The 57,671-nt window shown below is 56.0% G+C and carries 47 protein-coding genes (2 of these 47 running past the window's edge); 10 read left to right on the top strand and 37 right to left on the bottom strand.

Going from position 1 to position 57,671, the window contains the following annotated elements; all coding sequences use genetic code 11:
- The 5 genes from ACZRJQ_RS13365 to ACZRJQ_RS13385 all read left to right on the top strand — a co-directional run.
- Window positions 1–2: a 2-nt sliver of a HAMP domain-containing sensor histidine kinase gene (locus ACZRJQ_RS13365; protein ID WP_463978817.1), read on the top strand. The gene continues 1,357 nt to the left of window position 1, outside the view; a 2-nt sliver of its 1,359-nt coding sequence is all that appears in the window; its start codon lies beyond the left edge, outside the window; the stop codon is cut by the window's left edge — 2 of its three bases fall inside, at window positions 1–2.
- A gap of 72 nt (window positions 3–74) precedes the next feature.
- The gene (locus tag ACZRJQ_RS13370; protein WP_463978818.1) at window positions 75–2,315 is read left to right on the top strand and encodes a TonB-dependent siderophore receptor; all 2,241 of its coding nucleotides are present in this window, start codon (window positions 75–77) and stop codon (window positions 2,313–2,315) included.
- Window positions 2,316–2,333: 18 nt separating this feature from the next.
- Window positions 2,334–3,233, top strand: coding sequence for an alpha/beta hydrolase (locus tag ACZRJQ_RS13375; RefSeq protein ID WP_463978819.1), 900 nt, complete (start codon window positions 2,334–2,336; stop codon window positions 3,231–3,233).
- 126 nt (window positions 3,234–3,359) lie between these two features.
- A complete protein-coding gene (locus tag ACZRJQ_RS13380; protein WP_463978820.1) occupies window positions 3,360–4,613 on the top strand; it encodes a ferredoxin reductase family protein in 1,254 nt (417 codons plus the stop codon).
- A gap of 114 nt (window positions 4,614–4,727) precedes the next feature.
- Window positions 4,728–5,165 (top strand): YqaA family protein, encoded by a 438-nt coding sequence (locus tag ACZRJQ_RS13385; protein ID WP_463978821.1) that lies wholly within the window; start codon window positions 4,728–4,730, stop codon window positions 5,163–5,165.
- Here ACZRJQ_RS13385 and ACZRJQ_RS13390 read toward each other — a convergent pair whose 3' ends face one another.
- The 27 genes from ACZRJQ_RS13390 to galB all read right to left on the bottom strand — a co-directional run bounded on the left by ACZRJQ_RS13390 (window position 5,166) and on the right by galB (window position 39,083).
- Window positions 5,166–6,350 (bottom strand): sugar transporter, encoded by a 1,185-nt coding sequence (locus ACZRJQ_RS13390; RefSeq protein WP_463978822.1) that lies wholly within the window; start codon window positions 6,348–6,350, stop codon window positions 5,166–5,168. It abuts the gene before it with no gap.
- A gap of 132 nt (window positions 6,351–6,482) precedes the next feature.
- On the bottom strand, window positions 6,483–7,295 hold the full coding sequence (locus tag ACZRJQ_RS13395) for a DUF4123 domain-containing protein (protein WP_463978823.1): 813 nt from the start codon (window positions 7,293–7,295) through the stop codon (window positions 6,483–6,485).
- A gap of 35 nt (window positions 7,296–7,330) precedes the next feature.
- Window positions 7,331–9,400, bottom strand: coding sequence for a type VI secretion system Vgr family protein (locus ACZRJQ_RS13400; protein ID WP_463978824.1), 2,070 nt, complete (start codon window positions 9,398–9,400; stop codon window positions 7,331–7,333).
- A 101-nt stretch (window positions 9,401–9,501) separates the two neighbouring features.
- A complete protein-coding gene (locus tag ACZRJQ_RS13405; protein ID WP_463978825.1) occupies window positions 9,502–12,150 on the bottom strand; it encodes a T6SS phospholipase effector Tle1-like catalytic domain-containing protein in 2,649 nt (882 codons plus the stop codon).
- The gene (locus ACZRJQ_RS13410; protein ID WP_463978826.1) at window positions 12,135–12,668 is read right to left on the bottom strand and encodes a DUF3304 domain-containing protein; all 534 of its coding nucleotides are present in this window, start codon (window positions 12,666–12,668) and stop codon (window positions 12,135–12,137) included. Before ACZRJQ_RS13410 ends, ACZRJQ_RS13405 begins: the two co-directional genes overlap by 16 nt.
- On the bottom strand, window positions 12,653–13,186 hold the full coding sequence (locus tag ACZRJQ_RS13415) for a DUF3304 domain-containing protein (RefSeq protein ID WP_463978827.1): 534 nt from the start codon (window positions 13,184–13,186) through the stop codon (window positions 12,653–12,655). The genes ACZRJQ_RS13410 and ACZRJQ_RS13415 overlap by 16 nt, the downstream gene beginning before the upstream one ends.
- A complete protein-coding gene (locus tag ACZRJQ_RS13420; protein WP_463978828.1) occupies window positions 13,171–13,689 on the bottom strand; it encodes a DUF3304 domain-containing protein in 519 nt (172 codons plus the stop codon). The genes ACZRJQ_RS13415 and ACZRJQ_RS13420 overlap by 16 nt, the downstream gene beginning before the upstream one ends.
- Window positions 13,686–14,693 (bottom strand): serine/threonine-protein kinase, encoded by a 1,008-nt coding sequence (locus tag ACZRJQ_RS13425; RefSeq protein ID WP_463978829.1) that lies wholly within the window; start codon window positions 14,691–14,693, stop codon window positions 13,686–13,688. The genes ACZRJQ_RS13420 and ACZRJQ_RS13425 overlap by 4 nt, the downstream gene beginning before the upstream one ends.
- The gene (locus ACZRJQ_RS13430) at window positions 14,690–15,418 is read right to left on the bottom strand and encodes a PP2C family protein-serine/threonine phosphatase (protein WP_463978830.1); all 729 of its coding nucleotides are present in this window, start codon (window positions 15,416–15,418) and stop codon (window positions 14,690–14,692) included. Before ACZRJQ_RS13430 ends, ACZRJQ_RS13425 begins: the two co-directional genes overlap by 4 nt.
- Window positions 15,418–18,945: a type VI secretion system membrane subunit TssM gene (gene tssM / locus ACZRJQ_RS13435; RefSeq protein WP_463978831.1), complete on the bottom strand. Its 3,528-nt coding sequence runs from the start codon at window positions 18,943–18,945 to the stop codon at window positions 15,418–15,420. The genes ACZRJQ_RS13430 and tssM overlap by 1 nt, the downstream gene beginning before the upstream one ends.
- 13 nt (window positions 18,946–18,958) lie before the next feature.
- The gene (gene icmH, locus ACZRJQ_RS13440; RefSeq protein WP_463978832.1) at window positions 18,959–19,855 is read right to left on the bottom strand and encodes a type IVB secretion system protein IcmH/DotU; all 897 of its coding nucleotides are present in this window, start codon (window positions 19,853–19,855) and stop codon (window positions 18,959–18,961) included.
- A 5-nt stretch (window positions 19,856–19,860) separates the two neighbouring features.
- Complete coding sequence (gene tssK, locus ACZRJQ_RS13445; RefSeq protein ID WP_463978833.1) at window positions 19,861–21,192, bottom strand: type VI secretion system baseplate subunit TssK; 1,332 nt, start codon at window positions 21,190–21,192, stop codon at window positions 19,861–19,863.
- Between the two features lie 2 nt (window positions 21,193–21,194).
- Window positions 21,195–21,695 carry a type VI secretion system lipoprotein TssJ gene (tssJ, locus tag ACZRJQ_RS13450; RefSeq protein ID WP_463978834.1) on the bottom strand — a complete coding sequence of 167 codons (501 nt, stop codon included), beginning with the start codon at window positions 21,693–21,695 and terminating at the stop codon, window positions 21,195–21,197.
- Window positions 21,696–21,700: 5 nt separating this feature from the next.
- Window positions 21,701–22,897 (bottom strand): type VI secretion system-associated FHA domain protein TagH, encoded by a 1,197-nt coding sequence (tagH, locus tag ACZRJQ_RS13455; protein WP_463978835.1) that lies wholly within the window; start codon window positions 22,895–22,897, stop codon window positions 21,701–21,703.
- Between the two features lie 17 nt (window positions 22,898–22,914).
- Window positions 22,915–23,055 carry a type VI secretion protein gene (locus tag ACZRJQ_RS13460; protein WP_463978836.1) on the bottom strand — a complete coding sequence of 47 codons (141 nt, stop codon included), beginning with the start codon at window positions 23,053–23,055 and terminating at the stop codon, window positions 22,915–22,917.
- Between the two features lie 93 nt (window positions 23,056–23,148).
- Complete coding sequence (locus ACZRJQ_RS13465; RefSeq protein WP_463978837.1) at window positions 23,149–24,666, bottom strand: sigma-54 interaction domain-containing protein; 1,518 nt, start codon at window positions 24,664–24,666, stop codon at window positions 23,149–23,151.
- A 10-nt stretch (window positions 24,667–24,676) separates the two neighbouring features.
- On the bottom strand, window positions 24,677–27,331 hold the full coding sequence (gene tssH / locus ACZRJQ_RS13470) for a type VI secretion system ATPase TssH (protein ID WP_463978838.1): 2,655 nt from the start codon (window positions 27,329–27,331) through the stop codon (window positions 24,677–24,679).
- A gap of 12 nt (window positions 27,332–27,343) precedes the next feature.
- Window positions 27,344–28,351: a type VI secretion system baseplate subunit TssG gene (tssG, locus tag ACZRJQ_RS13475; protein WP_463978839.1), complete on the bottom strand. Its 1,008-nt coding sequence runs from the start codon at window positions 28,349–28,351 to the stop codon at window positions 27,344–27,346.
- Window positions 28,315–30,102: a type VI secretion system baseplate subunit TssF gene (gene tssF / locus ACZRJQ_RS13480; protein ID WP_463978840.1), complete on the bottom strand. Its 1,788-nt coding sequence runs from the start codon at window positions 30,100–30,102 to the stop codon at window positions 28,315–28,317. The genes tssG and tssF overlap by 37 nt, the downstream gene beginning before the upstream one ends.
- A 77-nt stretch (window positions 30,103–30,179) precedes the next feature.
- Entirely contained in the window at window positions 30,180–30,587 is a 408-nt protein-coding gene (tssE, locus tag ACZRJQ_RS13485; protein WP_463978841.1) for a type VI secretion system baseplate subunit TssE, read from the bottom strand.
- A gap of 13 nt (window positions 30,588–30,600) precedes the next feature.
- On the bottom strand, window positions 30,601–32,076 hold the full coding sequence (gene tssC / locus ACZRJQ_RS13490; RefSeq protein ID WP_463978842.1) for a type VI secretion system contractile sheath large subunit: 1,476 nt from the start codon (window positions 32,074–32,076) through the stop codon (window positions 30,601–30,603).
- A 28-nt stretch (window positions 32,077–32,104) separates the two neighbouring features.
- Window positions 32,105–32,608 carry a type VI secretion system contractile sheath small subunit gene (gene tssB / locus ACZRJQ_RS13495; protein ID WP_223415127.1) on the bottom strand — a complete coding sequence of 168 codons (504 nt, stop codon included), beginning with the start codon at window positions 32,606–32,608 and terminating at the stop codon, window positions 32,105–32,107.
- Between the two features lie 31 nt (window positions 32,609–32,639).
- Window positions 32,640–34,196 (bottom strand): type VI secretion system protein TssA, encoded by a 1,557-nt coding sequence (gene tssA / locus ACZRJQ_RS13500; protein WP_463978843.1) that lies wholly within the window; start codon window positions 34,194–34,196, stop codon window positions 32,640–32,642.
- 948 nt (window positions 34,197–35,144) lie between these two features.
- Entirely contained in the window at window positions 35,145–36,245 is a 1,101-nt protein-coding gene (locus ACZRJQ_RS13505) for a polyamine ABC transporter substrate-binding protein (RefSeq protein WP_463978844.1), read from the bottom strand.
- 317 nt (window positions 36,246–36,562) lie between these two features.
- A complete protein-coding gene (locus ACZRJQ_RS13510; RefSeq protein ID WP_463978845.1) occupies window positions 36,563–37,633 on the bottom strand; it encodes a 4-oxalomesaconate tautomerase in 1,071 nt (356 codons plus the stop codon).
- Window positions 37,634–37,635: 2 nt separating this feature from the next.
- Window positions 37,636–38,349, bottom strand: a complete 714-nt coding sequence (locus ACZRJQ_RS13515; protein ID WP_463978846.1) for a 4-carboxy-4-hydroxy-2-oxoadipate aldolase/oxaloacetate decarboxylase — start codon at window positions 38,347–38,349, stop codon at window positions 37,636–37,638.
- On the bottom strand, window positions 38,346–39,083 hold the full coding sequence (gene galB, locus ACZRJQ_RS13520; protein ID WP_463978847.1) for a 4-oxalmesaconate hydratase: 738 nt from the start codon (window positions 39,081–39,083) through the stop codon (window positions 38,346–38,348). Before galB ends, ACZRJQ_RS13515 begins: the two co-directional genes overlap by 4 nt.
- A gap of 133 nt (window positions 39,084–39,216) precedes the next feature.
- On the opposite strand from galB, the gene ACZRJQ_RS13525 reads away from it, so the two are divergent.
- On the top strand, window positions 39,217–40,419 hold the full coding sequence (locus ACZRJQ_RS13525; RefSeq protein ID WP_463978848.1) for a LysR family transcriptional regulator: 1,203 nt from the start codon (window positions 39,217–39,219) through the stop codon (window positions 40,417–40,419).
- A gap of 1 nt (window position 40,420) precedes the next feature.
- On the opposite strand, the gene ACZRJQ_RS13530 is transcribed toward ACZRJQ_RS13525, so the two are convergent.
- The 5 genes from ACZRJQ_RS13530 to ACZRJQ_RS13550 form a co-directional block, all read right to left on the bottom strand.
- Entirely contained in the window at window positions 40,421–41,677 is a 1,257-nt protein-coding gene (locus ACZRJQ_RS13530) for a gallate dioxygenase (RefSeq protein WP_463978849.1), read from the bottom strand.
- Window positions 41,678–41,737: 60 nt separating this feature from the next.
- Entirely contained in the window at window positions 41,738–43,081 is a 1,344-nt protein-coding gene (locus tag ACZRJQ_RS13535; RefSeq protein WP_463978850.1) for an MFS transporter, read from the bottom strand.
- 136 nt (window positions 43,082–43,217) lie between these two features.
- Window positions 43,218–44,555: an alginate export family protein gene (locus ACZRJQ_RS13540; protein WP_463978851.1), complete on the bottom strand. Its 1,338-nt coding sequence runs from the start codon at window positions 44,553–44,555 to the stop codon at window positions 43,218–43,220.
- A gap of 255 nt (window positions 44,556–44,810) precedes the next feature.
- Window positions 44,811–45,764: a PDR/VanB family oxidoreductase gene (locus ACZRJQ_RS13545; protein ID WP_463978852.1), complete on the bottom strand. Its 954-nt coding sequence runs from the start codon at window positions 45,762–45,764 to the stop codon at window positions 44,811–44,813.
- A 64-nt stretch (window positions 45,765–45,828) separates the two neighbouring features.
- Window positions 45,829–46,929: a Rieske 2Fe-2S domain-containing protein gene (locus ACZRJQ_RS13550; protein ID WP_463978853.1), complete on the bottom strand. Its 1,101-nt coding sequence runs from the start codon at window positions 46,927–46,929 to the stop codon at window positions 45,829–45,831.
- A gap of 338 nt (window positions 46,930–47,267) precedes the next feature.
- Here ACZRJQ_RS13550 and ACZRJQ_RS13555 point away from each other — a divergent pair, with 338 nt between their 5' ends.
- Window positions 47,268–49,145 (top strand): FAD-binding monooxygenase, encoded by a 1,878-nt coding sequence (locus tag ACZRJQ_RS13555; RefSeq protein ID WP_463978854.1) that lies wholly within the window; start codon window positions 47,268–47,270, stop codon window positions 49,143–49,145.
- Window positions 49,146–49,158: 13 nt separating this feature from the next.
- Complete coding sequence (locus ACZRJQ_RS13560) at window positions 49,159–49,596, top strand: MarR family winged helix-turn-helix transcriptional regulator (RefSeq protein WP_463978855.1); 438 nt, start codon at window positions 49,159–49,161, stop codon at window positions 49,594–49,596.
- 40 nt (window positions 49,597–49,636) lie between these two features.
- On the opposite strand, the gene ACZRJQ_RS13565 is transcribed toward ACZRJQ_RS13560, so the two are convergent.
- Entirely contained in the window at window positions 49,637–50,350 is a 714-nt protein-coding gene (locus ACZRJQ_RS13565; RefSeq protein WP_463978856.1) for a ribonuclease T2 family protein, read from the bottom strand.
- Between the two features lie 326 nt (window positions 50,351–50,676).
- Here ACZRJQ_RS13565 and ACZRJQ_RS13570 point away from each other — a divergent pair, with 326 nt between their 5' ends.
- Window positions 50,677–51,039, top strand: a complete 363-nt coding sequence (locus ACZRJQ_RS13570; protein WP_463978857.1) for an ASCH domain-containing protein — start codon at window positions 50,677–50,679, stop codon at window positions 51,037–51,039.
- A gap of 147 nt (window positions 51,040–51,186) precedes the next feature.
- Here the strand turns inward: ACZRJQ_RS13570 and ACZRJQ_RS13575 are convergent, their stop codons facing one another.
- The 3 genes from ACZRJQ_RS13575 to ACZRJQ_RS13585 form a co-directional block, all read right to left on the bottom strand.
- Window positions 51,187–53,562 (bottom strand): membrane-bound PQQ-dependent dehydrogenase, glucose/quinate/shikimate family, encoded by a 2,376-nt coding sequence (locus ACZRJQ_RS13575; protein ID WP_463978858.1) that lies wholly within the window; start codon window positions 53,560–53,562, stop codon window positions 51,187–51,189.
- A 63-nt stretch (window positions 53,563–53,625) separates the two neighbouring features.
- Complete coding sequence (locus ACZRJQ_RS13580) at window positions 53,626–54,966, bottom strand: carbohydrate porin (protein WP_463978859.1); 1,341 nt, start codon at window positions 54,964–54,966, stop codon at window positions 53,626–53,628.
- A 227-nt stretch (window positions 54,967–55,193) separates the two neighbouring features.
- On the bottom strand, window positions 55,194–56,105 hold the full coding sequence (locus ACZRJQ_RS13585; protein ID WP_463978860.1) for a LysR family transcriptional regulator: 912 nt from the start codon (window positions 56,103–56,105) through the stop codon (window positions 55,194–55,196).
- 337 nt (window positions 56,106–56,442) lie between these two features.
- Between ACZRJQ_RS13585 and ACZRJQ_RS13590 the strand changes: the two genes are divergently transcribed.
- The gene (locus ACZRJQ_RS13590; RefSeq protein ID WP_463978861.1) at window positions 56,443–57,291 is read left to right on the top strand and encodes an SDR family oxidoreductase; all 849 of its coding nucleotides are present in this window, start codon (window positions 56,443–56,445) and stop codon (window positions 57,289–57,291) included.
- Here ACZRJQ_RS13590 and umuC read toward each other — a convergent pair.
- A protein-coding gene (gene umuC, locus ACZRJQ_RS13595) for a translesion error-prone DNA polymerase V subunit UmuC (RefSeq protein ID WP_463978862.1) crosses the window boundary here: on the bottom strand, window positions 57,281–57,671 show its 3' end. Its footprint extends 893 nt past the window's final position; the window shows 391 of its 1,284 coding nt (coding positions 894–1,284); the start codon falls outside the window, past its right edge — the gene reads right to left on this strand; its stop codon occupies window positions 57,281–57,283. The genes ACZRJQ_RS13590 and umuC overlap by 11 nt on opposite strands.

A 57,671-nucleotide genomic window follows, 5' to 3' on the forward strand; every position in this document is an offset into this window, starting at 1 on the left:
AATGCGCTTTACTCTCAATTAGCAGTCATTATCATTCGTGATCTTCCTGTACCTGGCTGTTCTGGAGATCACCCATGTCGTTACGTGCGTTGCGCCCTTTCGCCCCCTTTGTGCTGTCTGGCTGCTGGTTGCTGACCAGTGCCGTGCAGGCCGCTAATCAAGACACTGCGCCCCCCGCGCTGGAGCTTGAAAACACTAACGTGGTGGCCACTGCTCAGGAAGAAACCAAGCAGGCACCGGGCGTGTCGGTGATTACCGCCGAGGACATCAAGAAGCGGCCACCGGCCAACGATCTGTCGCAAATTATCCGCACCATGCCGGGCGTCAACCTGACCGGCAACTCCACCAGCGGCCAGCGCGGCAACAATCGTCAGATCGACATTCGCGGCATGGGCCCAGAGAACACGCTGATTCTGGTGGACGGCAAGCCGGTCAACAGCCGCAATTCGGTGCGTTATGGTTGGCGCGGCGAGCGTGACAGCCGTGGGGATACCAACTGGGTGCCGGCCGATCAGGTTGAGCGTATCGAAGTGCTGCGTGGCCCGGCAGCCGCTCGTTATGGCAATGGTGCCGCCGGTGGCGTGGTCAACATCATCACCAAGCAAGCAGGCGCGCAAACCCACGGCAACGCGACTGTGTACACCTCGTTCCCTGAACACAAAGACGAAGGCGCCACCAAACGGGTCAGTTTTGGGCTTAACGGCCCCCTGACCGAAAACCTCAGCTATCGGGTTTACGGCAATATCGCCAAAACCGACCCCGACGACTGGGACATCAATGCCGGGCATGAATCCGAGCGCGCAGGCAATCAACTGGGCACCCTGCCGGCTGGCCGTGAAGGCGTGCGCAATAAAGACGTCAATGGTTTGCTCAGTTGGCGTATGACCCCGGATCAAACCTTGGAGTTCGAGGCCGGGTACAGCCGACAGGGCAATATCTATACCGGCGATACGCAAAACACCAACAGCAACGCCAATGTAAAAAAACTGCTGGGGCACGAAACCAATCGCACCTATCGCGAAACTTACGCCCTGACGCACCGTGCCGACTGGGATTTTGGTAACAGCATGGCCTTTGTGCAGTACGAAAAAACCCGTAATACCCGAATCAACGAAGGCTTGGCCGGGGGCACTGAGGGCATTTTCAGCAATTCAGACTTTTACACCGCCGTGCTACGCGATCTCACGGCCCACGGCGAAGTCAATTTGCCTCTGCATGCAGGCGTCGACCAAACCCTGACGCTGGGCACCGAGTGGACCCAACAAAAACTGGATGACCCCAGTGCCAACACCCAAAGCACCAGCGAAGGCGGCTCGGTAGCCGGACTGACAGGCAGCGGGCGCAGCACCACCTCTTCGGCACAGATTTTCTCGGTGTTCGCCGAAGACAACATTGAGTTGTTCCCCGGCACCATGCTCACGCCGGGCTTGCGTCTGGATCATCACAATGTAGTCGGCGATAACTGGAGCCCTTCGCTGAACCTGTCACATGCCCTCACCGACACGCTGACCTTAAAAGCTGGCATCGCGCGTGCGTACAAAGCGCCGAACCTGTACCAGCTCAACCCCAACTATTTGCTTTATAGCCGTGGTCAGGGTTGCTACGGCCAAAGCACCAGTTGCTACCTGCAAGGCAACGCCAATCTCAAGGCAGAAACCAGCGTCAACAAAGAACTGGGGATTGAGTACAAAGCCGATGGCATCGTTGCGGGCCTGACTTACTTCCGCAACGACTACAAAAACAAGATTGAGTCGGGGCTGTCCCCAATCGGTAGCGCTGTGGGAGGCACTGGCGCTTACGCCAATGCGGCCATCTATCAATGGGAAAACGTGCCCAAGGCACTGGTTGAAGGGCTCGAAGGAACACTGACTTTGCCCTTGGCCGAACAGCTGACTTGGACCAACAACTTCACCTACATGCTGCAATCGAAAAACAAGCAAACCGGTGACTACCTGTCAGTAACACCGCGCTACACCCTGAATTCAATGCTGGACTGGCAAGCCACCCAAGACCTGTCGCTGCAAATGCGCGTGGCCTGGTACGGCAAACAAACGCCTAAAAAGTTCGACTATCATGGCGACCGCGTGACGGGCACGGCCAATAACCAGCTGTCGCCGTACGCCATCACTGGAGTCAGCGGCACCTACGCCTTGACTCGCAATCTGAGCCTGACGGCAGGCATTGATAACCTGTTCGACAAACGCTTGTTCCGTGAAGGCAACGCCCAAGGTGTGGCCAACATCGCTGGAGCAGGCGCTGCGACCTACAACGAACCGGGTCGCACGCTCTACACCAGCTTGACTGCGTCGTTCTAAGCCTGACGAGATTGCCCGATGAGACACCTCACTCTTCCTCTGGCTTTGCTGCTTGCTCTGGTGTGGCCAGGGCAGGCAACTCAGGCCCGACCTGCGCCTGAGCAGGTCATGGACACGAGCCTGTTGCAACGCAAAGACCTGAGTTACAGCTTTAGCCGGTTGTTGATCGACTCGGTAGACGGCCAGCGCCACTACCAACTGTGGATCGGCCGTCCACGGGGGCCTGCACCCAAAGGCGGCTATCCGGTGTTTTGGATGCTGGATGGCAACGCCGCCATCGGCGCGCTGGACGCTGACATGCTTCACCGTTTGGCTAACGGCAAGGCCCCCTTGTTGGTCGCCATCGGCTACCAAACGCCATTGCGAATTGAGCGAACCGCTCGCACCTATGACTACACACCTGCGCGCCCCGGTGTTGAGGTGCAAAAAGACCCGCTGACCGAACAACCCAGCGGTGGTGCCGATGTATTTCTCGACTTGCTGCGTGAGCGCTTGCGCCCAGCCATTGCCGCCAAAGCACCGATCAACCTTAAGCAGCAAGCCTTGTGGGGGCATTCCTATGGAGGTTTGTTCGTGCTGCACGCGCTACTAACCCGTCCCGGCGAGTTTGCACACTACGCAGCGGCAAGCCCCTCGTTGTGGTGGTCAAAAGGTGTTTCATCGCAGCAGATTGCGCAGTTCAAACACCGCATGGTCGGGCATGGCGCAGATCTGCTATTGATGCGTGGCACCCAAGAGCCCGGCAACCCAAGAGGTTCGAGCATCGGCCCGCCAGACCGACTGATGCAGCAACTGATCCTAGCCCTCAAAGGCACGCCGCAACTGACCGTCAGCTATCACACCTTCGAAGGCATGAGCCACGGCGAAACACTGCCCGCCTCACTGCGATATGCACTGCACAGGCTTTACGCTCCGTAAATAGAGTTGCCATGACCAAGGTCATCCCTCTTTGCTCTGCACGCCGTTAACATCCGCCCTCCTGAAACCCCACGGAGGGCTGGATTTCAGTCTCATCCACAACGGACTGTTGATTGGAGTACACCCGTGAAGAACTGGCACTGCCTCGTCGGCATCTTGCTGATGACAGCATTGACACTGCTGATTGAAATACCGGCAGATACCTGGCTGACATCTGCCACCCTCAGCCTGATCCTTGGCACCACAGCGCTGGCATACATGGCGGTTTCATGCCTGCTGGCAAGCCGTTGGCGTGTGGTCGAGCATATGTTCGGCGGCCTGGACCGCGTCTATGACGCGCATAAATGGCTCGGCATCTGGGCGCTGGTGTTCGCCTCATACCACTTTGTGTTCAAAGCCAATCTGGACGTCTGGAACAGCGTGCCCATTCTGGAGCTTCCTAAATACTGGACGCGACTGGTGCGCCAGTTGAGTTATGTGGCGCTGGGCATGATCGTGTTGCTTGCACTGAACCGCAACATTCCTTACAGCGTGTGGCGCTGGTGGCACAAACTGTCCGGGCCGCTATTTTTGATCGTCATCCTGCACTGGCTAAGCTTCAAATCCCCGATCACGCTGGCCAGCCCTTCAGGCATTTGGCTTTGCGTGCTCTGTGGGTTGGGCGTGGCGGCTGCGTTGTACAAATTGCTGCTGTACCCCTTTGTCGCACGCGCAGGGCAATACCGCGTCATCGACGTGAGCAGCGACAAAGGCGCCGTGCACTTAACATTCGCCCCCGTGGGCAAAGGGTTCGCCTTCAAAGCGGGCCAATTTGCGTTTCTGGCGTTCAAAGAAAAAGGCCTGCGCGAGCCACACCCCTTCACCATCGCCTGCGCCAACCGCGAAAACGGCCACCTTGAATTTGTTATCCGAGCCTTGGGCGACTACACAAAAGCCCTGCGTGAACAGGTCAAAGTCGGCATGATCGCCGACCTTTATGCTCCCTATGGCCGTTTTAAGCGCCCTGCCCACGCACAAAAAGAAATCTGGATCGGTGCCGGTGTCGGCATTTCGCCCTTCATTGCCTGGCTACAAGACCCGAAAGCTAAAGGCTTCGACAAAGCGACCTTAATCTACTGCTTCAACCCCTCACGCGCCTTCCCGCCCGCCCCACAGTTACAACACATGGCACAAGAGCGTGGCATGCAGTTTGTGGCTAACAGCTCTGGCACCGGGCAACTGGCCGACACCCTGCGCCAAGCCGTCGCACTAACCCCGCCAGAGCAGCTGCATATCAGCTTCTGCGGGCCAAAAGGCTTGCTCGAACGCGTGCGTGAGTTGATGCACGAGTGCGGTATCCCGCCCACAAACCTGCATGTGGAGTTGTTTGAGTTTCGGTGAAAAACCGCTTCAGAGCTGACAAGAAGAACATGAACGGCCGTGGACTTAATCCACCCACCCCCCACCGTTTATGGGAAAGTCGCCCTTTTGAAAAATCCATAAGGCGACGTTTGAGTGTTTGAGTTCACCAGCTACCTGGGGTTGTTCGCTGCCGCATTCGGGGCGGCCTCTTTGTTGCCCATGCAGTCAGAGGCTGTACTGATCGGCATGTTGCTGTCCGATCAGTACAGCGCAACAACCCTTTTGACGATCGCCACATTGGGTAACGTGCTCGGGTCAGTGCTCAACTGGGTGCTGGGCCGATCCGTTGAGCGGTTGCGTCACAAACGCTGGTTTCCAGTGAGTGACGCCAAGCTCAGCAAGGCCCAAAGGTTTTATCTACGTTATGGGCGCTGGTCTTTGCTGCTCAGTTGGGTGCCGATTATCGGCGACCCGTTGACCATGATTGCCGGTGTGATGCGTGAGCCGTTATGGCGCTTTTTACTGATCGTCACGCTGGCAAAAGGCGCCCGGTATCTGGCGCTGACTGCTCTCACCCTAGGCTGGGCATGATCAAGCGGGCGTACCCGAACGACTGATTCGGTACATGCAAACGCTGTAGAACACTAACGCCAGTGCGGCCAATGAGCCGCCAGCGACACCGATGTAGGCAAAGCCAAGTTGGCCACCCACCCAACTGCCCAACAACGCCCCGCCACCAATGCCAATGTTGTAAATGCCTGAAAACATCGCCATCGCCACGTCAGTGGCATCGGATGCCAGCGTCAGCACTTTGGACTGCAACGCCAACCCAAAGGCCATGATCGCCATGCCCCAAACCACGCTCAAGACGCTCAATGTTTCCAGGCTGTGACTGGCGGGTAACAGCAAGGCCAAGCACACAGTCAGCAACGCTACGGCGGTCAGTAAAAACCGCAACGGGTTGTAGCGGTGCAGCAAGCTGAAGCACAACGAACCCAAAATGCCAGCGCCACCAAACAGCAGCAAAATCAAGGTCACACGCTCACCACTCATGCCCGCCACACCCTGCACAAACGGCTCAATGTAGCTGTAGGCCGTAAAGTGCGCAGTGATCACCACGGCCGTCAACACGTACAAAGCAACGAGCGCCGGGCGCTTGAACAGCAGCGGCAAGCTTTTCAACGAGCCTGAGTTTTGGCTCGGTAACAGCGGTAGCGTGCGCGCCAGCCAAAACACCAGCAGTGCAGCCAGCACCGCAATCATCCCAAAGGTGCTGCGCCAGCCCATAGCCTCGCCCAGCAACCGGCCTAAGGGAATCCCCAGCACCATCGCCATCGAAGTGCCTGTAGCCAGCAAACCCAGGGCTTGTACCTGCTTGCCTGGCGGAGCCAAACGCACAGCCAACGACGCAGTAATGGACCAGAACAGCGCATGTGACAGCGCTACCCCTATGCGACTAAACAGCAACAGGCCAAAGCTTGTCGCCACACTGGACACAATGTGGCTGAGGATAAACATCCCAAACAACACAATCAGCAACTTGCGGCGCTCGACGTTACGCGTCAGCAGCATGATCGGCAGTGACGCCAGCGAGACCACCCACGCATAGATCGTGAGCATCAAGCCGACCTTGGCCGTGGACAGGTCAAAACTGTTACCGATGGCGCTCAAAAGCCCAACGGGTACAAATTCGGTGGTGTTAAACACAAAAGCGGCCAGCGCCAGTGCAATGACGGGCTGCCAATTAGCCTTGGGGGTAACGGTGCAATTGCTCATCTAAGGGGCGTACTACTCTAGTGGTGATCACAGGGCGCTGCATTCTAACGGCTTATTGCGCAGTGTTTTATGAAGATAGTCGGTATCCACCTTGCAATCGGGCACCGATACACACCAATCCCCGCACCCCACTCATGAAGCGCCCTTATCAAACGTAAGCGTAACCGGGGTGAACTCACTGAGTGCTTGGGTGATAAACGCCTCATGTGCTTCTTTTGCCAGCCCTTGACGGGCCATGTCTCGGTGGATGTCGAGCAGGCAACGAATCAAGGCTTCCTGTGTGGCCAGCCCATGTTCCTGCGGGGTTTTGGCGTAGCCCTTACACCACAGAACAGCGGCGCTCAGGGCTTGCAGGTGCATGACTTGTTCATCGCTCAGGCTCAGTGCGCAAGCTGGGGTTTGGAGGTCGGCACAATGTGTGTCAAACCCGGACATCGCACTGTGCCGCTGATCATGGTCAATCCAATACCACTGAATAACGGGCGCGTGAAAGTGCCGCAGTTGGTGCGGGTCCAACAACTCGCAAAAATGTCGAAACAGTCGCGTGTCGTAGTAACGCAACACGCCGCTGCTGGTGCCTTTGTTCCAAGTGGCCTGGGTCGCGCCACGCAAGTGCGCAGCCAAGTCATCAAAATCCCAACGGCTGAGCAATGCCAATACTCGAAACTGGTGATGAACAGCTTGCAGCAACCCATGCAGCCACGCGCACTGTGGCTCACTCGCCAACAGGATGCGAACCAGCAACGGCCCCTGTGTGGCCATTTCATGCTCGGGGGTGGTTGCCAGTAACCAAACATGATCTGGCGCTGGGGTCAGCCCACTCAACGCTGTTAACCCCGAGTGTTCCAGCCCGCAGCCGTTGATCAGCACATCCACGTGATCCAGTTGGGCGTTACGGGCTTCTTGTTGCAGGCTGTTTAACCAGTCCTTTGCGGTGGGTAGCATGACCATTCCTTGTACGACGCTTGTTTAAAGAGGAATTAACGGGGCACCAAGGCCTCGGCTTTGGCTTGAGCTCGCTGCAAACAGTCTTTGCATACAGGTTTGACCGGGAGCGTCTGTTGTTCGCCCTCTTCAGCCGCTGATACTTGGGCTTGATCTACCAACGATGGCACCGCCAATACGCCAAGCAACCCGGGCAACAAAGGGGCGGCAGCGGTACCAGAGGCAGGTGCCCCGCCGATCAGGATGTCGGTGGAGCTGAAAATCCCACCGCCGCCAATCACGATGTGATGACCCCCTGCTTTCAGGGTAATGCTGGCGCCCGCATCCAGAATCAGATTGGCCCCCGCTTTGATGTGTACCTCCTGCCCGGCTTCGGCAACCAAGACTTGGCCGACACGGGTGTGACTGCTGCTGGCAACGTGCAAGTAGTCATTGGCTTTGAGCTGAACTTTGCGATCGGACGTCACAGTGCGCTGGTCTTCGGCCTCCAGCACCGCAATGTTGTTGCCTTTGATGGTTGCGTGCCGCTCGTGGCCGACTTCCAAACGGCTGTCGTGCTCGATTTTTTGTTCCATATCGCGCTGGGCACGCAGGTAGATCAGCTCCTGCCCAACGCGGTCTTCAAGGTGTAATTCATTAAACCCGGTGCTGCTTGGCGAACTACGGCTGCGAAACACGCTGCGGGTTTTGTGGGCTGGCAATTCATAGGGCACCGGGTTCTTGCTGTTGACCAGGCAACCGCTGACCACCGGTTGATCGGGGTCACCTTCCAAAAAGGTCACCAGCACTTCCATGCCCACCCGCGGAATGGTGACACTGCCGTGACCGCTGCCGGCCCAACTGGAGCACACTCGCAGCCAGTAGCTGGCCTTGTCATCGGTTTTGCCTTCGCGGTCCCAATGAAACTTGACCTTGATCCGGCCATAGGCGTCGCAGTGAATCTCTTCGCCTTTGGGCCCTGTGACCAACGCCGTCTGGCTGCCCAGCACCCGTGGTTTTGAATAGACCGTTTGTGAGCGGTAAAACACATCCCACGGGGTGGCGGAAAAACTGTTGCGATAGCCCTGCTCCCACCCCTCAGGGTTGTGGTCACTGTCGCTGGTAATGCTTTCTTCCAGCACCTGCGGCTGAAACCCCTGATGCTCGACTTTTGTCAGCAACCATAGGGCATTCCACTCTGTGCGAGGGTGATCTGATAACGGCAGAAAGTGACCACTCACCAACGTTGGCTGATCGCTTTTGCCTTCGGCCAGACGGTACTCGGCGCGGTGACGTTCCAGTGCTCGTTGACTGAGTTTTTTGCCACGTTCCAACTGAACGAAACGGCCCGGATAGTCGTAGTCTTCGAGGTCTGGCTGACGCTTGTCAGCATCAGGCTTGTAAGCGGACTCGACCAGAAAGCTGGATTTTTCAAAGTCATAATCGCGGCGAGTGACGCGACTGGTGCGTGATTCAAAACGCACATTGAAGTGCTTGACCACCGGCTCGTCCGCCACCATGCCGCTGCCCTGCACGTAAGCGGTGGGCTTGGTCAACTGCGGGAACACGGTTTGGTCATCACCAAACACCAGCACATGGCCTTGTGGCGTGTGCTGAAAATGGTAATGAATCCCTTCTTCATGGCTTAAGCGCTGAATGAAGTGCAAGTCCGACTCGTCGTACTGCACGCAGTACTCGCGAGGCGGGTACGTTGCGTTGAGTAAAAATTGGTAGGCGTTGCTCTGAATGCCGTGATCTTCCAGAACAGTTGCAATGATTTGCGCGACCGTACGCTGCTGAAAAATCCGTTGGTTGGTGCGATGTACCAAGTACGCCAGTTGCGGGACCAGGGTCAGGCTGTAGCGCGTCAAGCGCTTGCCAGAGTCACCTTGGGCAATGCGGTAAATCTGCCCGTGAATGCCGTTTCCATTGGTATCAAAGGCCAAAAAGGCCTGTTGATGCAGCAGGCCTTCAAGGTCAAGGTCTGGGCGCTCGCTGACAAGTTCAACTTTGATCGCATAGGTTTCGCTAATAGCTTCGGTGCCTTTAAATCTGAGCACCTGTAAATCATGGTTAAAGCCGTCGATGGTCAGGCTGAAATGGGTTTCGTTAGCGAGGCTGAACATCCGTTGTTCCTCAATGTTTAATGTGGATTGCGACAAACAGGGCTTTTTGGCAAGCGTGCTGCGACGTGATCAGGGCGCTGAGCCCACGGATAACTGGCGACCTAAACGATTGAATCAATATCCAGCTCATAAGGCGCACCGATCACGTACTCGCCGATCAACGCCGCAATCGCTTGATCATCGCTGTCGATAACCGGGCCTCTGGGGGAGGCTCTATAAGCAATTTCATCACTTGCGCTCTGTGGCTGGGCTTGCCAGGGGGCGGCCACACCCTTGAGCACCGCGATCAGATTGTCCGTTGTGGCGTTTTTCTCGGTCAGTGCAGGCGGAGCAGGTAAGGCTTGCACGGCTTTAACCACACTGCCCGGGTCTTTGGTGTAGGCCCTAATGGACTCCAGCCCTTCAAGCATCGGCAATACGCGCCCGGTGACGTTGTCAAACGCACTGATGATGGGCAAGCCCACTTTGCCGCGAAACACCGGTGTACCCAAACTAGGAATAATCAGCCCCACCAAAAACCGTGGGTCGTGACGTTTTACACTCAGCCCCACACTGGCCACGGCCAGCCCCACACCGACCACCTGCCCGGCAGCCACCACCAAGGACAGTTCGTTGTTGGACTCATTGTCAAAAAAGATGCCGCGATAGCGAAAGTAGTCGCTGAACAATTCGCGCTCGTTTAAGGCCGAGTTCATAAACCAGGCCCGCGAGTCATGCACATGCTCGTCAAACAGGCCGACGATCAACCAGGCTCTGTCGTCCACCGGTTTGCCTTGGTGACCAAACAGCTGCGCCTCGCAAGCCTCCCCGGCAGCCCGCAAATCGGCGTAGTGCTGGGCTTCATCCTGGCTGTTGGTCATGTACACCAACCCGCCCACCAAGGTATTGGCCAACGTGCCTAAACCGAGCATTTCCGAGGCGCTCAGCCTCCACTCCGGCACGTAATCGCGCCGAAAGTCTTCCATCGCATTGATCAATTGCTGGCAGTCCAGGTTCGGTTCGAAATCCTTACTGGTGTTGAATTCAGGGATGCCGGGCGACGTTCCGGTGCGGGTTTCATAGCCTTTTTTGATCTTCTTCCAGGCGTCCCGCTGTTTTTCATCGGCCTCAGACAGCACCGGCGGCGACTCACCCTTAAGGCGAGCCACATCTTCAGCCAGCTGCAGGTTGTGCAGCTTTTTGAAGGCAGTGCGCTCTTCATTGTTCATGTCGGGCGTTTCAGGCTTGCCCGCCTCGTTTTTCCTCACCTTCATGACATTACGATACGAGCCGGTGAACCGGGCTCGGCCCTTGGCGTAACGGTTGATCCGCCAACCGGTGATCAACCCCGCTTCACGGGCCATGACCTCCTCCAACGGGCCGTTGTCCATGTTGTCCAGCCAGGTGTTGAAGCGGTTTATGAGGGTGGGGCCAACTTCGTATTCCTTAAGCGTTGCACCATCCATAACTAACCATGGCCAACGGTTTGACAAATCTATTTCTAACGCCGCTTGTGGAGCCTGTAATGGCGCACCTACTTTATAGGCCTCGTCAAACATGTGGTGCAGCGCAATTTGCGACAGCACCTCCTTTCCACCTTCTGTCGACCGTCCCTGATCGCCGGGTGGATAACCGCCGCCCACATCGGAGTGCATGCCGGGGTACATAAACTCATCGGTGCCGTTGCGATAGGTCGAAACGCACTGCGGGTCGTCGGGGTTGGCTTTGCGCCGTATCGAGTCCACCGGGAAGCAACTGCGCTGCTCATGGGCTGCCACCATATGTACGCAGCGCTCCAAAAACTGCTCTGAATCAGGCAAGCGCATGCTGCCATCGGCCCAGCCCATATGCCCGGCCGCAAAAGGCACTAAATAAGGGATGCCCACCGAGGCCACGGTGTCGAACAACCCCATAAACACAATCTTGATCGGCAGCCCGGCAAACAGGTAGCAGGTGCTGCCCTCCACCTCGATCTTGGTCAGGGCTTCGAGCCAAGTGGCAAACGCCCGCGCCTCAGCAGCGCCTCGCGAAAAACCGTACACAAACAGACGCAACGCCTTGATTGGGGCGATGCTTTTAGCGCTATGGCAGGCCTCGATTTGGCTTTTCAGCTCAGCCAGCGGTTGTTGCAGTGCCTCTTCACGGCGGGCGTAGCTGCTTTTGAACAAGGAGGCGCCGAGGACGTCCTCAGTAACGCAGGTGCCCATTTTTTGAACCAGCGTATAAGCCTCGTCCGTATCAAGGTAGGTGTCACCGCAAGCCCTTTTTAGGGCATCGATTAAACGCGTCAGCCCCCAGTTAACTCTGTTTTCACCGCCAATAGACATCATCAACCCCAGCGAACTGGGCTCAAACTCGCCTATTTCCTTGAACTCAGTGCCAACACCCGGCATGTAATAACGATAGAAACCTTCAACTTCTTCTGCCTCCTTACCCGAACCCCCTAAGCTGGCATGAAAAAGGCGGGCCACATTCGTAGTTGTCGAAGGCTTGGCGATAGTGTCGCTAGGCTCATGGTTGTTAGTGCCATCAAAACACAGGGTAATGGACAGAATTTTCATGCACGGCGGGCCGACGTAAGGTCGTCCCGCAGCACGAGCTTCGTCCATAGCCTGCTGCTCAAACTCGTTGTAGGCCCTTTGTTGTACGCGGTAGTTGCTTAGCACATCACTCGGGGTCGCAGGTAACAGTCCTCCCATCTTGAAATCTGGGGTTGGGCTCATAAACTGCGGCTTTGGCTTCCCAGCCTTTGGGCTCATGGCTTCGGACATGTCTTGGGCTCCTCCATTTTTTGAGGGAAGTGATAGGGGTAGTTGGGTGCTCTGGGCAGCATAAGCCCAGCCGTGACAGCAACTTGGTTGCAGGGCAAAAAGTGCACATTCACTACACCCAGCCGTTCATACCGAGCAACTGGGGCAACAACGCGATGGCGGGTGTAATGGGTTTCGTGTTCTTCCATACGCTTACTCCAGCCATCAGAAAACAACGGTTCAGACCAACCTCCGTAAGCATGCGGATCAGGATCTTTTTCCCACTCCACGACCACGGTCAAATCAGGACGCCACTTAACTGGTAGCGCAACACAGCACATTTGCCCTCCGTTATAGCCATAGGGGCTGAGATTCGGGCCGCCATTGCCGTTGACCGAAAACCGATTAATTGCTGCTGAGGTATGGCTATAACCCTCAATCGGCGCCCCTAGCATTTTGGGCTTCGGCTCAGTACAACCTTGCAGCGCTAGGCCGCTAACACAGACTAAAAACAGCAAACGCATCATGGCTTGGGACATGTCTTGGGCTCCTCCATTTTTTGAGGGAAGTGATAGGGGTAGTTGGGTGCTCTGGGCAGCATAAGCCCAGCCGTGACAGCAACTTGGTTGCAGGGCAAAAAGTGAACATCAACTACACCCAGCCGTTCATATCGAGCAACTGGGACAACAACGCGATGGCGGGTGTAGTGGGTTTCGTGTTCTCTAGCAGCTTTGGACCATGCATCGGAGTATCTCGGTTTTGGCCAGTTTTCAGAGTCATGCGGGTTTGGATCCTTTTCCCACTCCACGACCACGGTCAAATCAGGGCGCCACTTAACCGGTAGCGCAACACAGCACATTTGCCCTCCGTTATAGCCATAGGGGCTGAGATTCGGGCCGCCATTGCCGTTGACCGAAAAGCGATTAATCGCCGCCGAGGTATGGCTATACCCCTCAATCGGCGCCCCCAGCATCTTGGGCCTCGGCTCAGCACAGCCTTGCAGCGCTAGGCCGCTAACACAGACTAAGAACAGCAAACGCCTCATGGCTTCGGACATGTCTTGGGCTCCTCCATTTTCCTAGGGAAGTTGAATGGGTATCCCGGCTGGCCGGGTAGCTCGGCAACAGCCGACACTGCAACTTGATTGCAGGGTAAAAAGTGAACATCGACTACACCCAGCCGTTCATATCGAGCAACTGGGGCAACAACGCGATGGCGGGTGTATTTAGCCGCATGCACTTTGTAGGCGGCTCTATAACCGTCAGTGCCTAGCGGCGGCCAATTTACGTAAGCATGTGGATCAGGATCCTTTTCCCACTCCACGACCACGGTCAAATCAGGGCGCCACTTAACCGGTAGCGCAATACAGCACATTTGCCCTCCGTTATAGCCATAGGGGCTGAGATTCGGGCCGCCATTGCCGTTGACCGAAAAGCGATTAATCGCCGCCGAGGTATGGCTATACCCCTCAATCGGCGCCCCCAGCATCTTGGGCTTCGGCTCAGCACAACCTTGCAGCGCAATAGCGCCAGCACACACCAAAAACAGCAGTCGAGTCATAAGCTCCCCTTGCGCAACCAGCCTTTGCGCCACAACGAGGTGGCGGCCATGACGTCCCGTAACTGCGCGGCAGTGGTGGTTCGTGTGTTGGCGTCAAAACTCAACGCTGCACGCAAGGCAGGCCAGCAATGTCGCGGCAGCTGTTTAGGGGCTTTGAGTTGATGGTCGAGCCCAAGCAGGCGCGCTTCGGTGGATGCCAAACGCTTGAACGGGTGTTTGCCGCCCGCCAATTCATAGAGCACACACGCCAGCGCATAGATGTCCGCACGCGCGGATAGCGGCTGGCCCTCAAGCAGTTCCGGCGCGGCATAGCCGGGCGTCCAGGCATCGAAGCGACTGCGGCTCAGGTGTGGCAGGCCAGGCAAGATGCCCTCCTCGGCCTGCCCCAGGCCAAAATCAAACACGCGCACGCCCTCTTCACTGAGCATTACGTTGCTGGGTTTGAGATCCCCATGCAGCACGCCGCTGGCATGGCTGTGCGCTATTGCCTCAAGCAGCGGCAATGCGATGTCGCGCAGTTCTTGCCACGGCAAGCCCAAGGGGCGCTCGCACAGCAACTTGTCCAGCGTTAACCCACGCATCAGCTCCATGGTGATAAAAGCCCGCTGGCAAACGGTGTCCACTTCAAAGCTGTGCAAGCGCACCACGTTGTGGTGGCGCAGCCGCCGGGTCAGGGCGAACTCGCTGTAAAGCAAAGCGCTTGCGTCGGGTGAATCGGCAAACTCTTCACTGAGCATTTTTACTGCGATGTAAGGGTGAGGGTCGCCAAATTGTTCGTGCAGCAGATCGCGCGCACGGTAAACCGTCCCCATGCCACCCGCGCCGAGCAAACGCTCGATACAGTAGCGGCCGGCCAACACCTCGGGCATTTCGCCTACGTTGGCGCGTGTTGGTGGCGCGACTGGCGTGGCTTCTTGGGGCTTGGCGAAGGCAAAGTACGTGAGGTTGCCAGGCTGCTCATCGCTGAGCAGCTCGTCATCAAGCGGTGATAACTGATCAGTCATTGGCGGATCACCACGGCCGTCAAATTGTCACGCGCCGAACCCCGTAACGCGCTGTCGAACAGGCGCTCCAAGGCAATGTGCGGCGCAGTCAGGCTCAGGGCATTGCCCAATGCGTCGCTGCTCAAGCCTTGGTACAAACCGTCGCTGCACAGCAAAAAAGCATCGCCGGGGTACACCTCAAGTTCAATCACGTCCAACGTCAACTGCTCGCTGGCCCCCACCGCACGGGTCAACGCGTGGGCAGACGGGTGCGCCCGTGCTTGCTCAACGCTCATGTTCTGCTCGTCCATCAACTCCTGTTGCAGTGAATGGTCTTTGGACAACTGGTACAGGCGTTGGCCGCGCCACAAATAGCACCGGCTGTCACCCGCCCAGATACAGGCTGCACGATTGCCTTGCACCAATAACGCCACCACGGTACTGCCCATGATGGCGTCTTGGCGGCCAGCAATAACGGTCAACTCTTGGCCAAACCTGCGGTTGAGCCAGTGCAAGCACTGGCGGACCCCCGTCAGTCGTTGGTCAAAGTCGTCGGTAACCGGCAACTCCGCCAAACTGGCAACAATCAACTGGCTCGCAATGTCCCCGGCGTGGTGCCCGCCCATGCCGTCCGCGACCACCCATAACCCTTGTTGCGCACAGTCCAGAAAAGCATCTTCATTGCGCGCCCGCACCTTGCCAGGGTCGGTACGCGCGGCGCTGCGCCAAGGCTTGGCAGCCCCCATCAAAGTTGTACCGGCATACGGAAAGTCCTTAGCACTCCCATGTCAAACGGGTTCGGTGTGCGCTGGCTCATCAGCAGGTAGTTGGCCCGCAAGCCGCCCAAGTCGGCTTTTAACACCAGTACATCGCGCCCAGTCAGAGACTCGGTCTGCATCAGGTCAAACAAACGGAACAACGACCACGGGCCGGTATTTTTTTCGATCCCCACCGGGCGCCCCGCCATTTTGTCCAACACCAGACTGGTACGTCCGTCATCAGCTTCGCCAGGCCATGTGAACGAGACCGGCACAATCGGGCCGTGGCGGTATTCGATGCTTTTACCGGCGAAGGTGAACTCAGAGCGACTGACCGCAGCATCCAAGGTGTACGGCTCCAGCTTGAACTGCACTCGCGGCTCGGCCGGGTTTTCGGCGAAGAAGCTCTGGCGGATCACTTGCGCAGACGCCATTTGGTCGAGATAAACCTTGGAGACCGGCAAACTGTGCCCGTCAATGCTGCGCATACGGTAGTTACCCGCATCGCCATTGACGAAGGCTCGCATGTAGGTGTCAAAGAACCGGTCTGCTATGCCCTGAGCCTTGAAAAACTCACGGAAGTCGCTGATCGCCACGTCGCTGGTGCTGTGCGCGTTGAACGGGTAGCGCTTGCTGATCGCCTTACCGTAAAAACTGTACAGCTCACTTTTGTAACGCTGATTCAGGTACTGGTAAGCGTCATCAAGCACCAGACGCCAGGTATCGTCTGCTAGCACGTTAAACCACACGCTCACTGGGCGCGGCAAACGGCCAGAGGCATTGCGCAAGTTGCTCAGCGCATCACGCTGGCCGCTCATGCGGGTTTTGGCCATTTCATACGCGGCCTGCTCTGGCGCACTGGCACGGGCCAAACTCGACAATTGCAATTGCAGGTCGTTGAGTGATTGCAGGGCCGGGGTCAGGTCTGCGGCCGGGCCGTTGTTGTCATCCAACAAACGGTGCAGCGCCTCAAAGCGACGTTGCAAGGATTTACGAGCCGTGTCAGGCAGATTTTTAGCCACCGCATCGGACGCCTTGCCTGCCACTGCCGCCGCGACTTTACCCAGCTTGCCGCCTTTGTCGCCAACCTTTGTCGCTGCATCGGCGGCTTGGTCGACGTTATCTACCAGGGCCGAGAAGCGTGTATTTTCGCGCACTTCCACCAGCAATTGCAGAATCGGTGAATTGGCAGAGGTCAGCCCGGCCAGCTGTTCTGCGCCTTCCGCGGCATCGTTGAACGGCGGCAACGACACTCGGCCGACGGCTTCACTCCAATAATTGGCGTAATCGCGGAAGTAGAGTTGCTCCAGTTCAACCATTAAGCGCCGCAAATCCATGCCACTGATGCCCGCGCCTTCGCCCAGCACCCAGTTGTCTTGTAAAAGATCGGTAACCAGCGCGGTGCCCTGAACCGAAAAGTACTGCTGATAACCCTGCTGAGTGTAAAACCCCGGAATCACATAATCGGTGCCCACAAACAGCGCAGCTTGCGGCCCCAAATGTTGGCTAAACCGGTATTCAGGCAAGCTGCGCGCCTGCTCGCGAAGCACGCGGTACACCACGTTCGCCAGCGACTCGCTGCGCAAAACTTGCCGTGCTTGGGCCACCAATTGCTCATTCAACGGGTAGACAAACGGCAGTTTGAGCAAGCGATCAAAGTGCGTGTTTAAGCCGTTTTGCACCTCTGTGTTGCCGGCGTAACGCATTGACCAGTCAGTGGCTACCCACTCTTTAAGCCAGGCGTTGTCGCGACGGTCTTTGAGGTTCAGCATCAAGTACGCACGCAGGCTATTGAGCAGGCGTTCGCGGTCGCGCATGTTGGTGCGTATCTGGCCTTCCAGCAGTGCCGCCACCCGCGGCAACAACTGGGCTTGTAACTCTTGCTCATAGGCCGCTTGGGTCACCGGGTTGACGTCTTCACCTTGATACAAACCACCACGATCAAGGTAGGACACATCGCTTTTGCTCGGGAACACCTCCGTCGCCGCGTGTAAGGTGTCGAGCGGTTTTAGCACGGCCATTGAGTCATCGCGCGAAGTCAGCGCTGACAGTTGCTGTGTCAAGGTTTGCGCCAACGCACGCAGGTTTTCCAGACGCCCGGAGTTGGCCGAAAAGCTGCCTGCCCACAACAAGCCAAACAGGGCCAAGGCTATCAGCGCCCCCACGTACAGAACGCGTTGCCCCCAATGAATGCGTCGGTGCTCACGTTTGTCCAGACCGGCCAACTCGGCCTCCGGGAAAATTACCCGGCTCAACACATGGTGAATAAATCGCGAGCGGCCACTGCGCAGGGTAGGCAATACGCCCGAACTCATGCCCAAATTCGAGCCAATCGCAGCAGTGCTCTCGTCCATTTCCTGCGTCAAGTGCGGTGCACTGGTCAGATAAAAGCCCCGCAACTGACTCAGACGCTGGTAGCGATTGCCAGTGAACGCCATATCGACAAACAGACACAAACGCTCACCGATCAGCCCTAATTGATGAGGAAAATCGAGAATCCGGCCACGGCGTTCACTGTCACGCTCCTGGTGCATGCGCATGATCACTTGGCTGTTCAGGCGACGCAGCAACTCTTCAAACTCGGCACGCAGCACGCTGGCATCAGCGCCGCTCTGCTCTTTACGAAAGCTTGCGCCCAGTACTTGCTCGCTTTCTTCACGGCTCAGTTGATCAAAAAACTCATCAAACCCCAGCACGCTGTCTGCCTTGGTCAGCACCAGGTACACCGGCACATCAACGTGTAGTTTTTGATGGACTTCCTGCAAGCGCGAGCGCACCTGACGGGCGAGTATTTCCAGCTTTTTCTCGTCGCCTTCGATCAAGGCATCAACGGGCAACGTCACCAATACCCCGTTCAACGGCCTGTTGCGGCGACGCTTGCGCAGCAGGTCAAGCAAGGTATGCCACGCGCTACTGTCAACGTCAGCCTCGGTTTGAGTCAGATAGCGCCCTGTGGTGTCGATCAACACACCGTGGTCAGCGAAGTACCAATCGCAATGACGTGTGCCGTGGGTGTCGCGGGTTAGCTTTCGGTCAATTTTATTGATCGGAAATTCAAGGCCCGAAAAATCCAGCAAGCTGGTCTTGCCGCTGCCCTGCGGGCCAATCAGCAAATACCACGGTAAATCGGCGCGCCAGCGCTCGCTGTGCCCGCGATACAGGCTCGACCGCTTGAGCGTATGAAGCGCATCTTTAAAACGTGTTTTGAGCTCTTTGTGTTCATCGTTAATCAGCTCGTCACGACGAATACGGTCCTGACCATCATCTGTTTGCTCAACTTCTTTTTTACGTACCCCAGCACGCCAACTGACAAAGACCATGCTCAGGCCCCAGATCAGGAACAGCACGCTAATGGTCAACAAACGCGACGTTGCGCTGGCCCAAAATTTGTAGTCATCAATGGCCAGCAGCGGCCCTGCAAACCACACCAGCAGCGCAATAGACAGCACCAACAGCAAGGTCCAAACCCAGGTCTGACGCAAGAAAGCGCCGAGTTTTTTGAAAAAGTTTTTCATCACACGTCCCTGTTTACGGCGCAGGCTGCGGCGTAACCGCTGCCGAATCAAACGGCTGGTAAGGTTTGAGAACAGTCTCGCGCTGCTCGCCCAACACCCAGGCAAAACCCGAATACATCACCACCAGACACACCACGGTGAACAGCACAAGCATCCAGGCAGGCACGATGCGCACCAATCGGCGGCGACGATCACTCAGGCCCTCCCAATGCGGTGACAACTCACGCGGCACATCGCCCCTGAGTTGACGAATCTGGCGATACAAAGCGTCGCGTATCCCTTCAAGCTCCAACATGCCGCGTGGTTGCACCCGGTATTTGCCCTCAAAGCCCAGCGACAGGCACAGGTACATCAGTTCCAGCATCGGCAAGTGCTTAACCGGGTTTTTGGACAGCCTGTCGAGCAAGCTAAAAAACTTTTCGCCGCCAAAGGTCTCGCTGTGAAAGCTGCTGAGCAGACTCATTCGCGACCATTCGCTTTCATTGCCCCAGTCAGTGGTCACCACCGCTTCATCGGCCACCGTGCACAGCACATACCGGGCAGCCTTGACTTGACTGGCGTCAGCACCGTGATGCAATGCGCGGGTTTCAAAGTGATCGAGTTCTTTACTCAGCCGCTCATTGAGCACGGCCATGTTTTCAACGGCGGTACTGTGTTTGATGCGTACCACTTCAGACAACAGCCCGGCCCCCGCAGCCACCAGCGGGTTGATGCTGATATTGAAGGACTCAGCCGGGCGCAAGCGCGCGGCGTAAATCATGCGGTCTTCCAGTTGTTCAAAACGCGGCGGCGCGTCAAAGTCTGTCAACGAAAGGGGTTCGGCCCCCTCACGGGGCTCTTGCGCTTGCTTGCCCTTGCGGTTGAGCAGAATGGTTTTATCGTCCTGAGTGTGTTCCATGTCCTTAATCATGCTGGTTAGTTCCTGATGGCCCAGAATTTCAATTCAAGCTCAGAGAACTCGCCAGACACGTGGAACGCGAAACCACCCGAGCGTTCGAGTTGTGCAACGTCTTCGGGGCTGAGTTCGAGGCTGAAATAGGTTTTGTTGGAGTGAAACGCAATTTGCCGGGGAGCCACAGGCAAGGGTTTGACCTTGATGCCGGGCAAATGCAGGTTAACCAGTTGGCGAATGCTCTCCACCGGGCCGACCTTAAGGTGCGCAGGCAGTCGATGGCGTAACTCTTCTGAGTCGCAGTTGGCACTGGCCGCCAGTACAAACGAGGCCGAGGTCAACAGCTTGTGATCGTTCAAAGGCGACACGATGATCCCGTATTGACGGGCTTGCAGCAGCAGTTCGATCGCGTGTTGCTCAAGCACCATCGACAGCACCTGACGAATCGCTTCCATCAATTTACGAAAGCTCGCGCCCTGATCACTGTGCTGGTAACGACTGTCCAGACGAGGGCGTTTATGGTCGCTGGAGAATGTTGCCAGATCACCGAGCATGGTCAGCAGCGTGCGATACAACTCTTCGGGGTGAACCTGTTCCAGCCCCAAATAGTGGCGCAGCAGCAGTTCTGTACGGTTGATCAGCTGCAACATCATGAAGTCGCCGACTTCAGCGCCGCCCACTTTGCCATTGGAGCGGATGCGTTCAGCGATGGTGTCGCCCCGATGCGCCAACATGCTGATGACCTCTTTGAGGCACGACAGCAAATAGCCGGAAGAATGCGCCTGAATGAAAGTCGGCACATAGTCAGGATCAAGGCTGATCACGCCGTCGGGGGTGGTGTCGAGCACGTTGCAGATTTTAAGTTTTACGTAGGCCTGATCACTCTGTTGCTCGCCCAGCAACAGGCGAAAATCTGGCCGCGCGCAACTGACCTGACTGCAAGAGTCGTCGCCTGCGTTGGAGTCCGTCACCTCGCTTTCATAAGCGGTGTAACGCGCCAGGACATCCGATTGCTCAGGGCGGCGAGCTTCGATGTGATTGCCGGTTACCAATGGCAGTGCCAGATAGATCGGCGTATTGCCGGTGTTCGGCGGCACATCCAGCGCCAAAGGCTCAGTATTGCCGCCCAGTTCAAACAAGCTGCCATCCGGCAAAATGCCGGAGGCTCGGCTGATAACCAACTTGCCCATGTTGAGGAACTGCAAGTCGATGTCCAGGCTCAAGAACCCCCAGATATAACTGCCCAGCAACTGGGTGCGGGATTTCATCTGGTGATCGTAGTAGCGATCGTTGTGCTGGAAGTGCTGCGGGCGCAGCAACATACCTTCCTGCCAAATGACTTTATGCGCTTTCATGGTCAGTCACCCGCCTTGGCGAGCGTGGCCTGGGTGGTGCGAATCCCCGCCTGATCGAGGGTCAAATCCACCTCGGTCACAGCTTGCGGGGTGAGCTGCACGGTATAACGCCATTGGGTGTCCGGTAAATCGCGGTAAGCGGCGAGCACGCCTACGAAACGGCTGCCCTCCTCCACGCTGAGTTTAAGTTCGACGGTCTCACCTGGGCGCAATTCAAGCTCTTCACTGGCCACTAGATCCGGGGTCAGAGAGTCCTTGGCGCGCTCATACAGGCTGAAGAAGTCCGCATTCTCGAAAGCCACCGGGTGTTTAAGCTCAAACAGGCTGATCACAATCGGCGACGGACGCCCATTAAGGTCGGGGTTGAGCTGATCATTGGCGGTCAGTTTCAGGTTGACTTTGGTCATGGTCGAGTACGGTGACAGGGAGGAACATCCGGCCAGCCACATCAGTGCTGCGCACGCCATCAGCGTTTTTAAAAAAGCGGTTGAACAGCGAGACATGCTCATCATCCTTGGTGGTCATTGTGAAGGGAGGAAATCAAGCGCACTTGCTCTTCGTAGGCTTGAGCAAAGTCACGGGCCAACAAACGCTCGCTCCAGTCATCATCCTGCTGCAAGGCTTGGTGATAACGGCCGTAGGCTTTCCAGCGGCTGCCGGAAGTGGCGAGCAGCGGTTTGTTGTCGCGCTCAAAACGCAAGGTCAATTGCTGCGGCGAGAAATGCTCGAGCGTGCAGCGCAGTGCGGCACGGCTGGCGGTCAGTAGCGCCACCTGATGCGCTTGCACATCACGAAAGCCACGGGCAATCGACTGCTCGGCAGAAAACTGTCCGGGGCGGCTGGGGCGTAACAAAATATCCAGTGCCTGCCCCGCATCAAGGGCAAATTTAAGCGGGTTTTTCTGGCTGCCTTGTACCGTGGTCTGAGCCAGACGCAATTCGTTTTTCAACTCACTGCGAGTCCGCAGGCTCTGCTGCAACCCCCCAATGCTTTGCTTGAGCAGGCGCGCAGCGTTAAGGGCCAGGGCTTCACGTGCGTCGTGATCGAGCGCCTCTAAATCGACACCCAGTGCCGCACCAAAACTGGCCCAAAACGCTTCGCTTTGACGCTCAATCGCCGGGGGAGCCGGGGCAGGCTCAGGGGGTTTGGGGGCTTCGATCAACTCTGGCACCATCAGGCTTTCCATGTCGATACGCGCGTAATCCGCACGCTGACGTGTCGGCTCGGGGCTCAGGTCAGGGTTGATCAGGTCTTCAACATCGCAGTGTTCACGCTCCTGCTCGTCGAGAGTCTGGAGCGGATCAAGATCAAAAAACGCATTGTCAGGGATGATGCTCCCCGCTGCCTGCACCAACCCCACTTCTTGCGCATAGCTGGCTGGGTCACGTACCAGCCGTGCACGAATCTCGAAGTCACCCATTACAAAGGTGCTGCCACTCTCAAGGCGTATGGCTTCGCCTTTGCGTAAATGAGCGCCGCTTTGGCCGTCCTGCATACCGTTGCTACTGGTGTCCGTCAGGTAAAACTTGCCGTCGCGGTAATTGATCAACGCGTGATGACTGGACAAGTGACGCTTCTCGTCTGGAATGACCCAATCACAATCCAACCCCCGTCCAATCGTGCCACCAGCCTGTGTGAAGGTCTTTTGGCACAAGTGCGTAGGCACGAACTGCTTGGTGTTCAGCATTTCGAAAACCAGTTCCATGTTGATGCTCCTTGCGGTCACTTGCCGCGATTGACCGCCTGCGGATCACCCAATGGGCGATAGGTGTTGTCGTTGAATTTGTAATTACCGCCGCAGCCGCTGAGGCCAAATAAAACGATGAGGGCCAGCAGCGCAGCTTGCCAGTGACGAACAGGCATCAGAGGGTCTCCAGACATAGACTAAACACACAACAACCGCCGAATCGGACGGCGCTGTTAAAGACGAATGAGGTGGGGCCAACAGGCGTGTGGCTATTCAACGAAGTCACCCACGTTGATGTTTAGCCGCCCCAGGCGATACAGCAATGTGCGGCGTGGCAGGCCCAATTGGCGGGCCGCCAGGGTTTGGTTACCGTCGTTTTTGCGCAAACAGTCGAGCAGCAAACCCCGCTCGATTTGCTCCAGTCGTTCACGCAAGCTAACGTCGTTGCTGTCTAGCAGGGCGTCCAGGCGCAACGCAAAATGCTCAGCCAATAGCTCGCCGCCTTCACATAGCAACACGGCACGTTCGACCAGCCCTTTTAACTCCCGAACGTTGCCCGGGAAGGCATAGCCCGACAGGTGATCCAGCGCAGCTTGAGACCACTCGATCGCATCGCGTTGCAAGAACGTGCAGGCCTTCTCAGCGAAGTGGCGGGCCAGTTCGGGGATGTCGCCTTCACGCTGGCGCAAGGGCGGTAGCTCGATCGGAAATTGCGCCAGCCGGTAATACAAGTCTTCGCGAAACTTGCCTTCGCTGACCAACACATCCAGGTCGCAGTGGGTGGCCGCAATAATGCGCACATCAATGGTGTGGGTTTCGTTGCAACCTAGCGGCCGGATTTCCCCCTCCTGCAAGACTCGTAATAACTTGGCTTGCAGCGACAGAGGCATGTCGCCAATTTCATCCAGCAGCAACGTACCGCCATTGGCCGCATCGAATAGCCCGTCGCGATCATGGTCTGCGCCAGTAAAGGCACCCTTGCGGTAACCAAACAGTTCGCTTTCCAACAGGTTTTCGGGCACTGCGGCGCAGTTTTGCACGATGAATGCTTGCGAGCGCCGCGGGCCACAATCGTGAATCGCCCGCGCTACCACTTCTTTGCCTGTGCCGGTCTCGCCGCGCAGCAGCACGGTGTACGGGCTGTGCAGCACCTTACTGATCAGCGTGTAGGTTTGGCGCATGGCTGCACTTTTGCCGATCAGCCCATAACCGCTGGTACTCGGGGCACTGAGCGACGCCGAGGTTGCAACATCAACCGAGCGATTGACGCTTTGCAGCAGGCGACGTTGCCCCAGCACGAACGCGCCCAGTTGGCCGAAAGAGCTGGCAAAACCTTGTAAGTCCAGATGCTCGCCACTGGCGCACAGCATCACACCCTCGACGGCGTGTTTCTGATTGACCAGCGGTACACACAGTAATGACTGCCAAGGGCGTGCGCACGTGGGTAAAAAACTGGTCTCGTGCAAGCTGGAACTCAGCTCACCAAGACACACGGCACGGTTCTGGCACAGGGCAAACTGCAGCAGTTGCTCACCGGTGTAGTCCACGCTCAAGCTCTGGGTTTGTTCGGTGTGCAGCACACCGCCCAAACACTCGGCACTCATTCCAAGACGCGTATGGGTGGCATCCAGCAGGTACAGCTGAGTCAACTCACAGCCACTCAGTTGGGCCAGACTGCGCACGCAGTCGCCCAGCAGCACCTTGACGCTTTCAGCCTGCGACAGGCTGGCGAACTGCTCCAGTAACGCTTGCGCGTACGCCAGAGGTTTAGGTACGTGAGTAAACATCACCCCCACCTCAAGCAAACTCGCACGCGACAGCGGCATTGGCGTCGAGGGTCGCGTGCACACGCTTGAGCTGTGTGCCTGCTGCCATCGCTTCCAACAACCGGTCAGCCACCAGCGGCAGCACGTGCAAGTCCAGCAGGTGGTCGATCAGGCGCGCGCCACTGTCGCTTTGAGTGCAACGTTCAGCTAAGTGATCTACCAGATGTTGGCAATAGGTGAAGTCCAACTGACGACGGTTAAGTCGCTCTCCCAAACGGCCCAATTTGATTTCAATCAACTCTCGCAACACCGGGCCGCCCACAGGGTAATACGGCACCACGCGCATACGGGCCAGTAAGGCCGGCTTGAAGTGATTGCTCAGTACGGGGCGAATGGTTTCTTCAAGGACTTGGGCGGACGGCCGCGCGCCGTTTTCACACAATTGGCTGATGCGATCACTGCCCAGGTTTGAGGTCATCAAAATGAGCGTGTTGCGAAAATCGATTTCGCGCCCTTCTCCGTCGTTGGCCACGCCTTTGTCAAAGATTTGATAGAACAGATTGAGCACGTCCGGATCAGCTTTTTCGACCTCATCAAGCAGCACCACTGAATACGGCTTTTGGCGCACCGCCTCCGTGAGCATGCCGCCTTCGCCGTAACCGACGTAGCCCGGTGGCGCCCCAATCAGGCGTGAGACGGTATGTTTCTCCTGAAACTCGGACATGTTGATGGTGGTGATAAAACGATCACCGCCATACAACAAATCAGCCAGCGCCAAGGCAGTTTCTGTCTTGCCGACACCGCTGGGGCCGACCAACAGGAAGACTCCAACGGGCGCATCCGGTTTGTTGAGGCCTGCTGCCGTGGCACGCATTGAACGATCAAGAGCATGTACAGCTTGTTCCTGACCGCGGATGCGCGTGCGCAAGTCTGTGGCAAAACTGGCTACCTTGGCGTTGTGTTCACGGGCCAGTTGCGCCAGCGGCACACCCGTCCACGCGCTGATGACTTCGGCCACCAAACGTGGGCACACCTCAAAGCTGACCAAGCGATCATTGACTTGGGCATCGATCAATGCGCTGTGGGTTTGGTTTAGTGCCGCCTGTAATGACTCAACACTTTGAGCTTGCTGCACAGCCGGTTCGAAGGTTTCGATCACGCAGCCTTCGGCGCTTTCTTCAACCATGACGATGGGTTCAACAGCCACCGCTTCACGGGCCTTGGCCAATTGCTGGCGCAAATCAAGCAGGCGTTCAGCCAGCTCTTTCTGCTCTGTCCAACGCGCTTGCAAAGCGACTCGTTCGTCATTGGCATCAAGCAAACGTTCTTCCAACGCATCCAGCGCGTCGTTGTCGATGACTAAACCGGCCTCATCATCCCGGCGCAACGCTTGGCGCTGGCGACCACCTTCGGCCAACTCTGCTCGCAAGCACTCAAGGCTCTCGGGGGCTGCGGCAAGGCTGATGCGAACACGGGCGCAAGCGGTGTCGAGTACGTCGACGGCCTTGTCCGGTAGTTGCCGGCCTGCCAAGTAGCGAGCTGACAATTCGGCAGCCGCAACCACGGCATCATCGCGCAGGTAAATACCGTGGCTTTTTTCGTAGACTTGGGCCAAACCACGCAAAATGGTGACCGCCTCGCTGACTGTCGGTTCGTGCAATTGCACAGGCTGAAAACGACGCGCCAGTGCCGGGTCTTTCTCGAAGTACTTTTTGTACTCAGCCCACGTGGTGGCCGCGATGGTGCGCAGCTCGCCCCGCGCCAGTGCAGGTTTGAGCAGGTTGGCTGCATCAGAGCCACCCGCATTGCCGCCGGCACCGATCAAGGTATGGGCTTCGTCAATGAAGATGATGATGGGTTTGGGCGAGGCTTTAACTTCGTCAATCACACCTTTAAGGCGACGCTCAAACTCACCTTTGACGCTGGCCCCTGCCTGCAACAGGCCCATATCCAGCGACAATAGCTCGACCCCTTTGAGGGCTTGCGGCACTTCACCGGCAGCAATGCGCGAAGCCAACCCTTCAACAATCGCGGTTTTACCCACACCCGCCTCACCGACCACAATGGGGTTGTTTTTACGCCGACGCGCCAGGATGTCGATCATTTGCCGGATGGCGCCGTCCCGACACAGCACGGGGTCAAGTTTGCCGTCGCGCGCTTGCTGGGTCAGGTTGTGAGTGAAGCGTTCAAGCAGCGACTCACCGGGCACTGCGGGCTTGCCGGTAGCTGGCTGTTCTTTTTGCGACAGCGCAAATTCTTTGAGGCGCTCAATATTGAGCTTGGCCAGCAACGACTGGTAACGACTGCCTGCATAGCGCATCGGGTTGCGCAGCAACGCGAGGATCAGCGCAGCCTCCTCAACTTGACTCTGGCCCAGCTCAAGGTTGGCCACCAGGAGTGCGTCCTGCAACCACTGCACCAGTTCGGGGGCAAATACCGGGTTGCGCGAGGCGCTGTGTTCAACTCGCGATTGCAGTGCAGCACTCAGTTCACCGGCATCCACTTGCGCATCTTGCAGCGCTCGCATCAGCAGGCCTTGTGGACGCTCCAGCAAGCCCAACAGCAAGTCTTCGACAAGAATTTTGCTGCCACCCCGGGCAACACAGCGTTCGGCGGAGCTTTCCAGGTCGCGACGGCTTGGGGCGTCCAACGCCTGAATCAGTTGTTGCAGGTCTACGTTGATCATTGGTTCACGTCCTTAATGAATTTTGCTACCCAGCGTCACTACACCGTCGGCACGTTCGCGTCCGAGCCAGCTGGTCCATCCCAGGCGACAGGCGTTTTGCTCACCGATGCGCAGTTCGCGTATTTCCTCCTGGCGCAGCACCAGACGGATGTCGTAATCAAGCGGGTCTCGCAAGGTAAAACGCACCAGCGCACACAGCGGCTGATAGCCAAAGCCGATAGGTAAAAACTCATGAAATCGCAGCCAGTCAAGTTCGCGGATGCAGATCCGAAACTTGCCGCTGCGGTCTCGTACTCGCTCACCCAGCACCAAGTCTTCACCCATCATGCTGTTGGCACGGCCAAGGCAATTTCTCTGCTCTTCGAGAATTTCGACGCGCCGTTCGATGCACTGCTCAATCGTCAGCTCGGCGTGTTTGAAGTAGTAACGCAGCACCGCTTCGATAAGCGCGGCCGAGTGCGCCCGCAAGCTGAGCAAGCCCAAATACGGCAACAAGCGCTTCCAGTTAAGCTCCTGTGCCTTGCGGATCTCCTCCCCTCCCAACCCGATGAGCGCAAACAGCTGTGAAGAAAACGGGTCGAGTGCGCCACTCTGAAAACTCACGCGATAGCGATACTTTTGCCAAATCGGCAGCATTAGCCGTTGCAGGCGATGGTGAAACAAGTCCAAAAAATTGCGGGTCGGGTTGCCGTCTTCGCTGTCCCCCAACGCCTGCTCGCCGTAAAACGCCGGCAGCGGCGAACTTGAGCCCACCAGGCCAATCAGGTTGAAACGTAGCCGTGCCCGCAACTGACCATGCTCCGTGAAAAACTCCACGCGATCGACGTCACTGCCCGGAAACCCAAGGCTGGGGTTAGCCTGAAATTCCAGTTGATCGTACAGGTCGTCGTCGCTCAGATACGGGTGTGCCCCGCGCAGGCGGTCAACCACCAACAGCACAGCCTGAAACAGCGAATACTCACGTATGACACGGGTCAGGCCACTTAAAGAAGCGGCTGCAGGCCCATTCGTGGAGTCCATTTGTACACTTCTCCCTGTGTGCTTTTAACGCGCAACTCGTGGTACGAATTAAGACTGGCGTAAAGCGCGAAAAACTCGTTTAGAACCGACGCAAAAACGAACAGATCGCCCTCGCCGATATACCCCTCGGTGTCCACAGTCAACTCCGTACGCAACCCGCGTACCGGCAGCCCGCGATGCAGCCTGTCGACATGCTGATGCTTGATCGACTTGAGCCCGCCGAGCAGTCGTTTGCTCACCTTTTCAGCGTGTTGGTCGTAGTAGCGTGGCAGGTCATAGGTTTCCAGAATCACCTTCAGCGCGTTGACATCAGCCAGCGACAGGTAGTTGAGCGACATGTTGCTGATCAGCTTCCAGAGGAAATCGCGGTTGAGCGGCGGCGCAAAACTGGACGTGGCCGGGGTGATATTGCGAAACGTCAGAAACTCCGGCGTCTCTTCGCAGGCTTGGTTGATATCGCCCAACTTGAGTTTGCGCGGCAAATTTTGGTTGGTGCAGGTCAGCTCAATCGACAGGGTTTCGTGAGCTTCGGTATGGCGAATGCCAAAGCTCAGGTACGTGTCCAGGCCATCGTGCAACAACGAAGAACGCTGGCGGATGCTGTAATGCGGGCGGCTGGTAGGCACGTCAAAACTGGGGTCGTGCTCAAAGGACTCGAACGGTACGTATTCTTCATACCCCAGGCCACCTGGCTTCCAGCCGATTAGCGCTTCTACCGAGAACACACCACAGTGCTCTAGCTCATACTCGGCTGGCAGCAACAGGTATTCATCCTGTTTGCCATCCAGACGAATCGGCAGAGCGTCGTGCTTGAACAGGTTAACGATGGGTGTGCAATAGAGCTTCACGTTCTCCAGCGTGGGGCGCAGACGCTGAATTCCGCTCTTGCGAATGTCGAAACGCAGCTCCAGGCCACGCATCTGTTTGAGCGTGTCCTCAGGCAAAGACTTGAGCAGGTCAAGACCGTTGATATCGACGAACAAAAACTTGTCCTGAAACGCGAAATACTCTTGCAGGTAGCGATAGCCACGGAAGGTATTGAGCGGATACGGAATCAGTGCTTCTTCTTCGGCAAAGCCCACTGGCTGCACGCGATCGCCGGGGATCTTGAACGCCATCGGCGCCCCGCTCACGCCGTCGATTGGCTGGCCGGCAGCGTCCAGCGGGATCAGTTCGATGCCTTCCAGATTGCGCAGCAGGCTCAAGTAAAGCATCTGGCTGATATAGCGCTCGCCGGCAAAATGCAGACGTAGACGGCTCAGTTCCAGCTCTCCGAGATGACCATCTGCACTCATTTCAAGGCGCAAGCTGAGCAGCGAGCCATCCCCCTTGACCGAGTAGTTAAGTGCGGTCAGCTCCAGCGGTAACACCTGCGTCGGGTAGCACGTCCTGAAACGGCAACGCACGCCGTCAACCGGTTGGCTTTCAATGGGCGTATCGCGCTCTACCAGCAGCGCGGGTCCGGCGCTGGTCAGGGGGTCAAATTGCAAAATGCTGAACGATGGTAATGGCCGCATGTAGTTGGGCCACAGCAGCTGCATCAACGAATGGCTAAGTTCAGGCAGTTCGTCATCCAGTTTCTGACGAAGGCGGCCCGTCAAAAATGCAAAGCCCTCAAGCAACCGTTCTACATCGGGATCACGCCCAGCCTGCCCCAGAAAGGGGGCCAACGCCGGGCTACGTTCGGCAAATCGGCGACCCAACTGGCGAAGTGCGGTGAGTTCGCTTTGGTAGTAGTGGTTAAACGACACGAGGAACCTTCCTGGTACTCAATCTCACAAATAGACCATCCCGGACGACTGCACCGGATTACACAGCAACGGCGCGCTTAACTGACGTTGACTTGGCCGCTGCCATCCAGGCGCGCGGCGAAACTGACCTGACGCTTGAAACCATCAACTTCCAATAAGCCTTCGATGCTGAAGGAGAGACGAAGTTGATCGTGATCACGCGGCAGGGAAATGACATGCACATTGCTCAGGCGTGGCTCGTAGGCTTCGATAAAGTTTTCGATGGCCTGGCGGGCTTGGCTCAGGGAGTCGTGCAGACTCAAACGCATGTCATTGAGATCGGGTAGCCCGTAGTCGGACAGCGTTTGCACGCTGCCCGCACGGGTGCTGAGCATCTTGGCCAGATGGGCAGCCACCGACGCCGTCGCAGAAACCTCGCGGCTCCAGCCGACGCGCGTTTGTGCGTCGCCACCCAGGCGTTCAAAGAGGCTGCCGTATCCAGTCATGAAAATGCTCCGTTTACTCTTTGTCGAGCTTGCCAACCAGCGACAAGGTGAAGTCGGCGCCCATGTACTTGAAGTGCGGACGCACATTCAGGCTTACGCGGTACCAGCCAGGCTCGCCTTCAACATCGCTGACGATGATTTGAGCAGCGCGCAATGGTCGACGGCCACGCACTTCAGCGCTCGGGTTTTCCTGGTCGGCAACGTACTGGCGAATCCACTTGTTGAGTTCCAGCTCAAGGTCGGTGCGCTCTTTCCACGAACCAAGCTGCTCGCGTTGCAGTACTTTCAAGTAGTGAGCCAGACGGTTGACGATCATCATGTACGGCAGTTGAGTGCCGAGCTTGTAGTTCAGCTCGGCAGCCTTGCCTTCTGCGCTGATGCCGAAGAACTTCGGTTTTTGCACTGAGCTGGCAGAGAAGAACGCCGCGTTATCACTGCCTTTGCGCATGGTCAGGGAAATGAAGCCCTCCTCGGCCAGCTCGTATTCACGACGGTCCGACACCAGCACTTCGGTTGGGATCTTGGTTTCGATCTCGCCCATGCTCTCGAAGTGGTGCAACGGCAGGTCTTCTACTGCGCCACCGCTCTGTGGGCCGATGATGTTCGGGCACCAGCGGAATTTGGCGAAGCTGTCGGTCAACTTGGTGCCGAACGCATACGCCGTGTTACCCCACAGGTAGTGCTCATGGCTGTTGGCGACGGTTTCTTTGTACACGAACGATTTGACCGGGTTTTCTTCCGGATCGTACGGGTTGCGCAGTAAGAAACGTGGCACGGTCAGGCCGATGTAACGCGAGTCTTCGGACTGGCGGAAGCTCTGCCATTTGGCGAACTGTGGGCCTTCGAAGTGATCCTTCAAGTCCTTGAGGTCGGGCAGCCCGGTGAAGCTTTCGAGGCCAAAGAATTTTGGTCCGGCCGCTGCGATAAATGGCGCGTGGGACATGCAGGCGACGCTGGAGACGTACTGCATCAGTTTTACGTCTGGCGAGCTTGGCGACATGAAGTAGTTGGCGATGATCGCACCTACCGGCTGGCCACCAAACTGGCCGTATTCAGCCGTGTAGATGTGCTTGTACAAGCCTGCCTGCATGACTTCTGGCGAGTCTTCAAAATCGTCCAGCAGGTCTTCTTTGGAGACGTTGAGGATTTCGATTTTAATGTTTTCGCGGAAGTTGGTGCGATCAACCAATAATTGCAAACCACGCCACGACGATTCCAGAGACTGGAAGTCCGGGTGGTGAAGAATTTCATCCATTTGACGGCTGAGCTTGGCATCAATCTCGGCGATCATGCGATCAACCATTGCCTTCTTGACTGGCTCACCGTTGTTTTGCGGCTTGAGCAGCTCTTCAATGAAGGCTGAAACACCACGCTTGGCGATGTCGTAGGCTTCATCGTCCGGGGTCAGGCGAGTCTCGGCGATGATGCTGTCGAGAATGCTGTATTCAGCGCTGTCATTACTTTTTTGCTGTGCTGCACTCGTGCTCATGGTGTTGTCTTCCTTGTCTGATGGGAACTCAGGCGTCTTGGGCGGCGGCGTTCAAACCCAGCTCGCCCAGTACACGACCGCGGGACTCGTCGTCGGCGAGAACGCCTTCGATGGCTTTGCGGAACGCAGGCGCATTACCCAGCGGGCCTTTAAGGGCCACCAGTGCATCGCGCAGTTCCATCAGTTTTTTAAGCTCTGGCACTTGCTCAACCAGACTGGCCGGGTTGAAGTCCTTCATCGAGTTAACGCGCAGTTTTACCGCCAATTCTTCAGTGTCGCTTTCTTCCTGAAGACGGTTAGGCACGCTCAGTGTCAGCTGCAACTCTTGCTTAGCCAGCACTTCATCGAAAGTCATTTTGTCGATACTGATCGGCTTGCGATCTTCGACTTTGCGTTCGTCCTTGCGGTGGGTGTAGTCACCGATTGCCAGTAGTTTCAACGGCAGTTCAATCTCTTCTTGAGCCCCGCCAGTGGCGGGTTTGAAGGTGACGTTAATGCGTTCCTTGGGGGCTACTGAGCCTTCTTTGGCCATGACTTTTTCCTTGCTTTTGTGGCCCTGGGGCCTATTCGAGTACCACTTCTAAATCGAGGTGGCACAACCTTCGATATATCTCTTCCCTGCGTTCACGTACGGCATGGTTCTGCGGCAACAATTCGCAGCAGTTATGCAGTAAATGCAGCACTTCAAGCGCAAGATCGGGCTCCCAGGCATGCAGGCCTGAGTCCTGTAATGTGTGGTCGAGTGTTTCAAGTTGGGTTTTGGCCAGTTCATACTTTTTGGCCGTGAAGCACAGTCGTGCGAGGGCCAATTGCCAGAAAAACCGTACCCGCCCGCCCTGAGCGTTTTGCAACCCTTGCTTGAGGGTCTGCACGGCGGACTTGAGCCCATCTTTGCGCAAAATGGGCAGCACTTCGTCAAGCGCCAACTCCCATGCGGGCTGAGTGGCCGTGACTTCGACTTTGCGTGGCGCGCTGGCGCTTTGCAGGTGCGGCATGACGTTAGCGCTGATCCACGCCCGGGTCGCCGGGTCGGCGAAAGGAACGCCATCATGAAAGCGTAATTCGACGATGCCCGGCAGACGCTGAATCAACAGCGAGAAGTGGATTTCAACTTCACGCATGGCGGCTTCGGCATTCAGCTCTTGCAGGCACTCCCAAGCCATGCGCTGACCATCGAACCAAAATGGCGCTTTGGCCAAACTGGTTTCAAGCTCCACCAGCAAGTCAGCGTACTGCCCTTGGCTGTAGCGGTCTTGATAGGCTTTGAGCTTGTCGGCGGGTAACCCGCGCAACGCGGTAATGTGTTCGGCGTTGCGCTCAGGGACAGCTTCGATGGTCATCCACAACAGCGTGCGATTGAGCCGTAAAGCGCGCACATCGGTGGCCTTCTGCTTGAGCCACCAGGCACAGAGCGGACGCGCTGTTTCTTGCTGGGTGCGCAGTGCTTTTTGAGCGTCTTTTTCATTCTCGATGGGGGTGCCGGGGGTGAACAGCTGATTGGCGGCTTGCTTAACCTGAGCCACAACCGAACCCACAACGCCGGGCTCCGGTTCGTTGTTGGTGGCACGCTGGATCATGCTGTTCAAACGACGATGGATCGGCAACAACAACGGCGCAGCATCCCCAAGATGCTGACTCAGAACCGTATCTAACTTCTCGATATGCTTGGCCAAGCTACGGAAAAGAGGCAGTTGTTCCTTGATGGGTACGTCGTCTTTGAGCGCACCTTCAAGACGCGGCACTAACCAAGCGATGGCGGCAGCACGGGTGCGGGGCTTGCTGGGGAACAACGGTTCCCAGTGCTGTTCGCACAGGTAAAGCAAAACCCCCAACCCGGCCTGTAACCCATGAAAAGATTCACGTAGGTGCAGCGCCCATGTCAGCCAGGCTGCGACCCGCAAATCTTTGGAGGAGTCACGCAGGATGAGCTCGCTGATTTCCTGGATTTTTTGCCAGTCAATGGGGCCGCTGGCGTGAAGAGATTGAGCCTTTTCAAGCTCGGCTTCCAAGGTTTCGAATTCACTTGAATATCGAACTTCTTCGCCAGCAAAACTGTCACTGGATATAGGCTGCCGAGCAACGGCGGCATAGTGAACCATGAGGGTGCTGGAATACGTCATCTATGCCTCCATACGTAAGTAAGCGTCAAAAACGCTGATGCCTTCCTGGCATAAGAACAGCGACCTTTAAACCAGCATAATGACTGGACTAAAGACCCCAAAAGCAAACAACACACAGTGCGTAATATGGCGCATTGATGCTATCGGCGGGCGCTGAGAATACACAAAAAGTAATGACTCAGTTATCAAAAATATCGATAAAGTACATTAAGTCTGCTTGAGAGACTCTAAAAAACACACTAGAACACGCACTTCACAACCACGCAAAATTCGAGAACCCCCCAGCAATAACTAGGCCTGAAGAGCTTTGCACAGCCTCATGACGTGACATTAAAACGAAACAACAACCTGCTTTACGGCCATTAAACATTGACCGCCTGAGTAATATTTCGAAATGTAAGTGAACGGCACGCAATATTCGCCGCAAGTGATAGCCTAGCGCCATCACTTCCACCCATAAAATAACTTCACCCCTATAAAACCCAAGGCAACTCGCAAAAAATCACGACAATTCTTACAACTGACGAAGCATTTATCTATAAGAATTATCTTAATAATGTACGAGATCTCTTACATACGCGGCAGGAGATATCCTAATTGACATCCGTGCTTTCCAAGATATCAACTAACAACTTCAAGATATTTATGACGCCTAACATATTAACAGGGCAAAAACTTCTGTTTACCGCTAAACCATGCCCGCTATCCGTTATAAAACGTAGCGTGCAGGCCTATCCCGACACAATGACGTTGAGGTTTTCGCGAGCTGAATGGGTGCTGCCATTGCCCTTAGAAGGTCGCTGCCGGAGGCGAGCTAAAAACTGGAAGTTGATCACGGCAGAGACGGTAGCCGGTCATGAGAAGAGTTACGCAAATTTTGAATAAATACCGGCTGTGCAGCCCCGCACAACCGGTACGCCGCAAAGCGTAACGGTGTGGGGCCAAACGTTATTTATCAGATTTGATGCTTGTCCAGACACGAGTTCGCACCCGCTCCAGCTTTTGCGGCAGAGGCTGTACGACATAGAGTGTCTTCAACGCCTCGCGCGTCGGTGTGAGGTTTGGGTTTTGCGTGATCTCCTTGTTGATCAAGGCTAAGGAGTCTTTGTTGGCATTGGGGTAACCCAGGAAATCACTGATCGGGGCAATGACTTTCGGGTCGAGCAGCGTATTGAGGAATTCATGAGCCTCGGTGACATTTTTTGCGCTTTTTGGAATGGCGAAAGTATCAAACCAGATGGGGGCGCCTTCCTTGGGCAGACGCCAGTCAACTACCACACCATTACCTGCCTCTTTGGCACGATTACCGAACTGGTAAAAACTACCTGAGTAGCCGATGGCCACGCAAATATCACCATTGGCGATATCGGTCATGTACTTGGCCGAATTGAAATAGGTAATGTATGGACGGATCTTAAGCATCAGTGCTTTGGCTTTTTCATAGTCAGCGGGGTTTTGACTGTTTGGGTCCAAGCCCAGATAGTGCAGTGCCAAAGGCAGGATTTCAGACGCCGAATCGAGCATGGCCACGCCACAAGATTTGAGCTTTTGCATGTTCTCGGGCTTGAACACAAGGTCCCAGCTGTCCACGGGCGCATCGTCACCCAGCGCAGCTTTGACCTTGGCCGGATTGAAACCAATCAGCACTGTGCCGTACATGTAAGGCACGCTGTACTGATTGCCGGGGTCGTTCTTGTCCAGCAATTTAAGCAACTCAGGGTCTTGGTGCTGCCAATTGGGCAGCTTGGACTTATCCAGTTTCTGGAACACACCCGCCTTGATTTGGGTATCAAGAAACTGATTCGACGGCACCACCAGGTCATAACCAGAGTTGCCGGTCAGCAGTTTGGCTTCCAGGGCCTCGTTGGTATCAAAAGAGTCCCAGATCACCTTGATTCCGGTTTGACGGGAAAAATCTTTGGGGACTGATGGCAGTATGTAATCCGCCCAGTTGTATACCCGCAGTTCTCGCTGCTCGGCCTGCACTGTGCTGACCAACAGGATCAAACCACAGACCGTTGCACCCAGTGCGCGCTTTAGTGTGTCCATAAATCAGTTCCCCATGTGTGTGTTGTTATGTTTTGTACACGGCAGCAGCCTGAAAAATGGCCAAAGGCAAAGAGGATGATTATTTTAGTTGGGCGATTTGCAAGCCTTTTCAATCAGTGATTGGAGCCTGATTTTTGCGGACTGGCTTGTCAGATCACAGTGGGAGGTTGGCCAAAAGGGGATGATTATGGCCAATTTTTGTGTCCAGACTCCGGCCATAAGCGCGCTTCGCACGTGCTGGCTCATAGCCGTTGAGCATCGCGCGCGGGCATGGCTCAGCAAGTGCTGGCGGGTTATTGATCGTCAGAGCCCAATTTTTACACCATAAAATGGGGCACACAGACATGACCGTCAAACAGCAGCCTGGCCGTGCGCAAGAGCCCGCAGCCCACCAACAAACCGTTGTCTATTTGCAGTTCCACAGTGAACTCCCCTGTAGGGTGTTCAACCGACAAATGAAGGTGCTCGCCGGGCGTAACACAGGCCAGAGCTTGCGCTACTGACCCCGGAATCAAACAGGCTGACGCCACACTGACTGCGCCAAACACCCCGATCGAGGCATGGCATTTATGGGGAATGAAACTTCGGCTGTGGATAGCACCACCCGCGATGGGTGGGGCGACCAAGCACATTTTTGGCACGCTGCGCTGGGACACGTCGCCCAGATTCATCAAGGGGCCAGCCTGTAAACGAATGGATTCAATCCGAGCCTTGAGTACGTCATCGGCATCTAACTGCTCGCGGCTTTCATAGCCACTGCGCTCCACGTCAGCTGCGCGCACGAGCACCACCGGCATGCCGTTGTCAATGCAAGTCACTTCTATCCCATCGATCAGGTCAAACGCGTTGCCAGTGGGCAGCAAGGCACCGCAACTGGAGCCTGCAATATCCTCAAACTCAACGATCACAGGGGCTGCGGTACCAGGCACGCCATCGATGCTGGCCTCGCCCAGATAAGCAACTTTGCCATTGGGGGTTTGCACAATAGCGGTGGCGGTCTGGCCAGTGTTTTCCATGAATATCCTGACTCGCGTCACCCCACCTTGCGCCTTAACAAGCCCACGCTCCAAGGCAAACGGCCCCACTCCTGCCAGAATATTGCCGCAGTTTTGCCCGTAGTCGACTCGGGGCTGATCGACGACCACTTGGGCAAACAGGTAGTCGACATCCACGTCTGAACGCTCTGAGCGACGAATGATTGCCACTTTACTGGTCAACGAATCGCCCCCCCCGATGCCATCAATTTGTCGTGCGTCGGGCGATCCCATTGCCGCCAACAACACCTTATCGCGAAGGCCCTGATCGGCTGGTAAATCCTCGGCCAAGAAGTAGGCACCCTTGGAAGTACCGCCACGCATCAGCAGGCAAGGAATACGAGTCTGGCTCATGCTCAGCCCTCCAGTTGGTCGAGACTGTCGTAGTACTTAAGCCCCTTCTCTTCCAAACGCGGGCGCATGTTGTAAATATCCAGCCCCAGCTCGCCGTCTGCCAGACGCAAACGTTTTTGCTCTTCAAGGTCAGCACGCTTACGACTGGCCTCGATCACAGCAGGAAGCTCTTCACGGCGCACAATCACAACCCCGTCGTCATCGGCCAGTACCACGTCACCGGGATTGACCAGTTGACCGGCACACACCACTGGGATGTTGACTGAGCCCAGGGTTTCTTTAATGGTGCCTTGAGCATGCACGACGCGAGACCACACCCAAAAGCCCATTTCCCTTAACGTTTTGGTATCTCGTACACCTGCGTCTAGCACTAGACCGCGTACACCACGCGCCTTAAGCGAGGTGGCCAGCAAGTCACCAAAAAAGCCATCACTGCACGGCGAGCTTGGGGCGACGACCAAGATGTCGCCGGGTTTGCACTGTTCCACCGCCACATGGAACATCCAGTTATCGCCCGGGGCAACCAGCACTGTTACGGCCGAACCGCTGATGGCGATATCCCGCTGGATCGGCCGTATCGATGCCGACAGCAGCCCTTTTCGTCCCTGAGACTCGTGAACGGTCGCAACGCCGTACTGAATCAGCTCATCAATCAGCGCACTGTCGGCGCGTTCAATGTTGCGCACCACAACGCCTGTCTTGCCGATAATGCTCATCCCAGATTCTCCGTAACGCGTGGGAAGATGCTTTGGTAACCTTCGGCGTAGACGATGTTTTTGCTTGAGGTGATACCAATGTTGCGCTTGGCCTGCACGCCTCGTTGCAAAGCGACACGTGTGTAGTACTCCCACAAGTGTTCTTGACCGGCCATGCACTGAATGGCCGCGTACTTTTTGTCCCACACATCAGTGATGTCCAACAACACATCAGGCTTCCACTCGCACTGTTCAGGCTGATGCGGCTCGAAGCTGTACACAGGCGGCGCGCCAACAATTTTTTCGCCCGGCTTATAACCTTCAGCCTGCGCAATAATCCGAGCCTCCTGAGCCAGATGAACTGCCAGCGGGTGGTCGTAGTTATAAGGGTCTTTCAAGGAGTGGCTGAGGACGAACTCCGGTTGCACACGGCGAAATACATCTGCGAGCCGAAACAGTGTTTCTTTATCGGCTCGCATCGGGTAGTCACCGATGTCGAAAAACTCAACCGTGGCGCCAAGAATGTCAGCGGCGGCCTGGGCTTCTTCACGCCGAGCTTCTTTGACTTTGCTTTCAGTCATCTCGCCCTTGCGCCACAACTTGGCGGACTCGCCTCGCTCGCCAAACGACAGGCAAACGATATGCACCCCATAACCTTGCTGAGCATGCAGAGCAATGGAGCCGCCAGCACGCCAGACGAAATCAGCAGAATGGGCGCTGACGACCAAAGCCGTTTTTGCGTGTGTGTTACTCATGTCAGAACTCCTCTCTTATTTAAGGGAATGCTGGCATAGCGGCAGGAGGTCGACTAATGCGTTCGAATTACAATGCTATACTTTTTGCTTATCGGCGCCTTCAACTGCCCTTCTTATCCGAAAGAGTTTTCTAATGCCCGCCAATGAATTACCTCACTTGATGCAAATCCGAACCTTTATTCGGGTGGCCGATCATGGAAGCGTTTCGCGGGCATCAGAAGTATTGTTGCGCGCCCAATCGGTGGTGACTCGTGCAATCCACGACCTGGAAGCACGGCTGGGCGTGCAACTGTTTGAACGCCATGCCAATGGCATGCTCCTAACGCCCTTCGGGAAATGTATTTTGCCTCGGGCCAGGCGGATTCTGGCTGAGCTGGCCGTGATCCCGGAGATGGTGGGCCAGCCGCCCGTCACCGTGCACGAGCAACTTTATCTGCTGTACACCCGCCGCTTGGAGATTTTCGTCAAACTGTGTGAAACCCAGCACATGCAGACCGTGGCCAATGCTTTTGGCTTTTCACAGCCAGCCATCAGCAGCGCGTTAAAAATCCTGGAAAGCGGTACTGGCAAGGTTCTGTTTGAGCGCACGGCCCGAGGGTTGCGCCCGACCCGGGTGTGCCTGGAAATCCTCTACCCCATTCGTCGAGCCCTTAACGAACTTCGGCATATTGATGCCGACATCGCGGCACTCAAGGGTTCTCTGCAAGGCACCGTAACCGTGGGTGCGTTGCCGCTGGGACGGACCCGGATACTCCCGCAAGCGATCATTCAATTGATCAGCAATCACCCCGGCGTTCGGGTGGCCACGAACGAAAGCCCGTTCAATATGCTCGCGTTGGAGCTGCGCGCCGGTGATGTTGATTTTGTGTTTGGTGCGCTCAGACCCACCGACTACGCCAGTGATCTGCATGGAGAGCAATTGCTGACCGAAGAAATGGTGGTACTGGTCCGCAGCGGGCATCCCTTATCAGGGAAAGCCCTCACAGCACATGATCTGAGTAACGCCCACTGGATATTACCCAGAGCCGACACCCCTGCCAGACTGATCATGGATGCACATTTCGAGCGTTTGGGTGACAAGTCCCCTGAGCCCGTGGTCGAAACCGGTGATTTGGCAATCATCCGTGGTTTATTGCTGCACTCGGACATGCTCGCAGTGGTTTCCGAGCATCAACTTGAGCACGAAATCGCGTCGGGTGAGTTGCAGCGTCTGGCACTGCAACTGCACGACACGAGCCGCTCCATAGGGCTGATCTACCGAACCAACGGTTTACACTCCCCGGCAGCCGAGGCACTGATCCAGCAGATCCGTGAAGTGGTTCGCCAAGCCCCTTGAGTTACTTTTTGCCAGCGACCGAATAGGTCACCTGCTGATTACGGGTTTGCTGAAAGTCTTCCAGCGAGAGGCCTTTCATGGCGGAGTAAATGTGCAGGTTCGACACACCGACCACCGCCCCCAGCTTCTCCAGCAGAAAGAAAATCGCGCCATATTGAATCAGCGCCTGCCAGTCGCGGCGACGAACCATGTCACGCTCTTGAGCGGTCAATTGGTGCTCATCAAACAACTCATCAGGCACCTCAAGAAAACGTTCGCGCCAAGCGGGGCTAATCAGGTTATGCAAAAAACGGTTGAGTCGGTAACCCTTGTGACTGCGCTCCAGGGTAAAGGGGTATGTGCCTTCGAGTTTTTCGATGCCAGCCAATTGATGATTGATGTGCTCGCGATGACGCTCAAGAACGTCAACTGGCACGTCTCTGGCCTGATTTTCCAGTAACAGCGTGGCGATACCTGTCATCGAAGGCAGGTAGTAGTCCTGATGCAGTTTGTTGACGTTAGCCGAGAGTGCTCCGCGCATGATCAGCCAGGTAATCACTTCCGAGCCTTCCATACCGCCGAGTGTCGCGTATTCGGCCAATGTCATTTCCGTCAGGCGTTCAGGATCGTTGACGAACAAATCAACAAATTGAGCATCCCACTCGGGGTTGTTGAAGCCGCAGCGCTCTCCATGAACCTGATGAGAAACACCACCGGTTGCAACAATGGCGACCTTGATGTCTTGCGGAAAACTTTCAATTGCGCGACGTAACGCCTGCCCCAACTTGTAGCAACGCTTGGCACTTGGAACCGGAAATTGCAACACGCCGACCTGCAAAGGGACGACTTCTACAGGCCAGCCATCTTTGAAGGGCAACAAGGCCGACATGGGCGAGAAAAGCCCGTGATCGATGGGCTTGTCGCGAAAAAACGACATATCAAACTCATCCGCCATGAGGCTGTTGCCGATGTGTCGGGACAACGCCGCATGACCACCGATTGGCGGCAAATCGCGTTTACCTCCGCCTTCATCGGCCACGTCGTAATGATCGTCCACACCCAGTGCGAAGGCAGAATAATGGTCGAAAAAAAATGACGTGACATGGTCATTGAAGATGTAAAACAGCACATCGGGCTTGCGCTGCGCGAGCCACGCTTTGATGGGCTCAAAGCTCTTGAAGATCGGCGCCCAGGCCGCTTCACTTTGTTTATCGTGGTCGACCGCGAAACCAATAGTGGGCGTGTGTGATACGGCGAGTCCACCGATGATGCGAGCCATGCTTACGTCTCCAAACAATTTGATTACAACCGATCGAGCCCTAAGGTCGGGCTCGATATCTTAATGATTCAGTTCTGCCACAGGCCGTTCAAAGCGCGGCCGAGGGCTGGAGAGAATCGAAATGGCGGCGAGAATGGCGGGGATGCCCAAGACAGCAAAGATCACACTCATCGGTTGGCCGAAACTTAACAAAACGCCCCCCATCATCGACCCAAAAATACCGCCAAACCGGCCGATACCCAGCATCCAGCTCACACCTGTGGCCCGAATCGCGGTGGGATACTGAGTCGGAGCAAAGGCATTAAGCCCGGTCTGACCGCCATTAATGCAAAAACCTGCCGCGAAAATCATCACACCCAAAAGCCCGGTTCCGATGTCGACCAAGCCAATGGTGAAGACACAAATCGCACCGCCCAAGTAAGCCGTGGCAATTACAACCTTGGCGTTCATACGGTCCATCGCATAACCCACAAGAAGGACGCCCACCAAACCACCCAGCTGGAACATTGCAGTGACCATAGCGGCACGCTCAAGCGTCACACCCGCATCCTTGATCAGGGTTGGCATCCATCCCGTCAGCAGGTAGATAACCAGCAAACCCATGAAATAAGTCGTCCACAAGCTCAATGTGCGCCAGCGGTACTCGCCTGCGAGCAGATGACGCACCTTGCCACCTGATACTTGATCCGGTGTCACCTCGGTGAGAATGAACCGCACGTTGTCATTGAATGAGCCACCCATGCGTTTCAGTACCGCAATGATGCGAGCCTGCGGGTACTGTTTATTGACCATGAAATCGACCGACTCGGGCAACAGGAAGTAGAGCACCGGCAACAGTAGCAATGGCAGAGCCCCGCCCAACAACAAGACAGCGTGCCAGCCCAAGTGCGGGATGATCCAGGCAGAGACGAAGCCTCCCATCGCGGAACCCAGGCTAAAGCCCATGAACATCAGCGTGATGAGAAAGCTGCGGTGACGCTTGGGAATGTATTCCGACAGTAGCGTGGTGCTGTTGGGCATCGCAGCCCCCAACCCCAACCCTGTGAGAAACCGCAGAATGGCCAGCTCAACCGGCGAGCGGGCAAACGCGCAGAGCACGCTGAAAATGGCAAAGCATGCCACCGACCACAGCAGCACGCGGCGGCGTCCCAAGCGGTCAGAATAAGGCCCGGACATCAGCGCCCCAGCAGCCAGGCCCACCATTGCAGCACCGAGAATCGGCCCGAAGCCGGCACGGGTGATATCCCAGTCTTGAATCACCGCAGGTGCGATGAATCCCATGATGGCTGCATCCAATCCGTCGAACGTCACAATCAGGAAACACAGAAAAAGAATTAACCATTGGTAGCGAGACATGGATCGATCATCAATCCACTGTTTAATATCCACTGTCTGAACGTTCATGGATGGGACCTTTTATTTTTATGGTTTGAGTGCCATCTGTCCGCCCCAAAGGGAAGCCAGGTGTCGATTCATCATATTCCAGCCGGCCTTCCAACCAACTGCGTAATGCTTAAGCAGGGATCGTTTTTATTTATATTCAATAACGGAACGTTGTACGCAAACTCACGAAGTGGACACTCTGCCCCCCTACATCCTTGACCGCACGACCCACATCGAAATATTCCCAATCCATATCAAGCGTCACATTGCGTGAGGCCAGCCATCGACCTGTGGCCTTGTAAATCGTACCTACTGACTTACCAGAGGCACTTGCACTGTTGGGCACCAAGCTCATGCCCGTGAAGTAGACGCCATCGTTGGTATTTTCACGCCATGCCTTGTAAATCGCAGGTTCGAGGCGAATCTGCGGCACCGGGGAAAACCCAAGACTGGGCCCGAAAACGATCAGGTTGGACAACGTGGTCAAACTGGCTTCGCCGTAGTAACCATTTTTCGAATACAGCGGGTCAAAAGTGCCAATCCTATTGTCGCCGCGCTTGGAATCACCACTGGCAATGTCCGAGCGCACGCCAATGCGTGGCATCCAAGGGTGATCGAAGGTGTAGCCCGTGGCGCCGGACACAAACCACGCCTTGATCTGGGCATCACCGAGATGACCAAATTGGCCTGCGGCATCCCAGGTCCAGTCAAAACCATTGTTCTTACCGAAAATCCGGGTACCGACTGTGTACCGCTTCTCGTCACCGATCACTCCGGCAAGGTTTCTATTTTTGGTTTCCAGGTCCAACCCGTAAAGGTCAAAGTTCACGGCCTTGCTGATCGGCACCGTGCTGTAGACCCCGTAAAACTTGATCTCATCACTGGGTTGATCATCGAACGATTTGGGCCCGTACTCGACCGGACGCAGCGCAAAGGCATCCACCGCAATACCACCCGGCGTCTTGAACATGACTTTGGCACCATCCAGATTGGCGCGAACATTGGGCACGTCTCGATCACTGATGAGCATCAGACTGCCATACACCAACTCCTGACGCCCCAAGCGTGTGGTCAGCCGATAACCTGAATTGAGCTTTAAGTTCCAATCCACAAAGGCTTGCTGGAACTCGTTACGGCTTTCGTCAAAAGGCGAAAACAAATCTTTGCCCCAACTGCGCGTGTTTTGTAACTGCGCAAATACACGTACCTGATCATTAAAGAGGTGCAAATCACCGTGCAGCTGCAAACGTTGCTGCAAGTAACTGTCGTCATTTATCCCGCGTAAACCGAAGAAAGGTTTATCAATCGAATCCGCGCGGTAACGCACTTCTGCACCGGTTTGCAACCAGGCTGAGTCGCCCAGCGGTATATACCGAAGGGCATCGAAAGGGTCAGTTCTTTTCGACTCGTCTTTCAAGAACGAGTAGTCTTCCGCCCAGCGTGACAAGGCTGGGCGCGAAGGACGGGCCTGTTCGAGTGTAGTCGGTACTAACATTGAGTCAGCCCATCCACTCAGAGGAGCCATGCACAACATACTGAATATAACGGCTTTAGGGACGCACTTAGTTTTAAGCATGGAAACTCTCTTTTTTATTATTATTCAAGAACCGTTTATTTATTAATTAACACTTATCAGGCGCACACCTCCCCGCCCCAAACGGAACTGTTAACACGACACATAATTTCGCCAGCGCTATAAGCATTAATCAAGCGATTAAGGCTTATAGGTACTTAAGCAACACGCACCGCTTTATATATCCAGCACCAACCGGGCACTTTTGGCCCGAGAACAGCACGGCGTGAATTGATTATTTTTGGCTCTCTCGACGTCCGTAAGAAATGAATCCCGGTGATCCGGTTCGCCTTCAAGAACACGCGTAATGCACGTCCCGCAAATACCCTGCTCACACGAAACGGGGATATCAACACCCGCCTCGTAAAGTACATCGATGATGGTTTGGTCCGGGCCAATGACATAGACGTCCCCGGAACTGGCCAGTTGAATTTCGAAACTCGCACCCGCCGCGTGAACATCCGACGGCGCACTGAAGTACTCACGATGCAGCGTGTCCTCGCTCCACCCCTGCTCTCTGGCTGAGCGCAAAACAAAATCCATGAACCCCGTTGGGCCACAGACGTAAAGATGCGTGGACGCATGCGGCTCGCCAAGCAACCCTGGCATGTCTAACGGCTTAGGGGGTTGTGCGTCATCAAAATACAGATGCACCCGCGAAGCAAAGGGCGACTCGCGCAGACGCGCCTGAAATGCCGCACGCTCGGCTGAACGCGCCGCGTAATGCAGCTCAAAGTCGGCACCACTTTGAGCCAAGCGCTCAGCCATACACAGAATCGGCGTAATGCCAATTCCACCGGCAAACAGCAAGGTGCGTGTCGCGCGGTGTTCCAAGGGAAACAAATTGCGCGGTTCACTGATGCTAATTGTCTGGCCAACAGTAATCTGATCGTGCATTGCCTTGGAGCCACCCCGTGAGTTGGGGTCCAACAGCACTCCGATCAAATACCGATGGCTCTCCTCAGAAGGGTTGCACAACGAATACTGACGAACCAGCCCTGAGCCGAGGTGAACATCAATGTGCGAGCCGGCGCTGAAGACTGGCAAGGCCGTTCCATCGGCACGGGCCAGCTCAAAACTGCAAATATCCAGCGCTTCCTTTCGCTTATGGGTGACGATCACTTCCAACATGGCAGGGTCCTGTTTCTTGTTTTTCTGACGCGAGGGCTCAAGCCCAACGCGGCTTGCCTGATACTCAGAGTTGCTGGGCGTCAATGATGCCCTGCTCTTCTTGCGACAAACGCAGCATGATTTTGCGACACAAAATGCCGGGGCGATCAGGCCCGAAGCTCAGCTCTTCGACCGGGCCTGGTTCGCGATCAAGCAGTTCCTGAATCCAGGTCAGCGCCTCGACGTCTTCTTGATAGGCCGCTTTGTGGCTTTCGTAGATATAGGTGTCGATGTCTTCATCAGTGAGATGAAAGTCCCGGCTGTTGAACCACCAGTAGTGCAGGCTGTTCTGGGTCTCTGGTGTGAAGGCGTGCATAATGTTGACCCGATATTCCTGAGCTTCGTCCCCACGAGGCTCCAAATTGACAATCTTGGCGTGGGCAATGTGAATGGCCGCAGACTCAAAACGCGCATCCGAAAAGCGGTCGACGTTACGCCCCTCCAGCTTCATCGGCACAGCGTATACCGGTGGTGGCGGTGAGTTTTTCAGCGCGCGCAGAATGATCACCCGATCACCTTCAGCCCGTACATCCAGATCAGAGCGAACATAGGCCGGGGTGCCGATACCGGTCTTGGCGTGCAAGATGGAGAAGTGCGTTTGGTCGAGCAGGTTTTCGTGCATCGCCACGTAGTTGGTGTGGAAGTTAAAACTACCGCCGGTGGTTGCCCACTCAGGCTGATCCAGCCAGGCGGTGTTGGGTACTGAGGCGGCCTGCGCCTTGCTTTTATCCCCCATCCATACCCAAATAAACGGTGCTTTTTCGATGACGGGATAACTGTCCACACAGGCGTGACTTGGCGCGTTTGCCAATGAAGGCATGCCCACACACTGGCCTGTCGGGGCATACACCATGCCGTGATAGCCACACACCACATCATCACCTTGAAGCCGACCGCGACTGAGCGGGAATGAGCGATGGATACAGCGGTTGTTCAAAATAACGGGCTTGCCATCCTCAGTGCGGTACATCACGACAGAAGTGCCCAGCAGTGTACGTTCCAAGAGGTAGCGACCTACCTCGCTGCTCAAACCAGCTACGTACCAGCAGTTACGAATCAAGGGGGTGCGATGGTCCGCCATTGCATTAGAGCGTTGACGTGGCGGACGCGGGGTGGCTTGCAGCATGTTATGCCTCCTATTTTTATTGTGTGGTTTACGCGTGCGCAATTATCAGGAGCACGTCGATACGCAAACACCTCAGGCTGTCCATACCCTGAACAATCAGGGCATGTCGGTGAACGCTAAATTATCTGCTAAGCCCTGGCCTGTCCTCTCGCTAATGATTATCGAGGTATCGCTTATGCTTATGACAAGGCTAGAAAAACGCGCCAACCCGGCACTTTAAGCTTCCGAACATTGGGCTTTGGGGCACAGAACAATGGGCACTTGCAATCGTTGGTGTACGGAGCATATTGTATTGAGCTCTCGCTTCACCCCCCCAAAAAACAAAAAGGACAATGCCCATGCAATTCCACCTCAACGGCTTCCAGGCCGGAGATCCAGAGCTTTACCCTGCGGCTCAAGCCACGACCCTGCCCGAGACGGTTGATGTGTTAATCGTTGGCAGTGGCCCCGCAGGTCTGGTCTTGGCTGCGCAATTAGCTAAATTTCCGAATATCGTCACGCGCGTTGTCGAGCGCCGTAGTGGCCGGTTGCAATTGGGGCAAGCTGACGGGATTGCTTGTCGCACGGTTGAAATGTTTAACGCCTTTGGTCTGGCTGAAAAACTGGTGCGCGAAGCCTATTGGGTGAATGAAACAGCGTTCTGGCGGCCGAAAGCAGATGACCGCCATAGCATCGAGCGTACCGGGCGGGTACAAGACACCGAAGATGGTTTGTCTGAGTTTCCACATGTCATCGTCAATCAGGCCCGTATCCAGGACTACCTGCTGGACAGCATGCTTAAATCGCCCCTGCGGCTGGAACCGGATTACAACCTGGAGCTTGCCGACGTCGCCCGTGACGAGCATCCCACTCATCCTGTTATCGCTACTCTCAAGCACACTGAAACTGAGCAGACAACCCAGGTCCGCGCCCGTTACCTCGTTGGTTGTGATGGCGCACGCAGTAAAGTTCGCGCAGCGATTGGTCAACAATTGAAAGGCGATGCCGCCAACCATGCCTGGGGTGTGATGGATGCGCTGGCCGTGACCGACTTTCCTGACATCCGCCTCAAAGTGGCCATTCAGTCTGCGGATGCCGGCAACATGCTCTTCATTCCACGCGAAGGCGGACACCTGGTTCGCATGTACGTGGACTTAGGTGAAGTGACCGAGCAAAACCGCGCAACGATCCGCGCCACCAGTGCCGAGCAACTGATCGCCACGGCACAACGGATCTTGCAACCCTACACACTGGACGTGAAAGACGTGGTCTGGTTTTCCGTCTACGAAGTGGGTCAGCGCCTTACGGATCGTTTCGATGACGCTGTCAGCACTGGCACACAAGAGCGCGAACCCAGAATATTTATTGCGGGCGACGCTTGCCACACTCACAGCGCTAAAGCCGGACAAGGCATGAATGTCTCGATGCAAGACACCTTCAACCTGGGGTGGAAAATGGCTGCGGTGCTCGAGGGGCGCAGCCCTTCAAGCCTGCTGGCCAGCTACTCCCAAGAACGCCAGCCAGTGGCCCAGGAGCTGATCGGCTTCGACAAGGAATGGTCAGCCATGATCGGCGCGCGTCCAAAAGACCCATTGAACCCCGCTGCCGGAGGCGTCGACCCCACCGAACTGCAAGCCTACTTTGTGCAAGCCGGCAGATACACCGCAGGGGTTGCTACCCGCTACCGCCCGGGGCCGTTGACCGGTGAGGCAACTTGGCAAGGGCTTGCCAATGGATTGCTCATTGGTGCGCGCTTTCATTCCGCGCCGGTCATTCGCCTGGCCGATGCTCGCCCGATGCAACTTGGGCACGCCGCCACTGCCGATGGTCGCTGGCGGCTGTACGCCTTTGCCGATATTGGCGGTGAAGCGTTGGCTGCTTTATGCCAATACCTGGAGCACGACCTGAACTCCCCTGTTCGTCGGTTTATGGCATCAGACGCAGATCTGGACAGCGTGCTAGATGTGCGAGCTGTCTTCCAACAAGCACACCGAGCATTGAAGGTCGAGCAACTGCCGACATTACTTCGCCCCCCAAAAGGTCGCTTCGGCCTAATTGACTATGAGAAGGCGTTTACAGTCGATCCCACAGCCAACATCTTTGACAAGCGTGGGATCGACCCACAACGAGGGGCCATGATTTTGGTGCGCCCTGACCAATACATCGCCCACGTTCTTCCACTGGACGGATACCGTGAGCTGGAGGCATTCTTGGAGCCCGTTTTTATCCCGCAATAAAAGGCGCCCCCTCGTGTCAGTCGACGCTCAACACAAGATCTTCGTGCACACCGGTAGCTTGATCCGCCGGGCTCAACAACGTCACGTAGCAATTTGGACGCAAGAGGTGTCCACGGACGTCAGCAGCGTGCAATACGCTTCATTTCTTGTGTTGGAGCGACGTCCCGGGGTGAGCCAACGCGAATTGGGGGATGAACTCGATCTGGATCGTTCCACCATCGCTGATTTGACCGCACGCATGGTGCGTAACGGTTTGGTGGAACGAGTCGGCGATCCGCAAGACAAACGTCGCAACACGCTATATCTGACGGAGCATGGTCGAGCTCAACTCGACATGCTCAAACCACGAGTAGAAACAGTCGAACACCTGCTGACACAGCACTTGAGCTCCGCTGAACGTGACGCTTTGCGCTGCCTTCTTGAACGGATGCTTGTTCCATCCAATGCGTAGCCCCATTAAAATTCGAGGGGAAATCAACTTGCTCAGGTATCTACCGGGTGTCCCCTCCAGGAATAACAGTTTCCTGTGATTTGCAAGCAATGCCGATTTGAAGAGCAGCATCGTTTACATATGGTGTACCGTCATCGTTGATTTGGTAGAACACCTCGTGCAAATACTGCTTATCATCTAGAACGAAACAACGAAATGACACGTTGGATTGAAAAGCTGCTTTAAGCTCGTCAAACTCCACACTTCGGCCAACCCATGCCGCAAACATCGCTTCGTTGTAACTCACCGCTTTTCGGAGCGTTACGATATCGTTGAAATAGTTCTCCTCTGTTTTACCCGAGCACGTACCATGTTTTTTCCATTCGTGCTTGAACATACCTTGCGGATTAGTTGGCACCAGCGCAGCGATATCAGGCCTACTAGCAATTTTCTCCAGAGTACTGTTACTGATTTCACACTCCTTCCCCAGCTCACAACTCGGAGCCGTGTTACAAAAAGCCGGATGGCGGTTGGTTTTATTAGCCGAACTATTGTTATAAGGCCAAATACCATGAGTGAGAAATTTCGCAGGCGGTTTGTCACAACCTGCTGTGTCGGGCTTTAGCTTACAAAAACTAGGCTGCCACGTAACTGAGTACACCAAATATTGGTAGGCTGCTTCAGCAGGTGTAATTTCTTCGTTGGTATCCAATGCAAAAACAGCACCACTAACCAGCATCAAAATAGCGGCTGCGATTCGACCTAACTTCCACATGATCCAAGTCCTTGTGTTGACCATTCGATTAACATCTACCGTGAGTTCAATGATTGGCCCTATTTAATCCAAAGACCACTGTCATAAATGACAGTACTACCCTAATGGCTTGACCGGCCGCCCTATCAGTCGTGTGAATCACCCGAACAGCATTAGCTAACTGTGGCGCGTCACTTTAGGCATCAGCACAAAAGCATGCTTCTCAGCCGACAACTGTCATTGGCCAGTTTTTTACTTCGGCCCCGGTTCGGCAGACTGATTAGACCCTTCCCAACGGATTATCGGGGCGTTCAAAACAGGAGAACACTATCAAAGCTTTATCCATTGTGCGGCCCAGTGGTGGCCGAATTGCTTCAGGGCAGAAAACGCTGGAAGTTCGTCGCTGGCACCCTGAACTGAGCCCTTCGGAGGATCTTCTGATCGTTGAAAACGGTCGATTTCTCCACATTGAGGGTGACGAAGACGATGCGGGTAGCGCCGTCGCAATCGTACGCGTGAAAGCGGTGCGACCCTTCGTCCTCGCGGACATGCAAGCAGCCTGCGCAAGCTATTTTGAAGATGGCTGGCTTGCATGGGAGCTGAGTGATTTAAGACCCATCACCCACCTTGCCCGCGTTCGCGCGGCGCGAGGTATCTACGAGGTAGATTTCCCCTGTTGCCCTACATATATGGCCGCAGGGCCTGCCTGATAGTGCTCATCGGTGGCTTTTCCCAACCACTCGACATGCCCTGCTATTTGAATCGCATGCAAAAAAAATCGTGGCGCGCAATCCTCTGGGAGAATGCGCAGCCACGACCGTAGTTACATCGTGAGCAAGTTCAAAGTTAAGTCGACATCAGTCCACCCGGAAGGCAATCACGCTATCGCCCAGTGTCGTGCCCAAGGAGCCATGACCACCCGCGGCAATCACTACATATTGCTTGCCATCGCGCCCCATGTAAGTCGAGGGCGTTGCCTGCCCACCGGCCGGTAGTTCGTACTGCCATAACAACTCACCCGTGTTGACGTCATAAGCACGGATGAAGTTGTCCGCCGTGGCACCGTGGAACACCACACCTCCTGCAGTGATCAACGGGCCACCGTGGGCAACCATGCCCATCGGCAGGCCAATCGGGAAGCGACCCGGCAAGAAGCTGGTTTTCAGGTTCTTGGTGGTGCCAACGCGGCGCATCCACTCAGTTTTTCCGGTATTGAGGTCAACCCCGACCATGCGACCCCAAGGCGGTGCAATGCACGGAATGCCCAAGCCAGACGCAAACTGCTGGATATGAATGGCATAGTCGCCGTTGAAGTTTTCATTCCAGTACGGCTGGCCGTCCTGAGTGAACAAACGCTTCTCTTCGGTCTGCGGGGTACGTTTGATTAGGTTGTACTTGTAGGCCAGACGCACGGGGGCGGCGATCAACAACTGACGGTCTGGATCAACTGCCACTGAGCCCCAGTTGAACGCCCCAATGTTGCCAGGGAAAATCAGCGATCCACCTTCGGTACTCGGGGTCCAGGGGCTGGCGTCGTAATGCAGCGTGTTAAAGCTGATACGGCACGACATCTGATCAAACGGGGTCAAACCCCACATAGACTTTTCAGTCAGCGCCTCTGGGATGAAGTTAAGTTTGGACACCGGCTGGGTCGGCGCGAATCGCTCTCCCGACACGCCACCTTGAGTTGAAACCTTGACCTGTTGCACCGGCACAATCGGCTCGCCAGTCAGGCGGTTGAGCACGAAGATGTTGCCCACTTTGGTTGGTAGCAACAACGCAGGCTGTTTCTCACCCTCCTTGCCCAAGTCCATCAGCGAAGGCTGCGAGGGGTTGTCCCTGTCCCACAGGTCGTTATGCGAGGTCTGGAACTTCCACTTGAAAGTACCCGTGTTCAAATCCAGTGCCACCAAGGTGTCACGGAATTTTTCGGTGTTGCTCTGCGGGTCGCGATTGATGCCCAGTTCATCGGGTGAGGCGTTACCGAAAGGCACATACACCAGACCGTTCTTCACGTCGGCACTCAGTGTCCCCCAAGCAACCGGGGTGTCCTGCGGGTAGTTTTGGTCAGCGGCAACAGGCTGGGTCTGCTCCGGATTGGCCGGATCGAAGTTCCACACCAGCTTGCCGGTGATCACGTTATAGGCGCGGATTACACCGGACGGGTTGCCCTCGTTGTAACCGTTGTCCATCACCGAACCCCCCACAATGATTAAGTCGCCTGCCACCAGTGGCGCAGCCGTCTGCATCAGGGCATGAGGACGTATAGCACCCATGTTGGCCGTCAGATCGACCACTCCTTGATCACCAAAATCGGCGCAAGGCTTGCCGCTATCGGCATCCAGGGCCACCAGTTTGGCGTTGGCCGTGGCGGTGAAGATGCGTTTGTTGCACTGCTGTGCAGTGCCCGACGCATTGGCCGGTGCTGCATCGCCAGCGTAGTAACTAACCCCCCGACATGTCTGGTGCTGTTGCAGGTATGAACGGTCTTTTTCAGGCGCGTACTTCCAGTCCATCGCCCCGGTTTCTGGGTTCAAAGCATGAACTTCGTTATGCGCGGTACACAGATAGACGCGGTTGTTAACCTTCAGTGGCGTGGCTTCGAAGGTGTACTCGCTGGCATCTTTGGCTGCGTCGCGCAGGTCGCCCGTGTGGTATTCCCACGCAACCGAAAGCTTTTTGACATTACTCGCGTCAATCTGACTTAAGCGGGAAAAGCGCTGGCCCTTCTCGGTGCCACCGTAGGCCGCCCAGTCATCCCCTGCACCTTCTGTGGTGCGGGTAACGGCCGGATGGTCGAGTTCACCACGTACCGGGTACGGATCGTAAAACATGATGCACACGACCATGACCATCATCACGCCCACCGTCCCGCCAAGGAATGGGGAAAAACGACGGGTGCTCTTGGGGTCTTGCGCCTGATACAACGGACGCACGACCCACGGCAATGCCAGCCAGAGACCGAGCAACGCAAATACATCACCGCGCGGGATCCACTGCCATTTGTCAAAACCCACTTCGTAGATGATCCAGACCAAAATCGCCCACATCAGCAAGGCATACAGCGTGAGCGCGGCCTTTTTCTTCATGAACAACAACACCGCAATCGCCAGTATTGCCACAGCGATTGCGGCATAGGCCAGCGAACCACCTGCGGCGACCAACGCGCCTCCCATGTACAGAAGGGCCAAACCGAGTATCGCCATGACGATACTTGTCACTCTCAAAATCATGATTATTTACCTGTTAATGGAGGTTGAATCCCACCCTTCACGACCGGTATGGGCCGCCGGGCATCAAAAAACGGTGTTGACGGTCAGGCCCAATACGGTGGCGTTATCCACCTCGTACACTCCGCCAGGGTTGGCCAGATACTGAATGTTAGGACGCAGCATCAGCCACGGTGTCAATTTGAAATCGTAGTGGATTTCAGCCGCATACTCCGCATGTTGCAGCGGTTGATACGCAGGGTTGTCATAGTCGTTCAGATTTAACGTCTGGTTATGCAGGTTCTGGTTTTTGGTCAGCGCCGGGTTGACGTGCAGTTCACTGAAACCGATTGCCAGCGAATCCTGCGGGCGGGCATCAAAGGGCCCGGCATAGATGGCGCCGACTTGTGCCTGCCAGTCCAGTGTGCTGCTGCGCTTGTCGTACTGGGAGTAATGGGCAAACAGGCTCAGGCCCCGCTTGGCATCGCCATTGACCGTGGTGATCTGCTGACGCGCGTAAGCGTACATTCCGTAGCGGCCATCGAGCCGGTCGGCGGCCTGACCAGACACCTGCTTATAGTTGCCGTTGCGGTCTTGCAGCACATCGTTGGCAGTCGCGGTGTTCCAGTAACCGCCGATCATGTATTTGCCGGCCATACCGGCCTCACCCATTGACGGCGTCCAGCCGAGCTCACTGACGTAGGTTGTGCCTTCACGGCCCGAGGTACTGAGCTTGAAACCATTGTTGCGCTCAAGCAGCGTCGGGTTGTACTCGTAGGCGCCCACTTGCACGTAGGTGTTATGGGGCAAATTGAGCTTGATACGCCCGCCCCATTGGCCCACGGGCGAGTTGTACCAGACGGTCGACGCGTGCCCGACCAGGCCGCCGCACAGCGAGTTGTTCTGGAACACGCAGCCAGTCGAGTCGAAGTCGCTGCCAATCGGCAGACGACCGACTTTGATGTCCAGCACATCATCGAAAAACGTTTGCTGATAAGCCAGCGTGGTAATGCGCCACGTTTGCCCGCGCCCGTAGTTTTCCTGTACGGAGGAGCCGATGGTGCCGGTACGCGGATCGGCGATACGGTCACCCGTGATGTCACGGCCGCTACGCTCAGTGATCAACAACTGAAGATTGGCATTGTTCAAGCCGAAGATTTTTTCCAAATCAAAGGCCCCGCCCATATTGAACTGGTCGGTGTAACGGGCCGAGCGCTCGTGGTCGTAACCACCGCTCACATTTGCCGCGCTTTCCGATTGGTAGCTGAATTGAAAGTCATATCCCTTGTTTAACAATTCGGTGCGAAGGCCATCCCAGTCCCCGGTCATCCAGCGCGATGACGACGAGAACATGGGCTCACTGGCCCCTGCATTGGCCGCCAAAATGCTCAGCAACAGTGTGCTGAAGGGAACGATTTTATTATTCACCCTGAAACCTTCGAAATATGAAACGGCACGTTAAAACACTGCACACATTGCGTGTGAGACTGCTGTGCCAGGCCGAACAGATTAGCATGCTGACTATTAGCCAGCTATCTAACTGCCTTTTCAAATATTCCGCCAACAATCGCCGAAGCCCCCGTTTTCAGGGGACTTGGCCGGGGCCATCCAGCTCGCTTATACAAGGTATCCGCACGATGGATACAACAGGGCGTTTAAAGCTCCACGGCAATCCGCTGGATCACTTCCTTGAGCCAGATAAGCCCCGGATCAAAATGATTGCGCGGATGCCACGCGATATTCAGGGCGAACTCCGGAACATTGAACGGCAACTCGAACAACTCAAGATCCCCGGCCTCCTGCACCAGCAACGATGCAGGCAACGTGCAGACCAGATCGCTATGGCTCAGCAGCCTGGGTACCAGGGAAAGTTGTGGCAGGGTAGCGACCACGTTACGCCGCCGCCCCAAGGTTGACAGGTATTCGTCTGCATAGCCTTGGGGGTTGAGGGTTTCATTGGACACCAGCAGGTGCTCCAGCAAGCAGTATCCCTCAAGGTCCAAGGGCTGCTGGCCTCTTGGATGCCCCTGGCGTTGGGCCATTACAAACCCGCTGCGCAGCAAGTTGCGGGTTTTCATGTTCTGCGGGACCCATCGCGAATCATCAATCAGCAGGTCTATCTCACCCTGTTCAAACTGCCGGGCGACCTGGTTCTTTTGTACCCGATTGAAGACAAGTCGCATCTGATGTGGGGCGTAAGCTCGCAGGCATTCGAGCAGCCCGACACCCAGCATCGCCATTGCCGTATCACTGACCGCCAGCTTGAACAGCCTCGCGTCGTGACGCGGATCGAAACTTGGCTGAAACCGCACCACTTGCTTGAGCCCCATCAGCGCCAGCGCCAAAGGCTCGCGCAACGACAGCCCCATCGCGGTGGGGGTCATGCCCCGGCCTTTTTCGGCCGGCAATAACAGCTGATCATTGAACACCAGGCGCAATCGGGCCAACTGTGCGGACAAAGCCGGCTGACTGACTCTCAAGCGTTGAGCCGAGCGAGTGACATTGCACTCCTCCAGCAGAACCTCAAGGGACACCAGCAAATTCAGATCAATGTCACACAGTTCCATAAACGCCTCTTGATCAACATGGCGGCCATTATGCCTAACCGGTTGCCAAGCCTGACGAAAAATCAGCAGGAGCCTGAGTACGACTCTCACAACCCTGAGCACAAAGATCTGAGCATAGGCGCCATCCAGCGCACTGCCCTCATACCAGAGGCAATTCGTGCTTTAAGAGAACTAATGCGAGCAAAGCTGACGGAAAACGAGCGGTCTGCGTTTGCCCTACTACACTACGGGACGCCTGACAGAGCATACGCCTTCGACCTTGCCTCGCAGGTTGCTGAAATGCAGCGCCCGCGGCAATACCGTCTCATCGATTATTCGTCATTCATGGAGTGTCATCATGACTATTGCCGTAACCGGAGCCTCTGGCCAACTGGGCCACTTGGTCATCGAACACCTCAAGGAAAAAGTACCCGCCAGCACTATTGTCGGCTTGGTGCGCAAGCCTGAAAAAGCCAAGGACCTCGGTGTCCAAACCCGCGCCGCCGATTACACTCAGCCTGCAACGCTCGAAGCCGCGCTCGAAGGCGTGGACACGCTACTGCTGATCTCCAGCAGCGAGACGGGGCAGCGCGTTGCGCAGCATGCCAATGTCATCGCAGCGGCTAAAAAAACTGGGGTTAAGCGCATCGTTTATACCAGCTTGTTACATGCCGACCGCTCACCGCTGAACCTCGCGCCTGAGCACATCCAGACCGAAGCCGACCTCAAGGCCTCCGGCATCGTCTATACGATCCTTCGTAACAGCTGGTACACCGAGAACTACACCGGCTCGATCCCTGCGGCCTTGGCCAATGGCGCTTTCTACGGCTGCGCCGGTAATGCGAAAATTTGCTCGGCTCCACGTGACGACTATGCCGAAGCGGCCGCGGTGGTATTAACCGGTGAAGGCCACGAGGGGAAGACTTACGAATTGGCAGGCGACGAGGCCTACACCCTGACCGACCTTGCCGCCGAAATATCCAGGCAGACCGGCAAAGACATTCCCTACAAAGATATCCCTGAGGCCGAATACGCAGCCGCACTCAAGAATGCTGGCCTACCGGAAGGTTTCGCCGCAGCCCTTGCTTCGTGGGATGTCGCAGCCTCCGAGGGCGCGTTATTCGACGATAGCCATCAGCTTTCGCGATTGCTTGGCCGCCCGACAACTCCGCTTGCCGTTGTGGTCGAAGCTGCACTTAAGGATTGATGCCAACCCGCCAGAGCTGATCCAACCTCGTCGTATAGCTTTGACTCAAAAGCTCGCGCTGCATCCCCCAATCGGGATTACTCGGTACGCTGGCAGCTCGCAGCGTACCCCTGCCCCATCGACCGTTAATCTCATCCAGCACCGCCATCACTCGAGAGGCTTCCGCTGGCTGGCTGACCGCAAACAAATCATCTGAAAACTCGCCCGGCTGCCGCAAATCCAGCAGCATCACTTCGGCTTTGCTGTAGTTGAATCCGGGTTGAAAAACATGATCCAGCGCATCGACTGCAGCCTTGGTCAGTAACCGAACATCATCGGTCGGGTACGGCAGTGTCACCACCACACCCTTGGCATATTTGGCTTCATCAGGATTGAACATG

It is taken from the genome of Pseudomonas sp. E315 (assembly GCF_055406205.1).

Coding starts and splice junctions, on each gene's coding strand:
- ACZRJQ_RS13370 (WP_463978818.1), top strand. CDS start 75: ATGTCGTTACGTGCGTTGCGCCCTTTCGCCCCCTTTGTGCTGTCTGGC.
- ACZRJQ_RS13375 (WP_463978819.1), top strand. CDS start 2,334: ATGAGACACCTCACTCTTCCTCTGGCTTTGCTGCTTGCTCTGGTGTGG.
- ACZRJQ_RS13390 (WP_463978822.1), bottom strand. CDS start 6,350: ATGAGCAATTGCACCGTTACCCCCAAGGCTAATTGGCAGCCCGTCATT.
- ACZRJQ_RS13395 (WP_463978823.1), bottom strand. CDS start 7,295: ATGCTACCCACCGCAAAGGACTGGTTAAACAGCCTGCAACAAGAAGCC.
- ACZRJQ_RS13400 (WP_463978824.1), bottom strand. CDS start 9,400: ATGTTCAGCCTCGCTAACGAAACCCATTTCAGCCTGACCATCGACGGC.
- ACZRJQ_RS13405 (WP_463978825.1), bottom strand. CDS start 12,150: ATGTCCGAAGCCATGAGCCCAAAGGCTGGGAAGCCAAAGCCGCAGTTT.
- ACZRJQ_RS13410 (WP_463978826.1), bottom strand. CDS start 12,668: ATGTCCCAAGCCATGATGCGTTTGCTGTTTTTAGTCTGTGTTAGCGGC.
- ACZRJQ_RS13415 (WP_463978827.1), bottom strand. CDS start 13,186: ATGTCCGAAGCCATGAGGCGTTTGCTGTTCTTAGTCTGTGTTAGCGGC.
- ACZRJQ_RS13420 (WP_463978828.1), bottom strand. CDS start 13,689: ATGACTCGACTGCTGTTTTTGGTGTGTGCTGGCGCTATTGCGCTGCAA.
- ACZRJQ_RS13425 (WP_463978829.1), bottom strand. CDS start 14,693: ATGACTGATCAGTTATCACCGCTTGATGACGAGCTGCTCAGCGATGAG.
- ACZRJQ_RS13430 (WP_463978830.1), bottom strand. CDS start 15,418: ATGGGGGCTGCCAAGCCTTGGCGCAGCGCCGCGCGTACCGACCCTGGC.
- tssM (WP_463978831.1), bottom strand. CDS start 18,945: ATGAAAAACTTTTTCAAAAAACTCGGCGCTTTCTTGCGTCAGACCTGG.
- icmH (WP_463978832.1), bottom strand. CDS start 19,855: ATGATTAAGGACATGGAACACACTCAGGACGATAAAACCATTCTGCTC.
- tssK (WP_463978833.1), bottom strand. CDS start 21,192: ATGAAAGCGCATAAAGTCATTTGGCAGGAAGGTATGTTGCTGCGCCCG.
- tssJ (WP_463978834.1), bottom strand. CDS start 21,695: ATGTCTCGCTGTTCAACCGCTTTTTTAAAAACGCTGATGGCGTGCGCA.
- tagH (WP_463978835.1), bottom strand. CDS start 22,897: ATGGAACTGGTTTTCGAAATGCTGAACACCAAGCAGTTCGTGCCTACG.
- ACZRJQ_RS13460 (WP_463978836.1), bottom strand. CDS start 23,055: ATGCCTGTTCGTCACTGGCAAGCTGCGCTGCTGGCCCTCATCGTTTTA.
- ACZRJQ_RS13465 (WP_463978837.1), bottom strand. CDS start 24,666: ATGTTTACTCACGTACCTAAACCTCTGGCGTACGCGCAAGCGTTACTG.
- tssH (WP_463978838.1), bottom strand. CDS start 27,331: ATGATCAACGTAGACCTGCAACAACTGATTCAGGCGTTGGACGCCCCA.
- tssG (WP_463978839.1), bottom strand. CDS start 28,351: ATGGACTCCACGAATGGGCCTGCAGCCGCTTCTTTAAGTGGCCTGACC.
- tssE (WP_463978841.1), bottom strand. CDS start 30,587: ATGACTGGATACGGCAGCCTCTTTGAACGCCTGGGTGGCGACGCACAA.
- tssC (WP_463978842.1), bottom strand. CDS start 32,076: ATGAGCACGAGTGCAGCACAGCAAAAAAGTAATGACAGCGCTGAATAC.
- tssB (WP_223415127.1), bottom strand. CDS start 32,608: ATGGCCAAAGAAGGCTCAGTAGCCCCCAAGGAACGCATTAACGTCACC.
- tssA (WP_463978843.1), bottom strand. CDS start 34,196: ATGACGTATTCCAGCACCCTCATGGTTCACTATGCCGCCGTTGCTCGG.
- ACZRJQ_RS13505 (WP_463978844.1), bottom strand. CDS start 36,245: ATGGACACACTAAAGCGCGCACTGGGTGCAACGGTCTGTGGTTTGATC.
- ACZRJQ_RS13510 (WP_463978845.1), bottom strand. CDS start 37,633: ATGAGCCAGACTCGTATTCCTTGCCTGCTGATGCGTGGCGGTACTTCC.
- ACZRJQ_RS13515 (WP_463978846.1), bottom strand. CDS start 38,349: ATGAGCATTATCGGCAAGACAGGCGTTGTGGTGCGCAACATTGAACGC.
- galB (WP_463978847.1), bottom strand. CDS start 39,083: ATGAGTAACACACACGCAAAAACGGCTTTGGTCGTCAGCGCCCATTCT.
- ACZRJQ_RS13525 (WP_463978848.1), top strand. CDS start 39,217: ATGCCCGCCAATGAATTACCTCACTTGATGCAAATCCGAACCTTTATT.
- ACZRJQ_RS13530 (WP_463978849.1), bottom strand. CDS start 41,677: ATGGCTCGCATCATCGGTGGACTCGCCGTATCACACACGCCCACTATT.
- ACZRJQ_RS13535 (WP_463978850.1), bottom strand. CDS start 43,081: ATGAACGTTCAGACAGTGGATATTAAACAGTGGATTGATGATCGATCC.
- ACZRJQ_RS13540 (WP_463978851.1), bottom strand. CDS start 44,555: ATGTTAGTACCGACTACACTCGAACAGGCCCGTCCTTCGCGCCCAGCC.
- ACZRJQ_RS13545 (WP_463978852.1), bottom strand. CDS start 45,764: ATGTTGGAAGTGATCGTCACCCATAAGCGAAAGGAAGCGCTGGATATT.
- ACZRJQ_RS13550 (WP_463978853.1), bottom strand. CDS start 46,929: ATGCTGCAAGCCACCCCGCGTCCGCCACGTCAACGCTCTAATGCAATG.
- ACZRJQ_RS13555 (WP_463978854.1), top strand. CDS start 47,268: ATGCAATTCCACCTCAACGGCTTCCAGGCCGGAGATCCAGAGCTTTAC.
- ACZRJQ_RS13565 (WP_463978856.1), bottom strand. CDS start 50,350: ATGTGGAAGTTAGGTCGAATCGCAGCCGCTATTTTGATGCTGGTTAGT.
- ACZRJQ_RS13575 (WP_463978858.1), bottom strand. CDS start 53,562: ATGATTTTGAGAGTGACAAGTATCGTCATGGCGATACTCGGTTTGGCC.
- ACZRJQ_RS13585 (WP_463978860.1), bottom strand. CDS start 56,105: ATGGAACTGTGTGACATTGATCTGAATTTGCTGGTGTCCCTTGAGGTT.
- ACZRJQ_RS13590 (WP_463978861.1), top strand. CDS start 56,443: ATGACTATTGCCGTAACCGGAGCCTCTGGCCAACTGGGCCACTTGGTC.